At 68.7% G+C, this 42,241-nt stretch carries 69 protein-coding genes (1 of these 69 only partly in view); 22 read left to right on the plus strand and 47 right to left on the minus strand.

The window, feature by feature from the left end:
* The 7 genes from AQJ27_RS44930 to AQJ27_RS60340 form a co-directional block, all read right to left on the minus strand.
* Positions 1-365, minus strand: the 5' portion of a protein-coding gene (locus tag AQJ27_RS44930; RefSeq protein WP_067382926.1) for a phage terminase small subunit. It extends 91 nt beyond the left edge of the window; the window shows 365 of its 456 coding nt (coding positions 1-365); its start codon is at positions 363-365; its stop codon lies beyond the left edge, outside the window.
* A 200-nt stretch (positions 366-565) separates the two neighbouring features.
* Entirely contained in the window at positions 566-1,090 is a 525-nt protein-coding gene (locus AQJ27_RS53645; RefSeq protein ID WP_079065759.1) for an HNH endonuclease, read from the minus strand.
* Positions 1,091-1,589: 499 nt separating this feature from the next.
* Positions 1,590-1,775, minus strand: a complete 186-nt coding sequence (locus AQJ27_RS44940; protein WP_067382932.1) for a hypothetical protein — start codon at positions 1,773-1,775, stop codon at positions 1,590-1,592.
* A gap of 14 nt (positions 1,776-1,789) precedes the next feature.
* Positions 1,790-2,089, minus strand: coding sequence for a hypothetical protein (locus AQJ27_RS44945; RefSeq protein ID WP_067382935.1), 300 nt, complete (start codon positions 2,087-2,089; stop codon positions 1,790-1,792).
* On the minus strand, positions 2,083-3,345 hold the full coding sequence (locus AQJ27_RS59540; RefSeq protein WP_079065761.1) for a hypothetical protein: 1,263 nt from the start codon (positions 3,343-3,345) through the stop codon (positions 2,083-2,085). Before AQJ27_RS59540 ends, AQJ27_RS44945 begins: the two co-directional genes overlap by 7 nt.
* Before the next feature lie 38 nt (positions 3,346-3,383).
* Positions 3,384-3,782 (minus strand): phage tail fiber protein, encoded by a 399-nt coding sequence (locus AQJ27_RS56915; RefSeq protein ID WP_067382938.1) that lies wholly within the window; start codon positions 3,780-3,782, stop codon positions 3,384-3,386.
* Entirely contained in the window at positions 3,775-3,906 is a 132-nt protein-coding gene (locus AQJ27_RS60340; protein WP_268814635.1) for a hypothetical protein, read from the minus strand. Before AQJ27_RS60340 ends, AQJ27_RS56915 begins: the two co-directional genes overlap by 8 nt.
* A gap of 79 nt (positions 3,907-3,985) precedes the next feature.
* Between AQJ27_RS60340 and AQJ27_RS44965 the strand changes: the two genes are divergently transcribed.
* Entirely contained in the window at positions 3,986-4,522 is a 537-nt protein-coding gene (locus tag AQJ27_RS44965; protein WP_159064574.1) for a hypothetical protein, read from the plus strand.
* Between the two features lie 15 nt (positions 4,523-4,537).
* On the opposite strand, the gene AQJ27_RS44970 is transcribed toward AQJ27_RS44965, so the two are convergent.
* The 23 genes from AQJ27_RS44970 to AQJ27_RS45080 all read right to left on the minus strand — a co-directional run bounded on the left by AQJ27_RS44970 (position 4,538) and on the right by AQJ27_RS45080 (position 20,245).
* The gene (locus AQJ27_RS44970; RefSeq protein WP_067382944.1) at positions 4,538-4,804 is read right to left on the minus strand and encodes a hypothetical protein; all 267 of its coding nucleotides are present in this window, start codon (positions 4,802-4,804) and stop codon (positions 4,538-4,540) included.
* A 46-nt stretch (positions 4,805-4,850) separates the two neighbouring features.
* Complete coding sequence (locus AQJ27_RS44975; protein ID WP_067382948.1) at positions 4,851-5,207, minus strand: hypothetical protein; 357 nt, start codon at positions 5,205-5,207, stop codon at positions 4,851-4,853.
* Positions 5,208-5,209: 2 nt separating this feature from the next.
* Positions 5,210-6,034, minus strand: coding sequence for a glycoside hydrolase family 16 protein (locus tag AQJ27_RS44980; protein WP_067382950.1), 825 nt, complete (start codon positions 6,032-6,034; stop codon positions 5,210-5,212).
* 427 nt (positions 6,035-6,461) lie between these two features.
* Positions 6,462-6,701, minus strand: coding sequence for a MerR family transcriptional regulator (locus AQJ27_RS44990; protein WP_067382957.1), 240 nt, complete (start codon positions 6,699-6,701; stop codon positions 6,462-6,464).
* A 126-nt stretch (positions 6,702-6,827) separates the two neighbouring features.
* Entirely contained in the window at positions 6,828-7,511 is a 684-nt protein-coding gene (locus tag AQJ27_RS44995) for a GIY-YIG nuclease family protein (protein WP_159064575.1), read from the minus strand.
* A gap of 202 nt (positions 7,512-7,713) precedes the next feature.
* Entirely contained in the window at positions 7,714-8,154 is a 441-nt protein-coding gene (locus AQJ27_RS45000; protein WP_067382963.1) for a hypothetical protein, read from the minus strand.
* Positions 8,151-8,498: a DUF6221 family protein gene (locus tag AQJ27_RS45005; protein WP_067382966.1), complete on the minus strand. Its 348-nt coding sequence runs from the start codon at positions 8,496-8,498 to the stop codon at positions 8,151-8,153. The genes AQJ27_RS45000 and AQJ27_RS45005 overlap by 4 nt, the downstream gene beginning before the upstream one ends.
* A complete protein-coding gene (locus AQJ27_RS45010) occupies positions 8,495-8,698 on the minus strand; it encodes a hypothetical protein (protein ID WP_067382969.1) in 204 nt (67 codons plus the stop codon). Before AQJ27_RS45010 ends, AQJ27_RS45005 begins: the two co-directional genes overlap by 4 nt.
* A complete protein-coding gene (locus AQJ27_RS45015) occupies positions 8,695-9,402 on the minus strand; it encodes a hypothetical protein (protein WP_067382972.1) in 708 nt (235 codons plus the stop codon). The genes AQJ27_RS45010 and AQJ27_RS45015 overlap by 4 nt, the downstream gene beginning before the upstream one ends.
* A 336-nt stretch (positions 9,403-9,738) precedes the next feature.
* Positions 9,739-10,407 (minus strand): restriction endonuclease, encoded by a 669-nt coding sequence (locus tag AQJ27_RS45020; RefSeq protein WP_067382975.1) that lies wholly within the window; start codon positions 10,405-10,407, stop codon positions 9,739-9,741.
* Between the two features lie 32 nt (positions 10,408-10,439).
* Positions 10,440-12,719: a type IV secretory system conjugative DNA transfer family protein gene (locus tag AQJ27_RS45025; RefSeq protein WP_067382979.1), complete on the minus strand. Its 2,280-nt coding sequence runs from the start codon at positions 12,717-12,719 to the stop codon at positions 10,440-10,442.
* 50 nt (positions 12,720-12,769) lie between these two features.
* A complete protein-coding gene (locus AQJ27_RS45030; protein ID WP_067382982.1) occupies positions 12,770-13,153 on the minus strand; it encodes a hypothetical protein in 384 nt (127 codons plus the stop codon).
* Positions 13,146-15,161 carry a hypothetical protein gene (locus AQJ27_RS53660; protein ID WP_079065763.1) on the minus strand — a complete coding sequence of 672 codons (2,016 nt, stop codon included), beginning with the start codon at positions 15,159-15,161 and terminating at the stop codon, positions 13,146-13,148. The genes AQJ27_RS45030 and AQJ27_RS53660 overlap by 8 nt, the downstream gene beginning before the upstream one ends.
* Positions 15,162-15,300: 139 nt before the next feature.
* Positions 15,301-15,897, minus strand: coding sequence for a hypothetical protein (locus AQJ27_RS45040; RefSeq protein WP_067382984.1), 597 nt, complete (start codon positions 15,895-15,897; stop codon positions 15,301-15,303).
* A 1-nt stretch (position 15,898) separates the two neighbouring features.
* On the minus strand, positions 15,899-16,417 hold the full coding sequence (locus AQJ27_RS45045) for a DUF6197 family protein (protein WP_201264483.1): 519 nt from the start codon (positions 16,415-16,417) through the stop codon (positions 15,899-15,901).
* Positions 16,418-16,449: 32 nt separating this feature from the next.
* Positions 16,450-17,463, minus strand: coding sequence for a hypothetical protein (locus tag AQJ27_RS45050; protein WP_067382987.1), 1,014 nt, complete (start codon positions 17,461-17,463; stop codon positions 16,450-16,452).
* A gap of 22 nt (positions 17,464-17,485) precedes the next feature.
* On the minus strand, positions 17,486-18,100 hold the full coding sequence (locus AQJ27_RS45055; RefSeq protein ID WP_067382990.1) for a protein kinase family protein: 615 nt from the start codon (positions 18,098-18,100) through the stop codon (positions 17,486-17,488).
* A gap of 45 nt (positions 18,101-18,145) precedes the next feature.
* Positions 18,146-18,367 (minus strand): hypothetical protein, encoded by a 222-nt coding sequence (locus AQJ27_RS45060; RefSeq protein WP_067382993.1) that lies wholly within the window; start codon positions 18,365-18,367, stop codon positions 18,146-18,148.
* A gap of 23 nt (positions 18,368-18,390) precedes the next feature.
* The gene (locus tag AQJ27_RS45065) at positions 18,391-18,705 is read right to left on the minus strand and encodes a hypothetical protein (RefSeq protein ID WP_067382996.1); all 315 of its coding nucleotides are present in this window, start codon (positions 18,703-18,705) and stop codon (positions 18,391-18,393) included.
* A 47-nt stretch (positions 18,706-18,752) separates the two neighbouring features.
* Positions 18,753-18,947, minus strand: a complete 195-nt coding sequence (locus AQJ27_RS56920; RefSeq protein WP_159064576.1) for a hypothetical protein — start codon at positions 18,945-18,947, stop codon at positions 18,753-18,755.
* A 37-nt stretch (positions 18,948-18,984) separates the two neighbouring features.
* Positions 18,985-19,401, minus strand: coding sequence for a hypothetical protein (locus AQJ27_RS45070; protein WP_067382999.1), 417 nt, complete (start codon positions 19,399-19,401; stop codon positions 18,985-18,987).
* The gene (locus tag AQJ27_RS45075) at positions 19,401-20,036 is read right to left on the minus strand and encodes a hypothetical protein (RefSeq protein WP_067383002.1); all 636 of its coding nucleotides are present in this window, start codon (positions 20,034-20,036) and stop codon (positions 19,401-19,403) included. Before AQJ27_RS45075 ends, AQJ27_RS45070 begins: the two co-directional genes overlap by 1 nt.
* Entirely contained in the window at positions 20,036-20,245 is a 210-nt protein-coding gene (locus AQJ27_RS45080; protein WP_067383005.1) for a hypothetical protein, read from the minus strand. The genes AQJ27_RS45075 and AQJ27_RS45080 overlap by 1 nt, the downstream gene beginning before the upstream one ends.
* Positions 20,246-20,409: 164 nt before the next feature.
* On the opposite strand from AQJ27_RS45080, the gene AQJ27_RS45085 reads away from it, so the two are divergent.
* The 8 genes from AQJ27_RS45085 (at position 20,410) to AQJ27_RS45115 (ending at position 26,468) form a co-directional block, all read left to right on the plus strand.
* The gene (locus tag AQJ27_RS45085) at positions 20,410-20,703 is read left to right on the plus strand and encodes a hypothetical protein (RefSeq protein WP_067383008.1); all 294 of its coding nucleotides are present in this window, start codon (positions 20,410-20,412) and stop codon (positions 20,701-20,703) included.
* A gap of 186 nt (positions 20,704-20,889) precedes the next feature.
* Entirely contained in the window at positions 20,890-22,095 is a 1,206-nt protein-coding gene (locus AQJ27_RS45090; RefSeq protein ID WP_067383011.1) for a helix-turn-helix domain-containing protein, read from the plus strand.
* Between the two features lie 203 nt (positions 22,096-22,298).
* Positions 22,299-22,556 (plus strand): hypothetical protein, encoded by a 258-nt coding sequence (locus AQJ27_RS45095; RefSeq protein ID WP_067383014.1) that lies wholly within the window; start codon positions 22,299-22,301, stop codon positions 22,554-22,556.
* Positions 22,557-22,800: 244 nt separating this feature from the next.
* Complete coding sequence (locus tag AQJ27_RS45100) at positions 22,801-24,069, plus strand: hypothetical protein (RefSeq protein WP_067383017.1); 1,269 nt, start codon at positions 22,801-22,803, stop codon at positions 24,067-24,069.
* 188 nt (positions 24,070-24,257) lie between these two features.
* Positions 24,258-24,419 carry a hypothetical protein gene (locus tag AQJ27_RS56925; RefSeq protein WP_159064577.1) on the plus strand — a complete coding sequence of 54 codons (162 nt, stop codon included), beginning with the start codon at positions 24,258-24,260 and terminating at the stop codon, positions 24,417-24,419.
* A gap of 115 nt (positions 24,420-24,534) precedes the next feature.
* Complete coding sequence (locus tag AQJ27_RS45105; RefSeq protein ID WP_067383020.1) at positions 24,535-25,542, plus strand: DNA-methyltransferase; 1,008 nt, start codon at positions 24,535-24,537, stop codon at positions 25,540-25,542.
* 128 nt (positions 25,543-25,670) lie between these two features.
* Positions 25,671-26,069: a hypothetical protein gene (locus AQJ27_RS45110; protein ID WP_067383023.1), complete on the plus strand. Its 399-nt coding sequence runs from the start codon at positions 25,671-25,673 to the stop codon at positions 26,067-26,069.
* 150 nt (positions 26,070-26,219) lie between these two features.
* A complete protein-coding gene (locus AQJ27_RS45115; protein WP_096240474.1) occupies positions 26,220-26,468 on the plus strand; it encodes a hypothetical protein in 249 nt (82 codons plus the stop codon).
* A 14-nt stretch (positions 26,469-26,482) separates the two neighbouring features.
* Here AQJ27_RS45115 and AQJ27_RS45120 read toward each other — a convergent pair whose 3' ends face one another.
* Positions 26,483-26,680: a hypothetical protein gene (locus AQJ27_RS45120; RefSeq protein ID WP_067383029.1), complete on the minus strand. Its 198-nt coding sequence runs from the start codon at positions 26,678-26,680 to the stop codon at positions 26,483-26,485.
* Positions 26,681-26,904: 224 nt separating this feature from the next.
* Positions 26,905-27,462 carry a hypothetical protein gene (locus AQJ27_RS45125; protein WP_067383032.1) on the minus strand — a complete coding sequence of 186 codons (558 nt, stop codon included), beginning with the start codon at positions 27,460-27,462 and terminating at the stop codon, positions 26,905-26,907.
* Positions 27,463-27,585: 123 nt separating this feature from the next.
* On the opposite strand from AQJ27_RS45125, the gene AQJ27_RS45130 reads away from it, so the two are divergent.
* From AQJ27_RS45130 to AQJ27_RS45175, 10 genes are all read left to right on the plus strand, one after another.
* Positions 27,586-27,846 (plus strand): hypothetical protein, encoded by a 261-nt coding sequence (locus AQJ27_RS45130; protein WP_067383035.1) that lies wholly within the window; start codon positions 27,586-27,588, stop codon positions 27,844-27,846.
* A 96-nt stretch (positions 27,847-27,942) separates the two neighbouring features.
* Positions 27,943-28,686, plus strand: a complete 744-nt coding sequence (locus AQJ27_RS45135) for a hypothetical protein (protein ID WP_067383038.1) — start codon at positions 27,943-27,945, stop codon at positions 28,684-28,686.
* A 2-nt stretch (positions 28,687-28,688) separates the two neighbouring features.
* Positions 28,689-29,009, plus strand: a complete 321-nt coding sequence (locus tag AQJ27_RS45140) for a hypothetical protein (RefSeq protein ID WP_067383041.1) — start codon at positions 28,689-28,691, stop codon at positions 29,007-29,009.
* Positions 29,009-29,341: a hypothetical protein gene (locus AQJ27_RS45145; RefSeq protein ID WP_067383044.1), complete on the plus strand. Its 333-nt coding sequence runs from the start codon at positions 29,009-29,011 to the stop codon at positions 29,339-29,341. The genes AQJ27_RS45140 and AQJ27_RS45145 overlap by 1 nt, the downstream gene beginning before the upstream one ends.
* 112 nt (positions 29,342-29,453) lie before the next feature.
* Positions 29,454-29,672, plus strand: coding sequence for a hypothetical protein (locus tag AQJ27_RS45150; RefSeq protein WP_067383047.1), 219 nt, complete (start codon positions 29,454-29,456; stop codon positions 29,670-29,672).
* Positions 29,669-30,073 (plus strand): hypothetical protein, encoded by a 405-nt coding sequence (locus AQJ27_RS45155; RefSeq protein WP_067383049.1) that lies wholly within the window; start codon positions 29,669-29,671, stop codon positions 30,071-30,073. Before AQJ27_RS45150 ends, AQJ27_RS45155 begins: the two co-directional genes overlap by 4 nt.
* Positions 30,070-30,666, plus strand: coding sequence for a hypothetical protein (locus AQJ27_RS45160; protein ID WP_067383052.1), 597 nt, complete (start codon positions 30,070-30,072; stop codon positions 30,664-30,666). Before AQJ27_RS45155 ends, AQJ27_RS45160 begins: the two co-directional genes overlap by 4 nt.
* Positions 30,663-31,061, plus strand: a complete 399-nt coding sequence (locus AQJ27_RS45165; RefSeq protein WP_067383055.1) for a hypothetical protein — start codon at positions 30,663-30,665, stop codon at positions 31,059-31,061. The genes AQJ27_RS45160 and AQJ27_RS45165 overlap by 4 nt, the downstream gene beginning before the upstream one ends.
* 1 nt (position 31,062) lies before the next feature.
* On the plus strand, positions 31,063-31,881 hold the full coding sequence (locus AQJ27_RS45170) for a hypothetical protein (RefSeq protein WP_067383058.1): 819 nt from the start codon (positions 31,063-31,065) through the stop codon (positions 31,879-31,881).
* Positions 31,874-32,362, plus strand: coding sequence for a hypothetical protein (locus AQJ27_RS45175; protein ID WP_067383060.1), 489 nt, complete (start codon positions 31,874-31,876; stop codon positions 32,360-32,362). The genes AQJ27_RS45170 and AQJ27_RS45175 overlap by 8 nt, the downstream gene beginning before the upstream one ends.
* Positions 32,363-32,366: 4 nt before the next feature.
* Here the strand turns inward: AQJ27_RS45175 and AQJ27_RS45180 are convergent, their stop codons facing one another.
* A complete protein-coding gene (locus tag AQJ27_RS45180) occupies positions 32,367-33,245 on the minus strand; it encodes a helix-turn-helix domain-containing protein (RefSeq protein ID WP_067383063.1) in 879 nt (292 codons plus the stop codon).
* Positions 33,246-33,736: 491 nt separating this feature from the next.
* Between AQJ27_RS45180 and AQJ27_RS45185 the strand changes: the two genes are divergently transcribed.
* From AQJ27_RS45185 to AQJ27_RS45195, 3 genes are all read left to right on the plus strand, one after another.
* Positions 33,737-33,952, plus strand: coding sequence for a hypothetical protein (locus AQJ27_RS45185; RefSeq protein ID WP_067383066.1), 216 nt, complete (start codon positions 33,737-33,739; stop codon positions 33,950-33,952).
* 100 nt (positions 33,953-34,052) lie between these two features.
* On the plus strand, positions 34,053-34,313 hold the full coding sequence (locus AQJ27_RS45190; protein WP_067383069.1) for a hypothetical protein: 261 nt from the start codon (positions 34,053-34,055) through the stop codon (positions 34,311-34,313).
* A 67-nt stretch (positions 34,314-34,380) separates the two neighbouring features.
* On the plus strand, positions 34,381-34,572 hold the full coding sequence (locus tag AQJ27_RS45195; protein ID WP_067383074.1) for a hypothetical protein: 192 nt from the start codon (positions 34,381-34,383) through the stop codon (positions 34,570-34,572).
* 250 nt (positions 34,573-34,822) lie between these two features.
* Here the strand turns inward: AQJ27_RS45195 and AQJ27_RS56930 are convergent, their stop codons facing one another.
* From AQJ27_RS56930 to AQJ27_RS45260, 14 genes are all read right to left on the minus strand, one after another.
* Positions 34,823-35,248, minus strand: a complete 426-nt coding sequence (locus AQJ27_RS56930) for a hypothetical protein (protein ID WP_159064578.1) — start codon at positions 35,246-35,248, stop codon at positions 34,823-34,825.
* Complete coding sequence (locus tag AQJ27_RS45200; RefSeq protein ID WP_067383077.1) at positions 35,229-35,693, minus strand: helix-turn-helix domain-containing protein; 465 nt, start codon at positions 35,691-35,693, stop codon at positions 35,229-35,231. Before AQJ27_RS45200 ends, AQJ27_RS56930 begins: the two co-directional genes overlap by 20 nt.
* Positions 35,694-35,752: 59 nt before the next feature.
* On the minus strand, positions 35,753-36,064 hold the full coding sequence (locus AQJ27_RS45205) for a hypothetical protein (protein ID WP_067383080.1): 312 nt from the start codon (positions 36,062-36,064) through the stop codon (positions 35,753-35,755).
* Between the two features lie 98 nt (positions 36,065-36,162).
* A complete protein-coding gene (locus tag AQJ27_RS45210) occupies positions 36,163-36,510 on the minus strand; it encodes a DUF6233 domain-containing protein (RefSeq protein ID WP_067383083.1) in 348 nt (115 codons plus the stop codon).
* A 93-nt stretch (positions 36,511-36,603) separates the two neighbouring features.
* Positions 36,604-37,254, minus strand: a complete 651-nt coding sequence (locus AQJ27_RS45215; protein ID WP_067383086.1) for a nuclease-related domain-containing protein — start codon at positions 37,252-37,254, stop codon at positions 36,604-36,606.
* Positions 37,251-37,616, minus strand: a complete 366-nt coding sequence (locus AQJ27_RS56935; RefSeq protein WP_159064579.1) for a hypothetical protein — start codon at positions 37,614-37,616, stop codon at positions 37,251-37,253. The genes AQJ27_RS45215 and AQJ27_RS56935 overlap by 4 nt, the downstream gene beginning before the upstream one ends.
* Before the next feature lie 467 nt (positions 37,617-38,083).
* A complete protein-coding gene (locus tag AQJ27_RS45225) occupies positions 38,084-38,311 on the minus strand; it encodes a hypothetical protein (RefSeq protein ID WP_067383092.1) in 228 nt (75 codons plus the stop codon).
* Between the two features lie 63 nt (positions 38,312-38,374).
* The gene (locus tag AQJ27_RS45230) at positions 38,375-38,881 is read right to left on the minus strand and encodes a helix-turn-helix domain-containing protein (protein ID WP_159064580.1); all 507 of its coding nucleotides are present in this window, start codon (positions 38,879-38,881) and stop codon (positions 38,375-38,377) included.
* Positions 38,878-39,444 (minus strand): DUF1643 domain-containing protein, encoded by a 567-nt coding sequence (locus tag AQJ27_RS45235; RefSeq protein ID WP_208948615.1) that lies wholly within the window; start codon positions 39,442-39,444, stop codon positions 38,878-38,880. The genes AQJ27_RS45230 and AQJ27_RS45235 overlap by 4 nt, the downstream gene beginning before the upstream one ends.
* Positions 39,441-40,151, minus strand: coding sequence for an Rcat domain-containing protein (locus tag AQJ27_RS45240; protein WP_067383097.1), 711 nt, complete (start codon positions 40,149-40,151; stop codon positions 39,441-39,443). The genes AQJ27_RS45235 and AQJ27_RS45240 overlap by 4 nt, the downstream gene beginning before the upstream one ends.
* A 2-nt stretch (positions 40,152-40,153) precedes the next feature.
* The gene (locus AQJ27_RS45245) at positions 40,154-40,564 is read right to left on the minus strand and encodes a hypothetical protein (RefSeq protein ID WP_067383100.1); all 411 of its coding nucleotides are present in this window, start codon (positions 40,562-40,564) and stop codon (positions 40,154-40,156) included.
* 14 nt (positions 40,565-40,578) lie between these two features.
* On the minus strand, positions 40,579-41,136 hold the full coding sequence (locus AQJ27_RS45250; RefSeq protein ID WP_067383103.1) for a hypothetical protein: 558 nt from the start codon (positions 41,134-41,136) through the stop codon (positions 40,579-40,581).
* A complete protein-coding gene (locus AQJ27_RS45255) occupies positions 41,133-41,579 on the minus strand; it encodes a hypothetical protein (RefSeq protein WP_067383105.1) in 447 nt (148 codons plus the stop codon). Before AQJ27_RS45255 ends, AQJ27_RS45250 begins: the two co-directional genes overlap by 4 nt.
* Positions 41,580-41,670: 91 nt before the next feature.
* A complete protein-coding gene (locus tag AQJ27_RS45260) occupies positions 41,671-42,063 on the minus strand; it encodes a hypothetical protein (RefSeq protein ID WP_067383108.1) in 393 nt (130 codons plus the stop codon).
* Positions 42,064-42,241 lie beyond the last annotated feature (178 nt).

Raw genomic sequence — 42,241 nt, forward strand, 5'->3', positions numbered from 1 at the left:
TCGATGTCCGGCTCGGCTACGGTCCAGCGCAGCCGCACCCGGTCCGCTGCCGTGCCGCCGAGGGACGCCTCGTTCAGCCGGATCTCCGCCAGCAGATCTTTCCTCGGCTCGCCCCAGTACTCCTGCACGAGTTCGGCGAGCATGTGCAGCCGCTGCCAGTCCGTCGGCAGGAACGTCGCAGCTTGCGGGCTGCTGCGCCACGTCTCGTACCAGGCCAGCGTGCGGCTGTCGTAGTCGTGTCCGCCGGGCAGTTCCGGCGTGGGTCCATCCGGTCCGTTCGCCGGGAGGACTGTCGTCGTGACCGCGTCGGCGTTGCGCCGGCGCCGCTGAGACGCATCCTTCGGCAGGGGTCCGTTTCCAGGCATTGTGATCACCTCTGTTGGTGCCGTTGCGGCATCAGACCGACGGCCATTGCGGCGCGCCGGTAGCTACACAGGGTTACGCGATGAAGATCGATTTCCGGGGCCCAAAATCCTGTGACCCGTATGGGACCCGATAGCCCTCCCCGTAGGTCCAGATTCCATGATCCAATGACCCTTTGGCCCCTGGGTCTTGCCCGCCGAGGTTACGCAGCGTGATCCTGCTTGGCGCTGTTGCAACCCAGGCAGCAGGTGCGGACGTTGGCCAGGGTGTGGTCGCCGCCCTTCGATAGCGGCGCCACGTGGTCGACGGTCGGGCTCATCACGTCGAACGGTGAGGCGTCCGGGTCGGTCGGCCGCTCGCACCGGTAGCAGACCCAGCCGTCACGCTCGAAGACCTGGAGCCGGTCGAACCGATGGATGACCGTCGCGCCGGCAAGCTGTGCTCGCTTCACCGCGTCGGTGCTCCAGTCGTAGCTGCCTGTGTGTGCGGCTGCTGGTCCGAACTGCACGATGCGGCGGCAGGCTATGGAGCAGGTGGGCCTGCGGTCTGCCTTGTGTGGGCGTCGTATCGGGGTACCGCAGGCGGTGCACGAGGTGGGGATAGCGGCGTGCCTGTTGGGCTGGTGCTTGCGGTTGTAGTGGGTGGAGCACAGGCCGAGAGCGCGGTACTTGTTCGGGCATCCAGGTTCGGTACAGGTCTTGGTGCGTGAGGGGGTGAGCGTTGGCATGTCGGTCTCCGGGTATGGCGAAGCCCCCGACACCCGGATGGGTCGGGGGCTTCTGCTCGCCGGGATCAGTGGCGAGTGCTGGTGGGTTGGTCAGTGCAGGCCGAAGGTTCCGGGCTGCTCTCGTGCGGTGCTGCTGGCGTGGCAGAGGCCGCAGAGTCCGCGCCCGCGCTTGGGATCGTTGTGGTCGAGCCCTCGTTCGATGAGGTCGCGCTTACTCAGTGGCCAGTGGTCTGCGTGTTCACTGGGTCTGGCGCATGCGGAGTCTGGGTCGCTGCACTGGGGGCAGCCGGGGCAGACGCAGATGGGATCGCGGGCCAGGACTGCCGGCCGGAAGCGGGTCTCGTGTTCTCGTCCGTATCCGCGCTGTCTCGCTGTGCCGCGCCGTTGTTCCGCCTCACGGCGGTGGTCGTCGCACTTCCCACCGCGATCGCTGAACTCGGGGCAGCCGGGTACGGAGCAGACGCGCCAGCCGGTTCGTCGTGGCATGGCGGCCTCCCGTTCAGCTTCGGGGGGCCAGACGGCGGACAGCGGCCTTGGCGAGTTCCCACGTGAAGGGGATGTCGAGTGTTCGCGCCTTGCTGAGCTTCAAGACCGGATGCAGCGAGAGCTTGCCGTCCGTGCTCTGCACCCAGCAGTAGGACTTGCCGAAGAGGACGGTCTCACCCGTGCGCCAAGGGGATTCCATGCGGCGCCTCCGCTTCAGGTGATGCCGAGGTAGCCGGACAGCCGGACGATGTTCTCGGATCCGGGCGGGTCGAAGGACACGTAGACGCGGTAGTCGCCTGCGGCCAGCGTGAGCGCCCCGCCGTCGGGTCCGATGAGGAGTCGGGCCTCGGTGCCGTTGGCCCACGTCCCGGTCTGCCAGTCGCTGGTCACCGGGTTGTCCCGGTTGGAGACGGGGAGGAAGGCGAGCTTGGGTGGGGTGCCGGTGATGTCGACTCCGGCTGGTGCGGTGACGGGGACGTGGACGTACTCGGTCGAGGTGGCGGGGATCAGCACGGTGCGCCTACCTCCAAGTCGTCGGCTTGGGGTGCCTGCACGGTCCAGGTGGGCACGTATGGCTGGCCTGCTGCCCACGGGCTGTAGGGGGCGCCGACAGTGACGTTGATGTCGTCGTGGGTGCCGAGTGTTGTCCCGCTGGCTGTGAGCGTCGCCGTGGCGGCGAGCGCGGCTTGGCCGGCTGCCGCCGTGCTTCCTGCTGCGGTGAGAGTTGCCGCGGCGTTCAGGGCGGCGCCTGCGATCGTTGCTCGGGTGCCCGCCGCTGTGAGGGTGCCTGTGGCGCTCAGTGTGGCGTCTCCGAGTGTGGGCGCCGTGCCGGTGATTCCGCTGGCCGTCAGTGTGGCCGTGGCCGTGAGGGCGGCGGCGGCGTTGTATGCGGCCTGTCCTTGGGCGGTCAGTGCGGCGGTTGCAGCGAGTGCGGTGAGTCCTGGGTGGTCCACTAGTCCGGCGGCTGTCAGGTTCGTGGTCGCCGTGAGGGCTGCGTTGCTGCTGGTGGCTAGCGTTCCGCTGGCGGTCAGGGTCGCCGTTGTGGCGAAGGTCGCCGTTCCGGCTGTGGCGCGGATGCCGTCTGCTGTCAGGCCGGCTGTGGTTGTCAGCGCCGTATCGCCCGTAGTGGCGCGGAGGCCGGATGTGGACAGGGTTGCTGTTGCGGCGAGGGCGGAGGATCCTGCTGTTGCCCGTAGGCCGGTGGCGGACAGTGTGGCTGTACCCGGGAAGGCCGCGTCGCCTGTGGTGCCGGTGGTGACGTCTGCCGCGGTGAAGTCGTCGAAGCGGAGCAGGTTGGTGGATTCGGCTCGGAGGCCGACGCTGGTGCCGGTGGTGACGGCGGTGTCGGTGACGGAGACGCGCTGGACGCCGTTGACGAATCCTTTGATCGTCGAGCCGACGGCCTGCACTTTCGCGATGTCGCCTGCGACGGCTGCCCCGGCAAAGGAGCCGATCGACGTGAACGAGCCGCCTACGACGGAGAAAAGGTTCCAGCTCGTGCCGTCGTTGCGCCACAGGTAGCCCTGGCTGATGTTGCTGTTGCCGCGGCACCACACGCCGTGGCTGACGGCTGCGGTGGCGGCGATGGTGACCTGGGCTGAGTGGTCGTTGGTGGCCATCGTTCCGGCAGCACGGAGGATGATCGTGCCGCCCGCTGAGCCGGAGCTGAGCTGGTTGGAGATGATCGACCAGTCGCCGCTTACCTCGACCCAGTTGGCGCCGAGGTTCGTGCTGTCAGCGCGGTTGAAGTCGTCGGTGATGGTCGTCATGGCGACGTCTCCGATCAGCCGCTACGCCGCCTCAAGGGTCAGGAGGCTTGCGCCCCGAGGCTTACACCCAAAGATTGCAATGTGAATGTGTCGCCCGACGCCCACGCCTTGCTGGCCGTCAGTGCCACCGAGAACAGGAACGTGCCGCCGCTGCTCGCGGTCCATACGGAGATGTCGGTGATGGTCTCCGAGGTGCCGCCGTTGGTCCAGGCCGGGTTCGTGCCGGTGAGGGCGAGTGCGGAGCCGGCGGACGATGCGGCATGCGTGAAGATCACGCGCGTGTTCGATCCGGCGCTGATCGCGGTGGTTCCGGCGGCGCCGGGGTTGGCGGTGTGGAGCTGCGCGTACTGGGCGGCGACGGGCCCGAAGGCGGCGCCCGCCGCCCTGAGCGTGTTGAGCCAGTTGGAGACCAGCGTGGTGGACAGTCCTTCAGCCATCGGTGGGCTCCTCTTCGTCGTTGAGAGGCGCGGCCTCGTCGGTGTCTGCTGGTGTCGGGTGGGGGGCGGGGGTGACTTCGCCGGAGGCTTCGATGGTCAGGGCGAACGTGTGCTCGTCGGCCACGGCGTCTCCTTCGATGGGGCGGGTCACGATCTGGTTCTTGCCGTGTACGCCGTGTGTGCGGGCTGTCATCATTCGCGGCATGTCTGAGCTGACTGATGCGTCTGCCGTGCCGCCGATGCCCGAGAATCCGCCTGCTGCAGGGAGGCGTTGGCCGCGTCCACTGGTGACCGGGCTTGCCGGTCTCGCCGTCGGGGTGGTTGCGGTGGGCCTGGCGTGGGGCCTATCCAGCGGCGGCGGCGCAGGGACATCGCCGGGCGCGAAACCGGTGAAGACCTTCACCATGAAGGGCGACATGAAGCTGGTGCTCAGCCTGCACGAGGCGCTGCAGCAGCTGTCTCAGGGCGGCCAGTGCATGCCACGCCATAGCGGCCCGTACATGGACATCCAGGAAGGCGCCACTGTGACGGTGTACAGCGCCAGCGGAAAGGTCGTTGCGACGGGCGCGCTTCAGCAGGGCGTGCCGAGCGCCACGGATTGCACGTTCCCTTTCACGGCCAGCGGCGTGCCCGAGGGTGAAAAGTTCTACCAGGTAGAGGTCGAGCACTCGGGAAGGAAGCCGGTGTCGGCGCAGAAGGCCCGCCAGGGCGAGGTCCTCATCGAGCTCAAGTCGGGCTGAGGCTGGGCGGTCTGTTCAGTCGTCGGCGCGCCAGTGCCAGGTGCCGCCATCTTCGGCGGACCCCTCGTAGGCGACCTGCTCGTTGAAGAACATCCCTGTGGGGTTGAGCACAGCCAGGCTCACCACGGCTGGCGCTGTAGTGACGCCATGCTCGTCTTTGCCCCGGTCGGTGCCCGCCACAACCGCGGTGATGACCGCTGCGCGGCACTCCTTGCCGTACTCGCCGCCAGGGGTGCCGTAGCTGACGTAGTGGACGATGTCGCCGACGCTGGGCTCAGGCATCGAGTGTCCTTCGGGAGCGGAGGCGGATGAAGGCCGATCAGCGAGGCTAGCTGAATTCGCGGTCGTTGAAGTCGTGGCCGCAGGACTTGAAGTCGTTGGCGCTGGTCCTGCCGTACTGCCGTTCGGGGGGCCGGTTGAGGTGGTCGATGCCGTCGGCCTTGGCGTGGGCCAGGTCGAGCAGCTCGGCGAGGCTGCATTCTCGGCCGTACTCATCGACGATGGGCCCGGACAGTGCGCGTCGCACCCAGTGGGCGAAGACTTCGTCGCGCGGCCATTCGGGGTCGGCGCGGAACAGGAATCGCCAGCCTGCGGACGACTTGCCGAGGTGGATGCGCTCGGATTCCGCGCAGTGCTCGCAGGCGTTGGGGCAGGACGGGGTGTTGACGTAGTAGTTGGTGCCCATGGTCAGCTCCAGGTCCAGCCGCGCACGTACTCGATGTCCATCTGGGCGCTGGTGTTCGGCTTCGGCGCGGCGCCTTCGAGGGCGGTCTCGTTCTGGATGTCCCAGCTCATCGGCGTGTTGGGGACCGCGGTGGTGCTGTGGCCGGCCGTGCGCCCGTCGATGGTCAGGGTGACGCTGCCGGGCTGCCAGGTGATCACGGTGGTGTGCCAGTCGGTCCACTTCGCGCGGGCGTCGTAGGCGTCCTGGTCGCCGCCGATGCTGTTGAGGTGGTGGGCGTAGCCGTTGACGCTGCCCGTCCAATTCCCCTCGGGGAAGTCGATCTCACAGTTCGGGCAGGCGCTGTCCGTCACGGGCCAGAGCAGGTGCGCGCTCTTGTAGCCGGTCGCGGCCTTGGAGACTCGCCACCGTTCTTCGTACCGCCCGTACCGCTGGCCCATCAGGGCCTTGGGTACGACGGTCGCGGAGTGGACGGGGCCGCTGGCGCCGCGCCACATGCGGATGTGGAGCTGGCCGCCGGAGATCCACAGGGTGGTGGCGGGGTCGTAGTAGCCGCCGACCGGGTAGTTGCGCTGGGTGGCGGTGTCGGGCCAGCCCGCGGGGTACGTCCACCAGGCGGCGCGGACGCTGCCGGTGAGGCCGCCGCAGTACGCCTTCGGGGTGTCCGCGGCGTGGTTGCAGTCCGTGAAGTGGCCCTTGGCGACGGGGGTGTTGAATCCGTCGGCGTAGCGGAGGTGCCAGGTTGGGGTGCTGCCGGCCGCGGTGGGTGCGGTGAGGCTGGCGAGCAGGAGGCCGGCGGCGAGTGCGGCGGTGGTGAGGATGCGGCGCATGGCACCCCCAGGTCTATGGCGTGGTGTTGCTGGGTGTGGGGTCCGACGCTCTCGGTGTAGTGGTCGGCGTGGGTGTGGGCGAGGGCGACACGGGCGGGGTCGGCTGGAGTGTCGTGGATGGCGCCGTGCTCGGCGACTTGCTCGGTGTTGCCGTTGTGGTGCTGGGTGCCGGGCTGGGGTTGTCGTGGGTGCAGGCGACGGGTCCGACGAGGAATCCGGCGACGAACAGGGCGGTGATGAGGGGGCGGCGCACGGTTCTCCTCGTATGGGGTGTTGGCGAGTCCCGCCGCCCTCGGCGGGGGTCCGATCGGGCGGCGGGACGCTCAGGGTTTGTGTCCGCCCGGTCCCCTTCCCAAGGGCCGGGCGGACGTGGGCCGAGCGCGTGGCGCTTCGAGGCCCGTCCCTGCGGCGCCCACCGCAGGGAGATCTAGGCGGCGTCGACGATCCGGGTCCGTCCCTTGATTTCGGGCGGCGGCGTCGGGGTGATGACCTCTCGGGTTTCCTTGTCACGCTCGGCTGGGTCGATCTCCATGAGGTCGTAGCGGGCGTTCTTGCCCTTGCCGTAAACCTTGATGCGGCCTTCGGATGCCCAGCGCCAAATGGTGCCGACGGGTCGTCCTGTCCAGAAGGCGACGTCGGCGGCTGTGGCGAGCGCTACGGAGGGCATGGTCACCTCCAGATACGACGAAGGCCACCCGTGTGGAGGGTGGCCTTAGCGCGAAAGTCGTGCGATCTAAGCAGAGCCTGACTTCGCGATCACTGATTGTCAAGCCCATACGGCTTTTTGCGCCCCTCACGCCACTTTACGGCGCCCTTCAGCGAGCGACCTGAGATCGGATAGCAAGTAGAGGCTCACGCCGTCGTCGTCTACCACGAAGGGTTTCAGCTTGCCTCGGTGTTGCCATACGGCCGCCGTGTTGTGGCGGATGCCCAGGAGACTGGTTGCTTCCCTGAGGGTGGACAGGTCCGGCTGGAGGGGAGGCCCGGGTGTTACGGCAGCAGTGGCGGGTCTGCGTTCCAGCCCCGCCAGCGTGGGCCATTCCGGGTCCGGGGGACCGAACTGATCCGCCACAGCTGCAATGTGCGCATCTAGCGCTTCATCGCGACGGAAGTACTCTCCCCTGCTGGTCACCCGGATGTTGCGGAATTGCTGGTGACGCAGCGACTCCCCTTCGCGGCCGCCGGGTTCCCAGGCAAGCACCTCGTCGGGGAGCAGTGCTTCGAACCTCTTGTACGGGCTGGTTGTCGTCCCGATTTTCACGAGGCGCCCGCGGAGGGCGTAGTACACGATCGATGCGGGGATGCGCCCCGGCTGGCGTGCGGCTGCCAGCCGCTGTTGCTCCGCAAACTTCTCCCGACCCGCCTCTACGGCTGCGCCAACCTCTTGCATCGTCAGCGTTCCCCGCTCTGTGCGCTTTTGCTGGAGCTGGACTGCGATGAAGGTGAATGCCGGGTCGTCTGTGTCGATCAAGTCCATGAGGGTCTGGATACTGCGCCGAACACCATCTCCGACACGGATCCTCTCCTGCCAGTCTCGGGACAGGCGAGGTCGCCTAAGCTGTGGCATGTCGATCTCCTCTGAAGGTCGGCCACGCCCCGGGATCGGTCGCACGGTCGCCGGGGTCTCAACTGTCCCAATTCTACCGGCTTTTGGATCTATTCGCCGGGATTCTTGCAGGTCATTCGGGGTGGCAGCAGTTCATGGCGTCGCATTCGTCCGGCAGATGCCAGTCGCCTCGACACCCGCACGGGCAGCCGCCCATCTTCCCGGAGGCGATGAGCTTGCGGGCTTTGGCGAGGAGCAGGTTCTCGGGGATCGGGCCGAGCTGGGCTTCGAGGACGGCGTGGACGTTCCACCGCATGCGCCAGTTCATGGACGAGGTGCCGGGGGTGCGCCGGACGGCGTCGAGGAACGCCTCGTCGGGGATGTCCTTGCACTGCATCGGGCGGCCGTGGACGAGACGGATTCCGTCGGGACGTACGGTGCCCTCGCGCAGGTCGGGGTGGAAGGCGAACATGAAGGACGCTTGTGCCTTCTGTAGGGCGTCGACTGCGCGGCTTGCGTCGATGGTGATCTCGATCGTTACAGGCTCGGGCTCGTCTTCAGGCTGCTCGTTCACGGCGTCCACTCCTCGCCTTTGTGGTCGGGGTGCCCGGCAAACGGCTGGGCCAGGAGGCACAGTGTCTTCTCGGCCGCGTCCAGTGCCCCGTAGTGGTCGACTTCCGTGTCGCCCTCCGCGGCCGTGAGCATCCCGACCATGTGGTCGATGAGGGCGAGCTTGGCTTCGACGTCGGCAAGGACGCGGGCAGGTAGACCACAGTTGCAGGCGCCTGTCTCGTTGTTTGGGTGCAGGACGTCAGGCAAGGACTCGCAGTCTCTGTGATGCGACTCTTCCCATACGTCCTGCTGACGGGCAGCATCCTCGGCGAGCCGTGCCCGCAGGAAGTCGGCGATCTCGTTCACGGCTGTCTCCTGACTGTGGGCCGTCCGCCGATCCCGGTTTTGATGCTGCCGCCGGGGTGGAGGTGGCCGTCGGCTTGGGCGAGCATGTCGAGGCCGCGTCCGAGGACGGCGACGGGGTCTTCGCCGCGGTAGCAGCGGCGGAGGATCTGCCACATGCGGATTGTGGGCTGTACGAGGGGCAGGGAGCGCAACCCGGTCACGCTGCGACTCCTGCCGTCTCGGCAAGCACTTGTTCTTGTGCGGCGCGGAGTTGGCGCCACTCTCCCAGGGTTTCCCAGCGGGTTCCGCAGGTGGCGCATCGGACGCGGTGGGAGGTGGCTGTGGCGGTCAGTGGCTGTCCGCAGAGGGTGTTGTCGGTGCGGGTGGGGCATAGGCCGATGGCGACGCGGCCGGGCCGGCGTTCGTTGTTGACGATGGCGGTGCATTCGCCGTGGAGTTTGCGGAGGTCGTCGATGTCCTGGCCGACGGATTCGTAGCTGGAGCAGGCCCAGAGCAGGTTGTTGGCGAGGAACGTGGCGTGGGCGGGTACGGCCTGGGCGGGGCTGCCGCGCCAGGGGGCGACTGTCCAGCCGAGCGCGTTGCGCCACGCGTCCTCGATGTCACGGAGCCGGGCTGCGACGCCGCCGGGGCCGACGAGGGCGAGAACTTCGAGCCGGGGCGGGATGGGCGGGGTCTTCGAGCCGGAGCTGCCGCCGCCTATCCGGCGGGCGCCGCGCATGAGGGCGGCTGCGGTGTTGAGCTGCCGGAACAGGGTGGGGAGTTCGGTGATGCGGCGGCTGGTGGCGTCTTCGCAGGGCCGGCAGGCCTGGCGTCCGGTTTCGGTGATCCAGAGTTGCCGGTTGCAGCGGGGGGTGCTGCAGGTCGGCCACAAATAGTCGTCGAGCGCGGTGGGCTGGTCGTGCACGGTCGGCTCCCTCGTCTGCGGGCCGGCCCCGCTGCCCGGGGGAAGTTGGGCGAGCCGGAGCACTTCGGCTTGGTGTTGATGCTGTCGCAGGTTGGGGGGTTTGTCTGAGACGCCTTCCCCCGGGCGGGACCGTGAGCGCGCATGAGGCGGCCCCGCCGGTCTGGGGATGACTGGCGGGGCCGGTGTGCTCGGGGCCTGGGGAGGGCTGGTCCGAGCTGGGTGTTGCGCGGCTTGCGGTGCTTGGGGCGGGGGGACGCTTCCGGAGCTCCGGGCCGTGCACGTCTGATGGTGGCGTACGGGCGGGGCTTTGTCTGAGCCGCTTCCCCCGGGGCTGGCTCACCGCCAGGGCGGGAGCCCGCCGTTGGCCCACTGCACGAGCGCGTCGCCGTTGATGAGGCGGATCGGCTGGGGCAGCATCGCGTTGGTGTCGACGGCGGCGCGGGTGAAACCGGCGGTGGTGACGATGGCGGCAGCGTGGCAGTGGTGGATGTCGCGGTAGACGCCGTTGGTGGTCTGGACGACCGGGGAGCCGACGTTGTTGCCGTCCTGGTGGTGCTTGCACTGGATGAGGATGCGGCGTCCGTCGTTGAGGTGGACGAGGACGTCGGCGCCGCGGTCGTTGGCCTGGCCTACGGCGGTGGCTCGGGTGACGGAGGGGTCCTTCTGGGCGAGTTCGGCGATGGCGCGTTCGAAGCGGGCCGGGGTCATGCGGTGGAAGGCGTCCAGGGTGCGGCGGCCGCGGGCGGGCAGCGCGGGTCGGTAGAAGCTGAGGCCGTTGATCCTCTCGATGAGCGGGGCGAGGCGGCGGGGCCGGACGGCGCGCAGGACGAGCAGGGCACCTATCAGGGCAAGTGTGGTGGCGGTGAGGACGGGCCAGGTCTTGGCGATGCCCATGAGGGTGATGGCGATGCCCGCCCACCACCAGCCGAGGCGGGGTAAGCGGCGCCGGTAGCGGGTTCGGGTGGGGCGCTTGGTGCGGCGGGTCGTGTTGTGGGTGGCGGTCATGAGGGTCTCCAGGTGAGGGGCGGGGGCGATGGCTACGCGTCGGTGTCGTCCGGGGCCGGGCCGAGGCCGTAGTAGCCGCGGACTTCCTTGCCGTTCTCGGTCTGGCGGTGGATCTTGTCGGCCTTGACGAGGCGGGAAAGCGCGTTGTCGAAGGTGGATCCCTGGACTCCTGCGAGCTTGGCGATCTCGTTCTTGTCCTTGTAGATGACGTCGATGCCGAGTGGGTCGGAGACGTCCTCGAGTGCCCGCAGGATCTTGTCGTCGGCGCTGGCGGGCTTCTTCGGGGTGAGGTCGATGCCGCTGAACAGGACGGAGCTGCCGCCGTCTTGGTCGTCGCTGTCCTCGTCGCTGGGCAGGACGGAGCGGGCGGCGAGTTCATGCCGGTCGTCCCAGAACGGCCAGTCGGCGGGGTGGGTGATGTTGTTGGTGTCGATGTAGGGGGCGGCGTCCTCGAGGATCCACATCCGCATCATCTCGGCGTGTCCGCCGGGGCTGGCGGCGAAGGCGAGGCCGAAGGTCCGCTCGGGGTCGTCCGGCGGGGTGTTGGGGTCGTACACCATTTCGCGGTCGCCGGACCAGGCCGGGGGGATGTCGGCGGGGTTGCAGCCGGCGAAGTTCTCCGGCAGGTCGATGAGGGTCTTCTGCTGGGAGTCAGAGCGCAGCAGGATGAGGGATCCGCCGTAGAAGATGTTGTCGCGGATGGCTGCTTCGCCTCCGAGCTGGTCGAGTTGCATGATCTGGTTGGCGAGGATGATCGGCATGCCCATGGAGCGGCCCAGGCTGGCGCCGGCCTTGATGATGAACTTGGCTTCCTTGCGGTGTTCGGCGCTCTCTCCGAGGAGCTGGCTGGCCTCGTCGAAGATGAGGGGCGCCCAGGGGCGTTCGGGGCTGGGCTGGAAGTTCTTCATCTGGTCGCGTGCGGACTGTTCCACGCGGTGCATGAGGCCGTGGTACCAGATGCGCAGGGAGCCCATGGCGTCGTCGATTCCGAGGCCGGGGTGGGCGGCCATTTTGGTGATGGCTGGGTTGGAGGATCCCTTTGGGTCGGCGTAGATGATCGCGGATCCGTTGACGTGGTGGGCGAGGGCGATGAGCTGGAGGGTGCCGCCCTTTCCGGATCCGGTGACGCCGGCGACAAGGACGTGCTGGGAGCCCAGGGCGGGGTCGTGGAGCTGGATGCGGGCGGGGAAGCCGGAGACGCCGGGGCCGATCTGGATGTAGCCGTTCTTGTTGGGCTTCAGGACGTGCAGGCCGGGGAACGCGGCGCCTTTCTGGAGGGGGTTGTGGGTCATCTTGCGGATGACGGCTTCGCGGGGGTTTTGGCGGGGCTCGTAGGAGATGAGGATCGGGGTGGTGCGGAGGGCTCCGGCGAGGGCGTTGCGGTCGGGGTGCGGAAGTCGGTCGAGGTCTTCACCTGCGACGACGAGGGCGACCTGGCCGCCGGTGTTCGGGTCGTCCTGGACGTTCTCCAGCTTGGTGCCGGCCATGAGGCCGCCGGGCTTTGACACCCACTTGCGCCATGCGCCAGTGAGGGTGGTGGGGTCGAGTTCGGCGGGTGCGACGAGGTTGACGGTGATGTGGCGTTCGCCGGCGTGGGCGCCGTGCTTGAGCTTGATCCAGCTGGGGTCCCGCTTGAAGAGGCTGGAGATGGTTTCGGCTGTGACGGTGACGGAGGATCCGGCGGGGGCGGTGATGGTGCCGGTCCAGCGGGCGGGGCTGGTGGTGCGGACGGTGAGGTCCTGGCGTTTGTGGCTGCCGGTTTCGGTGTTGGAGATGTGGTCGTACCAGCGGCGTGCGATGCGGTCGGCGTCGGTGAGGGGCAGCGTGGCCGCGGCTGCGGCGGTCTGACCGACGGCGGCGGTGGTGGCGGTCTTGGGCGGGCGGCCGAAGAAGTTGCGGAGCTTCCACGGGACGATGCCGACCGCGGCCCACCAGCCGAGGGAGACGATCCCGGGGATGGAGGGCAGGCCGAGGATGCCGGCCATGAGGGCGTCGGCGCCATCGGATCCGAGGAGGGTGCCCATTCCGAGGGCCATGCCAGTGGTGAGGGTGCTGATGAACATGGGGCTCTTGTGGGCCTGGACGATGTCCCCGGCGGGGAGGTTGCCGATCAGGCCTGCCGGTAGCCGGTTCATGTAGTTGGCGGTCATGAATCCGGCGGCGCCGCCGTAGGCGATGGCCGCGGTGAAGGCCGCGCCGCCGTCGAGGAACGGCGCGATGATGCCGGTGGCAAGGGGTGCGGCGCTGGTGATGACGGCGATGGTGCGCTCTGCGGAGGCGGCGCGGGGCTGGGCGGCGGCGGGCGTGGTCACGGCGTTCTCTCCTGGACTAGGGGTCGGTGCGGGCAGGGGGCGGGTGGGGGCTATTCCTGGGCGAACCAGGCGCGGTTGACGTCGTAGATGTGGCTGCCGACGGATGAGCGGCTGACGGCCTCTCCGATGCCGTGGTGGCTGTCCTTGTTCTGGTCGCGGGCTGCCTGTGCGGACCGGGCGGTGGTGTTGCTGGCGGCCGCGTAGCTGGTGGCTGCGGCCTCCAGACCGGCCATGATCTTGGCGAGGTCGCGGGTTTCGCCGACCGTGGCGGAGTCGACGCCCAGGGAGCCGATGCCGTCAGCGACCTGTCCGGTGTCCCGGGCCTCTTCGATCATGTTCGTGGCGTAGCCGCGGATTTCTTCACTGCTGCGGGCAACGTCCTTGGCGAGCGCTGCGGTGGCCTTGTCCAGCTGGGCGTAGGTCAGTTCAGGCATGGGTCATCTCCCGGTAGTAGGCGAGCTCGGCGGGGGTGGTGAGGGGAGAGTTCACGACGGCCTGGTAGATCGGCTCGTAGCGTTCGCTGGCGTTGGCGTGCAGCGCCCGGCAAGCCTCGACGGCGCGCAGCGCACGCTTGTGGAGCTCGGCGGCCTTGCTGGCCTGGACCATGGCGTCGTCCGAGAGTTTGGCGAGCTTCCCGGCGAGCTTGTCTCCGCCCTTGACGGCCTTGGCCTGCTCGAGGAGCTTGATGACGGCCTTCGCCTGCTCCTGGGCGTGCTGCTCGAGGACGCGGGTGGCGTCGACGACGCGGGTCATGACGTCGGTCTTCTGCTCGAGTCGCTGCTGGAACCGGCGCAGGGTGCGGACTTCGCCGCGTGACATGGAGTCGCGGTAGTAGTCGTTGGTGCTGTACAGGTTGACCGTGTCTTCGGTGATGTGGTTGGCCCAGACGGGCTTCACTTCGTTGTCGGGGTCGGCGGCGGGCGCGGGCGTGGTCGGCGGGGGTTCGGTGGGCTTCGGCGGGTGGTAGTCGGCGCTGCTGGCCTGTCCGGTCACGGGGACGTCCTTCTCTCGCTGCTGCTGGAGCTCCTGCTTGCGCTGCTGGTGGGCCTTGTCGAGGCGGGCCTTCTCGCGTTCGGCAGCTTCAGTGGTGTCGCGGTGGCCGTCTTTGAAGCCGTCGCGGTAGGCCTGAACGTGAGCGACGGCTTTGGCGGTGCGGGAGCCGTCGCGGTAGCCGGTCTCACGGGAGTCCTGGGTGTTGACCTGTGTGCCCTGCCCGGTACCGGGAGTGGCGCCGGGCTTCTGGGGGGTTTTGCCGTCCGGTGCGGCCGCGCCCTTGCTGTCCTTGCTGCCCTTGGCGTCCTTCGGGTCCGTCTTGGGGTCCTTCTGGTCTGCGGCCTTGGGGTTGAGGTCCTTCGGGGTGTCGGTCTTCTTGGTCTGGCTGGTCTTGTCGGCCGCCAGGGACTTCTTCGGGTCGGGGCTGGCGTCGGGCTTCGGGCCCGTCTTGGGGTCGCTGTTCTTGGGGGTGTTGTTCTTGCCGCCGTCCGGGGCGGGCGCGGGGGCCGGCGCCGGAGGGTTCTTGCTGGCAGGTCCGGCGGGTCCCTGGGGGCCGGCCTTCCCCGTACCAGCGGGACCGTTGCCCGCGGGCCCGTGCTTGCCGTCCTTGCCGGTGCTGCTCTTGCTGTCGGGGCTGTTCTTCGGGGTGGGGGTCTTCGGGTCCTTGGCCTTGGACGGCTTGTCGGTGCCGCCGGTGTTCCCGCCGCCGCCCTTGGCGGAGCCGTTGCTGTTGCCCTTCGCGCCGTCGTTCTTGGGGCCGCGCGGGCTGGCGCCGGACTGGCCGCCGGATCCTCCGGACGGTCCGCGGCCTCCTCCCCCACCGGTCCCCGAGCCGCCGCCACTGCCACCGGACTTGCCGGTGGATCCGTTCCCGGACGATCCCGGCTTGTTCTTCGGCCCCTTCGGGCTGTGTCCGCCGCCGCCTTTGCTGCCCAGGCCCTTGCCGTTCCCGGGCTTTCCGCCGCCGGACGCGCCAGAGCCTCCGCCGGAACGGCTGGAAGTGCCGCCGAACAGTCCCCCGCCTGCCCTGTTAACCGAAACGGTGCGGGTTTCCTTTACCTGGAATGCATTCGCTTTCGCCTTGGAAATGTCGAGGCGCTTGTTGCGTGCGTCGGCGCCTTTCTTCCAGCGTTCCGCTCCGGCGAGGAGCCAGGCGCGGATGACACCGCGTTCCTGCCGCGTATTGGCGGCCGTTTTCGAGTCGTTCCGGGGGGTGTTTTCGTCGTTGTGGTAGGCGGCGCTGGAGGCTCCCGAGGAGGTCTCCTCGTTGGCGCCGTGGCCGGCCGTTTCGGTGGTGGGGTTGAGGTCGAAGGCGGGGGTCGCCGGCCGGGCGGGGTCGACCGCGGCGAACAGGGAGGTGAGCGCACCCGGCTGGGGGCTGCGGTTGGTGCTGGCCGCGGTCGGGTCGTTGGGGTCTGGTACGGCTGCAGAGACCGTGTCGGCCGCCATCAACGTCCTCACTTTCTGTGACGGTTGGAGTTACTTCCTACTGGCCTCCCACCCCGGAAAGACCTGCCCGGGGCGGATCATGGGGCGGGAAGATCGGCGTTCTTGGGCTGGGAGGGAGGTAGGAAGTAACTCAAGTTGGTTACGCAGGGTTGTTGCGGGTGCCCTTGCGGACGGCGATCGCGACGCCGGCGACGAGGACGCCTCCGGCGATCAGGAAGCCGGTGCTCGTGCCCGTCTTGCTGGTGTCGGTGGCGGACGCCGCGGTCTGCATGTCGTCGCCGCTGGTGCTGGTGTTGTACTGGGCCTGGCAGGCGTCGACGATGTCCCGGTAGGAGGAACTGAGGGACTTCCCGACGAGGTCCTTGCTGTTCGCGACGCAGGCGTCGACCTGCTTCTGCCGGACACTGTCCGTGCTCGTCTGGGACTTGTTGACCTGGCTCTGGACCTTCAGCTTTTCCAGCTCGAGGAGGTCTTTCTTGTAGGCGATTTCCTGCGCCTTGGCCTCGCTCTGCGCCTGGTCGGCCGAGTACATCTGGTAGCCGACGAGACCTCCCGTCGCGATGGCGGCCGCGCTGATGGCGAGGGCGACCTTTCCGCGCGGTGTGAGACCGGTCTTCACGGGATGGGCGGAAATTCCGTAGGGGGTGGGGTCGGCGTATTCGGGCTGAGGATTGGGGGAATTCACGGTGTATCCCTCGCTGATGACGCGGTCGAATTCGGGGTCGTGGGCAGGCATTTCACTCTCCGTTCTGTCGTGCGAGGCGGGCGGCGTGGGTGAGGAGGGTCTCTACGGCGGGAAACTGCTGGTCAGGGAGGTCGTTCCAGGTGAAGAACTGCATGCCGATCCCGGCCTGGGCGAGGGCGGCCTGCATGTACTCGACGGCCCTTTCGCGGGCGGCGGGGGTGACGTGTCCGGTCTTCTGGAGGAGGTTCTGGGCGCCGCGGACGCACATGCGGCCGGTGGGGGTGACGTCGACGGACTGGCACCAGCCGTACCGGCGGAGGAGGGCGAGGGTCTGTTCGAGGTGGGTGGAGGGGCGTTGGGGGGTCGGGTTCTGCCACCAGCCGAGGTCGGCGAGGAGTCCGCGGACGGTGGCGGGGAGGAAGCGGTGGGACCAGGACGGCGTCTCCGGCACGGGCGCCGGCACCGGCCGGGGGGCTGCTACCGGGGTCCGGGTGGGGGCCGGGCGCGCGGGCGCCGCGGACGGGGTGGCCGTCCGCGACGCCTGCGGGGGGATCGTGGGGGCGGTGCGCATCGGGGGTCCGGTCTCCTTCTTCGTGGTGCGGGTTAGAGGTATCCGCCGTCGGTGGTGGTGCGCTGCTGCTTGGTGCGGGACAGGACGGTGCGGACGTACGCATCACTCGCATCGATTCCGTGATGCGCGAGGCGCGCCACGATCTGAGGCGCTGATGCGGTGGGGAGCGCATCGCGTACCACTCGGACTGCGGCAGCCTTGGAGAGGCCGTCGAGGTGCAGCGCCGCATCACCGTTGTGGGGCGCCACGGTTCGGGGCGCGCCACTGGGCATCTGGGGCGCATCATGGCCGCGAGCTGCGACTTCACTGACCGCATTAGTACGCGGGACGATGCTGCGAACCGGACTGTGGGGCGCCGGTGATACGCCGAGGACGACGGCCGCATCAGCAGAGTGGTGCGCATCGTCGGCCTGGTGCGCATCGTCGTGATGCTGCGTGATGCGCTCCGTATCACCGGTGGTGAGTTCGAGGGGGCGGCGGCGCATCAGGTCGCGCTGCCGGTCCTGCCGCGTCAGCTCGATGTCGAAGTCGGTGGAGACCTCCGTCATGAGGAGTTCCGCGCCCATCTGGCGGCGGCGCATCTCGATGCGGTGCTGCTGTTCTTCGAAGACCATGCCGCGTTCCATCTCGGCGAGGGTGTGGAGTTCGTCGTGGGTGAGGGCGGCCGGGTCGCGGAGGTCTGCGAGGGCGAAGACCCATACGACCTTCGCGCCGAGGGGGAGGAAGGGGCCGACGACGGCCAGGGCGAGGCTGTTCTTCTCGATGCCGTGGAGGGAGAGGAAGGAGGCGACGAGGAGGAGGGTGATCCAGCCGACGGTGGGGACGGGCCATGCCCGGCGGGCGATGCGGAGTCCGCGGGCTTCGGCGATGATGACGGAGCCCCAGACGATGTCGGCGCCGGAGGCGGCGGTGAGGGCGATGGGGCCGGTTCCGATGAGGTCGACGAGGCTCCATGTCGTCCAGGCCAGGGAGGCCAGCGACAGGAAGACCGCCGGGTACAGAAGCGGGCTGCTGCGCCGCTTCGTGGGGGCCTGGACGGTAGTCACGGGGATCGGTGTCCTTTCGAGTTCAGGCGGTGCAGTAGGGGGTGTTGGGGAGTCCGGTGAGGGCGGCGATGGCGTCGCCGGTCAGGTGGTGGTGCTGGTGGAGCGCACTGGCGACGGCGGTGACGGCTGCCCAGTGGGTGTTCAGGGCTTGGTCGGCGAGGTCGTGAATGTGCTGGTAGTGAACGTCTTTGTCGCCGAACCCGACGTGGGGGTTGATGGCGAGGAAGGACGCCCGGTCGCTGTGGGCGGCTACCTCATTCGCGACGGCCCGTGTGGGGCTCCACAGTCCGGCTTCGTGCAGCCACCGGTCTGCGGCGCGTTCGCCGGCTGCGGAGTAGATGGCGTAGGCGTGGCCGTCGGCGAGGTGGCAGGCGTAGGTGATACCGCCTACTTCGGTGGTGGCCTCGCCGTGGACGATTTCGGCGGAGTGGAGGTGGGCTCGCGCGGTGAGGACGGTGATCGCGTGTCCGGATTCGTGGATGGCCCGGAGGTAGTCGAGCTGCGTTTCGGTTAGGCCCAGGGCGGTGTCGCTGTCGTCGCCAATGTCGGCTGCGTAGTTCCGGGTGGGGTAGGGCTGGCCGATAACACAGATGCCGTCGTGCCACGTGCTGGCGGGCGCTGCCGGGGTGCTGGTCATCGGGATCGGTGTCCTTCCGGGAAGTTCGGGCGGGCGGTCTGGGGGTCAGTGGCTGTGGTGGATGGGGGCCTGGAGGACCGTGTCGGGGGCGGTGTTGGCGGCGAGGGCCTCGAGCGCGTCGGCGATCCGGTCCAGGGCGACGGCCTTGGCGAGGCTGGCGTGGACGTCGGCCTCGTGGAGCTGGCCGGCGCTGAGCCGGTTGAAGCCGTCACGGGGGATGAGGGCCTGGCGGGCGAGCTTGCGGTATTCGGCGGCGGTGTCGGCCATGGGGTTCGGTGTCCTTCCGGTGGTCAGGCGGCGGGCGCCCAGCGGGCGGCGGTCTTGCGGAGGGCTTCGTGCCAGTCGCCGGTGAACGCGGCGGGGGCTTCGGGGTAGATGTCGGATCCGATGATCTGGAAGACCCGCATGCGGGCCTGCGCGTCCAAGATCTGAGGCACGCGGGCCTCGACGTACGCCTCGTACGCCTTGTGGCTCTCACTGGCCTCCGCGGTCCCTTCGCCGCGCCAGGGGCTCCAGTCGGGGTTCTGGGCTACGTACTCGGCGCTGGCCTGCACGTGCGCGGCGTGGCGTGCGTTGTCGTCGGCGTCGGTCATGGTGTCGATCACGGCGTTGGTCCTTTCTCGTGTGGTGCGGACGGGTGGTCGGGGGCGGGTCAGCCGCGGCCGATGGCCTTGCAGGCGTCGCAGACTCCGCCGTTCCAGTTGTCGAAGACGCCACCGCAGCCGTTGCACTGGCCGGAGTTCGCGACCACGTGCCACAGGCGGATGGCCTTCTTCTTCAGGTCCTTCATGGGGTGGTGCTCCTTCCGGTGGTGCGCGGTGGGGTGGTTGCTGGTCGTGCTCGGCACCGGGCCACCGTGGTGGCTGACCCGGCACCGGGCGCGGTCAGAGCGGGTTGAGGTCGTAGACGGTCTTGGCGATGTCGGTGCGGGGGGTGATGTAGGCGTCGTGGTCGGCGAAGTCGGCGCCCGCGGTGCGGGCCTGGTCCTGGGTGTCGGTGGGGAGGGTGCGGAGTGCCGGGTTCTCGTCGGCGTTCAGCAGCCGGGCGACGAGGGCGGCGATGAGGGCGGCCACGTCGATCTGCTGGCCGGCCGGGTCGGTGGATCCGGCGAGCATGGTGACGACGGTCTGCGTCTGCTGGATCGTCAGCCGGTCCACGGCCAGGGCGCGGACGCCGTCGGCGATGAGGTCCAGGCCGTGGTGGAAGCCGGCCAGGTCGTCGAGGAGGCCGGCGAGGTCGTCGTTCAGGGGCGGGACCGCGTTGTCCGCGGTGTGCACGTGCGTGCCCGGGTGCGCGGCCATCAGTCGTCGTCCTCATCCGCGTACGGGTCGACGATCTCGCCGAACCAGTCGTCCAGAGCCGCGATCGCGCGGGGCATGTCGACCTGCCGGTGGTCCAGCACGGTCTTCGTGATCTCACGCGGATCCAGCTCGAGGAACGTGTCGACGATCTCGGCTGCCAGCTCCGGGTCAGTGGAGATGAAGGCGTCCGCGGTCCACTCCCCCGAGTCGATGACCTCGCCGGTCTGGCCTTCCATCCGCGCCATCAGCTCGGCACAACGGCGGGCAACGCTGGCGTCGTCGACCTCGATGAGCGCTTCAATGGCGGGCTGGGCCTGCTGGAACGCGGCACGCAGCTTGTCGTCGTGGGCGCTCATCGAGTCGATGACGTCGGCGAGGGTTTCGGCCTGCTTTGCGGACAGGTCGATGCTGTGGCAGCGGTCGACGTCGTCACCGGTAACCCCGATCGGGGCGAGGTTCAAGCGGATCGTCGGCTTGTCACCGGGCTTCCGCAGTCCCTCCAGCAGATGCAGGGCCTCGGACAGGTGCTCGATGGCCCGGTTCCGAACCGCCTTCTCGGCCTCGCAGAGGGGGCAGCCGGTGACGAAGCGGAGGGTCTTGAGGTGGTTGTGGCCGGCGTCCGGGTTGCGTTCCATCAGACCGTCACCTTCTTCACGATGACGAGGAAGGAGTCGGCGGCGAGGTCCATGACGACCTCGGCGGGCTGGCCCTCAAGGCGGAGGGCCTCGGCGAACTCCTCAGCCGGCCAACTGCCGCGCGGGGCGCCGGCGGGGAACGACTCGAGGACGGTGGTCTTGGGAGTGGTGCTAGCACTGCTTGTCGATGCGCAAGTAACATCACGCATTAGGTCGACCTCCTGGTGAAGCAGGGGTTCGGCTGTCCGTTCCGGTGTTGAAGCACCGTTCGGGACTGGGAGCCCCGGTCGGCCACAACCCGACCGGGGTTTCTTGCTGTACCGACACTACGACAGTACTTGCGCATTGACAAGTACTATGGAGAGGTGAGTTCATGGCAGCAGCAGACGAAAGGAGGGAGATCCCCGAGATGGTGACGTTCACGGAGATCGCAAAGCGTGTGACGGACCGGCAGCTGGTCCCCAGACCGATCACACGCCAGGGCGTCCGGCACATCGCGGAGACCGACCCGGCATGGCCGGTACCGGCCGAGAAGTGGATGAAGATCGGAAACGCCTGGGCGATGCCGTGGGAGCCCGTCGAGGAGTTCTTCAAGAACCGTGAGGTCCGCGGGCGAGGCCCAGCCAAGGCCCAGCAACGACAGCCAGAGGTAGGCGACGAGGGCTGACAGTGCGCCCGCATGCGGTCCTCCAGAGTCGTCGATCAGTACTGACTCCATGCCAGCACCGGTCGCAGGCCTCGGAGTTGAGGCGGCTGTTGGCAATCAGGCCGACGATGATTTGCCAACAGACAAAGACCGCGAACAGGGCGCCAAGCCCTCCCGGCGAGATGAGAGAGGAGGAAGACTCGGCGCATGACGACCTTCCCGGAACTGCTCCGTGAGTGGCGCCTGGCTGCCCACATGTCCCTCGCGGACCTGGCCCAGCGCGTCCGCTACGACCGCACGTCGCTGCACAACTTCGAGACCGGCCGCCGGCCGACCCCGTTGTCTGTGGCGGAGGCCGCGGACGAAGCGACCGGCGCGAACGGCGCGCTGGTGGAGGCGTGGAACCGGGAGGACCTTCAGCGGCGGGAGGCTGCGGCAACGCACCGGGTGAGGGCTGCGGCCCTGGCCATGACGCGGGATCTGACCGCGCTGGCGGACCTGGACATCGCAGAGCTGCAGGACGGTGTCGCCATTACGGCGGTCGACTATCTGGCTTCTCCCCCGGGTCCGATGATGGACCGGGCGCACGTGCTGCGCGGTGAAGCGTTCGAGCGGATCCGGTCCGGGCATCACCGTCCGGCTGACCGGTCCGATCTGTACGTGGCCGCGGGCCGCCTGTCCGGGGTGCTGTCGTACGCGCTGCTGGATATGGGCGATGCGGACGAGGCGCTCGAGCACGCCACCGCGGCGGGCCGGTGCGCCGAGTTCGCCGGGGACGCCGAGCTGGCCGCGTGGGTGGCGGGTACGAAGTCGCTGATCGCGCGCTTCCAGGGCGACTACGGGCGCGCGCTGGAGTACATCCGGGACGGCTACCAGTGGGTTGGGGCCGGGCACGGCACCGGTGAGGCGCGTCTGCGCTGCGGTGAGGCCCAGTGCCTCGCGAACCTCGGTGACAGCCGGGCCGCGAACCAGGCCCTGGACGGCGCCGAAGCCGCACGGGAACGGATCCGCCGCCCGGACTCTCTCGAGGGTCTGTTCGGGTTCTCGAGGGCGAAGCAGTCCTACTACGCCGGGTCCAGCTTGATCTGGCTGCAGGGCGGCCACGACGCGGAGCGCGCGGCGCGGGAAGCCCTCGAGGCGATCGCGCTGTGGCAGTCCGGTCCGGTGGAAGAGCGGTCGCTGGATGACGAGCGGCTCGCCCACATCTACCTCGCCACGGCCCGGGTGCAGCTCGATGACGTGGAAGGCGCGGCCGATGCCCTGGTGCCGGTCCTGTCGTTGCCAGTGGAAGAACAGATTTCGTGGATCGTGAAGCGAATGGACCGGGTGGCGGGAATGCTCGGTGCTCCCCGGTACGCCGGTAACCAGACGGCTACCGAGACTGTCGAGCAGATCAACGCCCTTGCGGCGTGAAGGAAGGAGCGTGTCAGGTGCGTAGCCCGCCCTGAACAGCAGAGACGGCCGATCCGGGTTTCCCCGGTCGACCGCCTCCACGCCGGCGTACTGCGAATACGACCCGGCAGCACAGAGACCCACTCCTGAAAGAAGGACCTGTACGTGTCGAGCCTAGCGACAACTTCGAGAACATCGAAGTTCAAGGGTGCCGGTGATCCCCAGTGACCCGCAAAACACCCACCTTCGTCACCTTCACCACCGGCGCCCAGCTCCTCATCAACGAGGGCCTGGTGGAGAGCATCACGCCCGACGGCCTCCGGTACATCGCCCGAAAAGCCAAGGACTGGCCATTCGGGGACAAGCCCGGAAGGCACCCCTACGTCATGGTCGGCAACGCGCGAACCATGGAAACCGGTGTCTTCCTGGCGTACTTCAAGGCAGGACCGCCTCGAGGCGGCCGCGGGCCGAACAAGTCTTAGGTCGCGTCTCCGACCAGCTCAGATCGCAGCCTGAGCCCGGAAACGCCGAACGGCCGGCTAGAGGTCGCAGCGCCCCATACCGGCCGTCCAAAGCACAACCAGCGGATTGGCGTCCGCTGGCTCGAGAAGTCCCACATGCGATTGAGCGAGGCTTCATGCTCAGAGTAGCGGGTGTTGGCGTATCGCCAAGTAGTCACCCTCATCAGACGCGCCACATGATCCACGTCGTGACGGAGGTGTCACGGTGAGGAAGCGCAGCGGTCGGCCGCCGCGGTTCGCGGCAATCCCCAACGAGACGATCGATGACTCGGCGAGCCTGGACTTCATGGCTCTTGCCCTGCTCAGCGTGCTTCTCCGGCATCGAGACGGGTGGAACATTACGCTTGCGGTGATCGGCGCGAAGTACGGATATGGCCGTGATGCACTGGCGAAGGCGATGGGGTTTCTCCAGGTCGCCCGGTACGTGGTGAAGATCCGAATCATGTCGGCCGAAACCAACCAGTGGTCGACGGAGATGTGCGTCTACGACACGCCCGCCACGGACGCGGAGGTTGCCGCCCTGCTGGAGGCGGTTCGTCGGGAACCGGATGTGCGCGCAGTGCAGGTCATCGAGCCGACGGAGGCCGCTGTCGAACACGCGGCGAAGAGGCGGGCCAAGTTGCAGCCCGCGGACCGCCGGACCTCCCCCAGCGTCGCAATCCCCCGAGTGCCGGAAAACCCGCACTCGGGCGCGGCCAGCGAGAACGGCGAGTTTCCCCAGGTGAGCCCCGAGTGCCGGGATTCCCGACAGTCGGGGAACCCTGCAGTCTTTAAGAAGACGGTGAGTAAGAAGACTGGAGAAGATGAAGAGCCCTGGGGTGACGGCCGGAGGCCTTCTACAGGTAGGGGGTCATCGAGCGCTGGCGGCTCCGCCGCGTCCGGCAAGACGAAGCCCCCATTCTCCCGAGACGAACGCGCCCAGTACGACGCGTTCGTGAAAGCCCTCCCCTCCCCCCTCGCTGCTCTGGTGCCCCGAGGGCTGCCGGATGCTTTGGTGCGGGCCGTACTGGCCGCGGTGGACATCAGCAGCCCAGAAGGCCGCACCGTGGAGCAGCTGGTGCGGTACCGGCTGATGCCGAAGTGGGATCGGTACTACAGCTCCCGAGACCAGGCCGGCCCGATCGAGAAGCCGGTGGGTGTGCTGGTGGCGATGCTGCGCCGGGATGCCGAGTGCGGGGACGCCCGGTGCGACGAGCGGACGAACGTAGACACGGGGCAGGCATGCAGCGCGTGCGAGATGCGGGCTGTGGACCGGCGTGCCGACCGCGAGAAGGACCGGCAGACCTCGGATGCTGCCGTGGTTCCGGCTGCCGTTCCCGGACCGCGCACAACGGCTCCCAGGGCGTCGGCGGCTTCGGCAGTGAAGGTTGCGCCCGTGGTGGTGGACCCTGCGTCTGTTCCTCTTGGGAACTACCGGAGTGGTGCGCAGATGGCCCGGGCGGGGATGGTCGACAAGGCGTACCGGCCGAGGTGACCCCCAACACACTCCATCTTGTATTGCGTACGTAATAGAAGATGAGTTAGTGTCTTACACGTACCCGGGACCGGCTGAACACAGCTACCAGGCCAGGATCAGCCGGCCCCGGACCCTCCCAAAACTCCAGGACGGGCGTGCCACAGCATCCCCGACAAGCCCCCACCACGCCCTCCTGGAGACCCGAAGTGACCGACGACAGCCCCCACAACGACCAGAACCCGACCCCCTACCTCAGCATCATCGCCCTCGCCGCCCTCTACTTGCTGATCCGCACGATCGGAGGCCAACCCGAAGACGCCACCGCCGCAATCACGGTGGCCAGCCCCCTACTCGACGTCCGCCTCTAGCCAGGGCCCGCCCGAATCCCCCCGGGTGGGCCCTCCCTCATAAGCGGGGGGAACACGCGACAGATTCCACGGCACCGTGAAGGTGCGCCCACCCACCAACCTGCGGGAGCCCCGGATGCCCGACCCGTACTACAACGATGACCAGGTGACACTCCTCCTCGGCGACGCATTGGAGCAGTTGCGCACCCTGCCCGATGGCTCGGTCGACTGCGTCGTCACCTCGCCCCCGTACTACGGGCTCCGTGACTACGGCACCGAAGGGCAGTACGGGCTGGAGTCGACGCCCGCGGCCTACGTCGAAACGATGCGTGCCCTATTCGCCGAAGGGCGACGCGTCCTTGCCAACGACGGAACGCTGTGGCTCAACCTCGGCGACAGCTACGCCGGCTCCTGGGGTAACCAGGGTCGTGGCGAGCCGCGGCCGATGAAGCAGGAAGTTCACGACGGCAGATACCCCGACAAGGGGGCCCGGACTGGTGCTGTATCGCCGGGAGCGCCGCCCGCGAAGAACCTTTTGGGCATTCCGTGGCGGGTGGCATTCGCGCTCCAGGACGACGGCTGGATCCTCCGCAACGAGATCATCTGGTCGAAGCCCAACGCGATGCCGGAATCCGTGCGCGACAGGCTCAGTAGCAGGCACGAGCATCTGTTCCTCTTCGCCAAGTCGCCACGGTACGCCTTTGACCTCGACGCGATCCGAGTGCCGCACACTTCGCCGCGCGCGAGGCTTCTCGCTGGCACCTCAACCGGCGGGCAGTCCCGCACAGGTAAAGCGACCGGCATCGGCGTGGGTGACCGCGACGGAGGCACCGCGGGCGGCGACCTGTCAGCCACCTCCCACGCGCTTGGACGGAATCCGGGCGACGTCTGGTCGATCAGCACGGCCAAGTACCCTGCCGCGCACTTCGCGGTGTTCCCGATCGACCTGCCGCTGCGCTGCATCAAGGCCGGATGCCGTCCGGGCGGGACTGTCCTCGACCCGTTCTCCGGGAGCGGCACGACTGGCGCAGCCGCCAGACAGCTCGGCCGTAAGTACATCGGCATAGACCTGAACCCGGCCTACCACGAGTTGGCCCGCGAGCGCTTCGCGCAGGGCGTCCTCGACCTCGACCTGCCTGCGTGATCGCTAGGCCCACCCGTCACCCCCCGGGTGGGCCCTCTTCATGCGCCTAGGCGTTCGACTCACTCGAGGACTTCGAGGTCCCGCGGGCCCCACAATCTGAGCAGCACCCGCCCACGAAACGGAGACCGATGATCCCCGCCAACGGATCGCACTACGTCCACTTCGAGAAGAACGGCAGCGGCTACGTTCCCAGGCTGCCCGTTGTCGCCTGGGACGACGACGGCTTCCCCCTCGTCGTAAAGAGGGGCATGCTGCGCCGCGCCTCCGACCTCGGCAGCGTCACCGGCATCCATCAGAATCATGCTGAGGTTGTCGGCGCTGTACCGGGTGGTGGCTGGCTGATCGACTGCACCGACAGCGAAGGCAACTCCTGGACGACGCCGATCCTCGCTTGGACGATCCACGCGGACACCACGGCGATCCCTCTCACGTCGGACAGCGACGGGGTGACCAGCGATGCGACGGAAGGCCTCGAGTCGTACCGCATCTACCACCCGGACATGACGGACGTTCAGAGCGGCGAGTAGCCAGTCCCGGCCCGGCCACCGTCCTGTGCGGTGTCCGGGCCGCTGTACGCCCCGTGGGGCGTCTCGAGTCGGCTCCCGCCCCGTACTCCCCCACCGTCCCGGCCGGATCGCGCTCTACCCCCGTCCAGCCTGCTCGTTGACCCTCGAACCATGGGCGCTGGGGAGCAGCTCGGAGCATGCGACGAATGCGGCAGCAGTCGGGGGCGGGTACGGGACTTGGGGCTGCGGGATCCGCTCGCCCTGTGCGGGGACTGCCTGAACGGCGCAGTCACGGCGTGGCGGGGGATCGACCCGACGCCATTGACGACGTCCGAGGTGGAGCGGGCGGCCGCGGCAGGGATGGACCCGAGGATGCTGCGCCGGCGCCTCGACACCGCACGCGAGGGTGATACCGCCTGAAACCGGGCCACGCCTTACGCGGCGTGGTCGTCGTCCGCGGTCGGGAGCTCGGTGTGGCCCTCGTGCCAGGGGTTCGTCCACCCACAGGCGCCGCAGGCGTACCGGCCGTTCACCCCGGCGATCTGCGTTCCGCAGCGGCGGCAGTCCGTGGTGGTGATCTCCTGCGACTCAAGGAACGCCACGGCCGGCGTCGGGGCGTGTTCAGCGGTCATGGGCGGCACCCTACCTGCGGGGCGGGTGCGGTACCGGAGATGGGCCCACACAAAGGGCACAGCCACGATCCGTCAGGGCCTTGCTGTCCGGAGCCTCCGCACTTCGTGCACTGCACGGCGTCCACCGTCCCTCGGTTCGGATTGTCGGGTCTCTTGAGGATCCCGCGGGAGGCGTGCGGGCGGTAGATGACGGGGCGGCCGGGGTCTTCCCTGCGGGTCCCGGGTCAGCCGCCCGGTGTGGGCGAGGGCCGCAGTGCTCCCTTCGCTGCCGCCACCAGTTTCATTCGGCACCGCTGTCCCGCCGTCTCCAGGACCGGCCAGCGCGCCCACTGCCGGTCGAACGGGTAGGACGCGTCGGCCTGCTGGTCCAGGTACTCGCGGAGTTCCTCGACATGGTTCGCCATGTCCTCCACGGCGTTCTCCACGGCCTCCGGGCCCAGCAGGTGCGCGCGTTCCAGGGGCTTGCGGAGGGGCGTCTCTATGGCGTCCACGGCCATTGCGATGGCTTGGTGGAAGTTCTCCGTCTCCCCGTGGTCGTCCATCCACCGCTCGCGCTCGTCCCAGGTCTCCACGATGCCTTTCGCGTCGCGCACGGCGGCGTCCCAGGCGTCCAGGAGCAGCAGGTAGGCCTCCTGGCGTTGTCCTCGGAGCCACTGCCCGTGTTCCACGACGGCCTGGTCGGTGACCCCGCGGCGGCCGACGTAGATGCCGGCGAAGGTGCCGCCGATACCGAACACGCCTGCTGCGATGGCGGCGACGATGGCCGCCCATGCGTCTGTCATGCCGTCATCCTGCCGCTCGGGGGCGGGGTTGGGGAGGGCTCTCACACACCACACCTCTTGTATTGCGTACGTAATAGAAGATAGGTAGGGTGGACCCCACACCAACACCCCAGGGGGAACCCAATGGCCACCGTCACCCTCACCAAAGACGCCGTCACCCTCTACGACATCGAGCAGAACCGCGTCTGGGACACCATGAGCGCCCGCGACGGCGAGCGCGACGTGCGACTCTGCCGCGAACTGGGCGACACCGTCCAGGAGTACGAGACCACCGACCGCGACGGCAACCCGTACCGCATCGTCTTCCAGATCAACGCCCCCATGGCACACCGCGGCCAGGACCAGGGCGGCGTGTACGTCTTCCCGCTTCCCGCTGCGAACTGACCGACCACCTGCCCCGGCCACTCAGGCCGGGGCAATGCCGTGCCCGATCCGCGAAACCATGACCGTGGACACGCCTCCCCGCCCCTGGAGCAGCCCATGCCCAACACCAGCCCACAGCCCGAGCGCACCCCGTACTGCCACAAGATCCGCTACGGCATCACCGGCGCCCCGATCCTCGACGAGAGCGAGATGGACGGCAGCCACGCCCCCGGTGTCGGTGTTAAGCCAGCGCTGATCGAACTCATCTACAGCGCGGCCCAGGACAGCCAGCCCGCGGTGCCTGCCCGCGTCAGCGCCTCCGTGACCGGCTGGTGGATGCGGTTCGGCGAGCGCGTGCAGCCCGAGAGGCAGGTGACGACGCACTTCACGAACGGCCCGAACGGCTGGCCCGCGTGGCTGGCCAAGGAGGCGCGGCTCCACGACCCGGCCGCCGCTGTGTCGTCTGCGTCCGACGGGCTGCCCCGCATGGCTGAGGAGGCGCAGCGTGGCTGGCAGCAGTGCCCGGCCTCCGAGTTCGACGGCTACGGCCTCCAGTGCCAAAAGGAAGCTGGGCACAACCTGTGCACCTTCGAGGAGCCAGGGCAAGCCGACGAGGCGCAGCAGCCCGAGACGCAGGCCGCTGTGGCGTACCGCTCGCCCGGCACGCGAACGCTGTACTGCCTCACCTGCGCACGGCAGGAGACCGCCTGGCGCCCCGTCACCAAGGCCGACGTGCGCGACGACACCGAGTGCGACTTCTGCGGAGGCCGGGTCCTCGCTGTCGCCTCCCGGACGCTCGGCGAGGTCGTTGCCCGCTACCTGCCCGCCGCCGTATCCCAGCCCGGCAAGGAGGAGGTCTGACCATGGCCGGCGCCGATCGGAAAAAGCTGCTCCGCCAACTCGAAGGCCGCATCAGGCGGGGCATCGCCCTCACCGACACACGCTGGCAACTCAGGGACACCGGCATGACAGCAGACGAACTGTGGGCGTTCGAACTGCCGATCCGACGCCGCATCCGCGAAGAACGAGCCGGAAGGCACCGCAAGGGTGAGCGACGTCGCCTGACCGGGCCCACGTCTCGCCGATCCCGCCGGCCCGCTCCCGTACCCCACGCCCCCGGCGCGCTGCCCGGCCAAACCCAACTGGACCTGTTCTTCCATCAGCCCACCTTGGACAGCATCTGATGACCATCACCGTGACGCACGAGGGCAACGACCCCATGGGAGCCCCCAGCACCCACCGCGGGCTCCTCGAGAACTGCAGCGCCCCCGACTGCCAAGACCGCGTCCTCGAGCAGCAGAACGCCTGGGGCGTGTACTGCCCGCACGGCAAGCAGATCGTGGAGAAGGACCCCGACCGCACCGACCCCGAGGGCTACCCCGTCGGCCGGCTCGTCGACCCGTGGCCCTGCACCGTCGACGGCTGCACCCTCGAGGCGTTCGAGCAGCGCGAGCAGGAACGCGAAGACGAGTACTGGGACGCGATGAACGAGATCGCATCGGACGTGTACCGGTGATAGCCGACCTGCTGTCCGCCGTGGCCATCGTCGCCCTGGTCTGCGCGTGGACGTTCCTTGCCACCGTCCGCTGGGCGCGATTCGACCGCACCCCACCCGAGAGGACCCGCCCGTGACCGACAGCATGGCCGCCCGGGTACGCATAGCACTCGCCGCCGCAGGCCCCACCGTGGTGCCCGCCCGGTTCAGGGACGCCTACCAGCGCGGCGGAACCCCCACCCACACGCACCTGGTCGCCATCGCGGCCGCCGCCGGCACCACCCCGATCTGGCTGATGACCGGCTGGCCCGCAGCCCACGCCATCAACGCCCTCGAGAGGACCCGGCCGTGACCGACTACAGGGAATCCCAGGTCGACGCGCAGCTCGACGAGTACTTCGCGAAGCGGCAAGCCGCCCGTGCCGCCAGAGTCCGCGCCTTCCTCGACAGCCTCACCGCCCGCGAACGCGCACTCTTCCGAGACGCCGCCGTCATGGGCTACGTCCGCGGCACCATGCATCCCCGAGACGCGGAAGTCCCCCTCAACCAGGCCATCGTCGACGACGTCGTCCACGCCTGCTTCGTCTACCCCGACCTGTACCCGGCCGTCGCCACCATCGAGCGATGCCCCGGCTTCCCAGAGAAGTGCCCGAACCTGCGCGTCGTGCCCGCAGACCCGCCCACGCACGACGGCGGAGTCCGCTGCGGATGCGCCGACGACCCCGAGGACGAATCTGAAGGAGGACGCGCGTGACCAAGCACATCGAGCAGGTTGAGGCCATCAACGCCGAACGCGCCGCCATGCCCAAAGAGCAGCGGGTAGCGCTCGAAGCTGCCGATGCCCCGCTGCTGCGCATCCAACTCGCGTACGCCATGCAGCGCGCCGAGGACGCCGAAGCGAAGACGGGGCCCACCGACGCGCTCGAGCAGCGCCTGGCAGCGATGGAGAAGCTGGCCGCGGCCTGGCAGAAGGAAGCCGAGCGTGCCCGCAAGGATCTCGCGGACCAGGCATACCCGGACGACGCCATCGAGTTCGTCGCCTGGTCCGCGCTGGCCGGACCGCTCCCCGAGGTGGACATCATTTCCATCCTCCGAACGATCCGTCAGTGCCGGTACGTGGCCGCGAACTCCATCCACGTGTTCCTCGACGACTGGAAGGCCGCCAAGAAGCGCGTCACGGACCTCCATAGCCCCGTTCAGCACATGGGGCAGACCTGGTGCGGCGAGTGCTCCGTACGGCGCTCCACGGGCCCGAAGGCGGAGGAATGGGTGGCGTACATCCCCCACCCGTGCCCGACCCTCGACGCGCTCGAGGGCAAGGGCTGGCCCAAAGAGGAGGACAGGTGACTGAGCAGCCCCCGGCCGCACCACAGCCCTGCGCCGGCTTCCCCGACCAGTGTCCCTACCTGCTCACCGTCGACCCGAATCCACCGCACCACGGTGGCGGTGTCTGCTGCGGATGCAACGCCCGCCGAGACCTCGAGGACATGGCCTTCGAACTCGCCACCGGCGCTGGCGTCGTCGACCCTCGCGCGTACAAGGCCACCCTGGACCGGTACGCCGCGCAGGTCCTCACCCGGCACGCTGAGTTCCTTGAGAACCTCCCACCCGGTGGTGAAGCCCTCAAGGGACCGTACTGGTACCGCAACGGCATCACCGACGCGGCCTACTTGGCCCGCGACAAGGCCGACTGGTACGACCACGAAGCCGAGAAGAAGACCGATCAGCCCAAGGAGGACTGACGTGGGAGCCCTGAACCTCGTACCCGACCAGTCCCTCACGCCGGATCCGAGCACGAAGACCGGCGGCCGCGGCGGAGGAGGAGGATTTGCCGACCTGGCCCAGCAGATCTACCAAGACGACCGCGCCGACGCGAAGTCCCGCCAGCTCCTCCTGGCGTTCGCCTACGTCGTCACCATGCAGCGCACCGACGACCCGAAGGAACAGTGGCGCAACCTCCGTAAGGCTCTGGGCCGCAGCGAAAGGCACCGCTATACCGACTTCCTGCGCGAACTCATCGAGCACGACCGGCCCCGCTACGTCCCCCCGGACGAGCGGCCCGGCGGCTACGACCCGTCCAAGCGGCTGTGCGTCGGCCCGCGCCTCCGACCGTTCAAGGAGCGCCCCTACAAGGCGGAGCAGATGTCCCTGCCCGCCCGCGTAGCGCAGACCAAACGGGACGCCGAGGACTTCCGCAACACCGACAACGTCTGCGGCGCCCCCGGCAAGGACCGCGTCCTCGAGAAGCTGCCCGCCACCGGCTGGTACCGGTGGCACTGGTTCTGCCAACGGCACCGCGACCACGCCCTGCGCGTGAAGGAGCAGGTGAAGGCTCAGAACGCGGCCGCACCCGAACCCATCCCGAACGCCGGCGGCCTGATGCCGTGCTACTTCGAAGCCGACTGGGTCCGCCTGTACCGGCACTACACGTGGGACACCTGGGAGCCGCCCGTGTACGGCGTGCGCGCCGACGACTGGCCCATCCCCGGCAAGCAGCCCGTCCCGCAGCGCGCCCGGCTCAGCCTGGTCATCGGCGGAGGGCTGGAGGATCCGGATGAGTGATGAGCAGCGCCTGGCCAGGTTGGCGGAGGAGCTGTGCCACGTCTACCACTACGGGGTCGGCCTGGATGAGCTCGAGGAGGAGGACCCCGACCGGGCCCGCGCGCATCGGCGGGCCGCGCGCCGTTTCCTCCGCTGGCTCGAGAACGCTCCCAAGGAGGAGTTGAGGGAGGAGAGGCGGGCTGCGTTCCGGCGGGGCTACGACCGCGGCGCCGAGAACGCGAAGAAGTCGACCGCCGAACAGATCGAGCGCCTCGAGGCGGATGTCGCCGAACTCCGCAAGGACCGGGACCCGGAGGGCCTGCGGGCCCGTATCGCCGATCTGCAGTACGTGAACCGCGGGTACTCCCGCATCGTCATGGGCGGTTCAGACCTGCGCGCCGAGCTGGCCGATGCGCTGAGCCGGCTCGAGGCCGTACAGCGGGAGCTGGCCGTGCTGAAGGGTGTGCAGCCGTCCAACGCGACCGGTGAGCGGCCGTCCTGAGTCGTCAGGCCGCCGACTGATCGGTCTTGGATATGTCGCCTAACGGGGCACTGTCGTCGAAGTGGTAGTCGGGCGACAGGGCGAACTTGCAGCCCAGCTGTGCGGGCGACACGGCACTGAACTTGTCCTTCAGCACCTCAATGTGCTTCGTCAAAGTGCGCGGGCTGATGCCCAGCCGGGCCGCCGTCGTGCGCTGCTGAATCCCGTCGACCATGTCCCGCAGGATCGCCCGCTCGAGCGGTGTCGTCCGTACGCCCGCGGACGGGCCCGACACCGTGTCCACAGACCAGGGCCGGGCGCCCGCCATCGCCTCCCGGACGTCCGATCCGGTCCGCGGCTCCCCCTTCCACGGCTGGGCGAGCTGCCAGGCGTTCATGAACGCTCCCACGATGAACCCGATCGCCGCACGGTCCGTCACATGCCATGCCGCGTGCGCGGGTGAGCCCTCCACCACATAGTCCGATACGAAGGCGTGCTGGCGGTCGATGACGATGGCCCGCTCGTACGGGGCGACCAGCGTGCGGTACTCGGCTCCGTGACCGCTCATCATCCCGATGTGGGAGGCCATGGCGGAGGACTGGCGGACGCTGTCCCGGTACAGGGTGTACATGGTCACCCCGCGGTCGAGGGCGGCCCGGTCACGCTCTACTGACCGCTCGAGCTGTTCCTTGGTGCGGGCGCCGCCGGGCTGGGCGGCGAGGATCTCCGTGCTGGCCGAGTTGAGCAGGTCGTCGAGGCGGGTGTTGACCACTGTCGCGTCGTCGATGTACTCGCTGCCGCCGCCGGCCAGTGACTGGGCGCGTTCGAACTGCGCCGACAGCTGTTCCGACATCTTGCGCAGACCTCGCATTTTCGCGACGCGGTCTGCTGCTTCGGTCAGCATTGCCTCGAGGCTTCTCTGTGCAATGTCCTCGGGATTCAGGGCGACTGGTCTGCCCCCACCACCTGAATCGATCTTCACAAATCCCCAGGTGGCCAACTCGGCGACGGAATCCGCACACCCCTCCGGGACCGGTTCACCCGCCGCGATCAGCCCAAACGCGTGCACAGCGTCCGCGGACAGCAACTCCCGATCACCCATTCCTGAATTCATGGCCAAAGCTTCTGTTCCCCCGTCAAAACAAGGCCAGGCGCTGCGTATACGCGCAATGCGTAGATACGCAGCACACAAAGGTTGAGGATGAAAAGACTGTACGGCAGTTTAGTTGCGGGGCGTCCCCCGGCGCTCGTACTCCACGTCCTCCCCACGCACCGCACGCGTCTACTGCCAGCACGCGCGCCACAAGCCACGGGATTCGCAGCGGACCAGAGCACGAGAAAACCGGGACGGCGCCCCACTATCGTTCCCCGGACAACCGAAGAAGGGACACCGCCGTGAACAAGCGCATCCGCTGCATCGTCGCCGGCCTCACCCTCGCCACCGCCGCAGCGACCGGCGCCGTCATCACCCACACCGTCACCGCCCCCCGCACAGACACCACCTGGGGCGCCCCGGCCGACACCACGTGGGGCAGCGAGCCGGTCGACCTTCCCGTCACCCTTCCCGTCGACCTGCCGACCATCACCCCCCTCGACACCACCTGGGGCTGACCCGGCCCGGCCTGGCACGGCATGCCCGACGGGGACACCCCGTGCCAGGCCCGCCCCGACCCGGGGCAACAACCGCCGCGATCCGCGGGACCGTGGATGCATGGCCCTTCCCCGACCCGCCGAAGAGGAACGCGTCGCCCTCTGCGAATGGCTGACCGCGAACGGCATCGACCCCAACACTGTTCCCCTGCACTCCGAACTGTCCATCGTCGACGGGGTCATCCGCTTCGAGCAGTACATCCTCACCGACGACGGCCACAAGCAGGTCGACCCCGAGCACCGTGATACCGCGTGGACCCGAAACGCCACCGCACCGTGCACGGTTGCCCCGCCGGCCGAGCTGAACATCGCAACAACCTGAACGCCCCCGTGCAGGCCTTGGACGGTAGGCTGGCATCAGCCCTCCCACCGAAACCGGACCCCTCCTGATGTCGTCTGCCGCGTACGCCACGTTCGCCACCGTCTTTGCTCTGATCGCGTTCGGGCACGCACTGCTGGCCTGGACGAGGCGCAGCAGGACAGGATCCACTCCGCGAGGCGGCCGTTCCGCCTTCAACTACCTCGTCTCGGGCGCCGTGTTTTTCGCCGGAACTGCCGTCTACTGCGCTGTTCTCGCCTGAACCACCCCTTCCGCACCCAGGTGGATGCGAGACTTCCCGTGGCGCTGGTGGCGTGTACGTCCCCCGTGGCGGCACCAGCCGACACCTCCCGGCCGCAATCCGCATTGCCGCCCGGGGAACCCTGTGGCCCGCGTCTCTGGGGAGACCGGGCCACAGGCATGCCCGGGCCCGTTGTCAGTGGGCCGTGCCAGTGTGGAGACCGCACCAAGCCCGTCCCTCGTCGGCGGGGGACGGGCTTACGCGCATTCGCTCACGCCTGTGCAGTTTGGGGCGGCCGAGCCCAATACCCGGCCTTGGCCTTGGCCTGACGACACTCCGGGCAGCGGCACCCCTGGTTCCGGTACGTAGCGGCAGATCCGTGCTTCAGCTTCGGGTCGCGTCCCTTCAGTAGGGCATCGTCCAGTTCACGCCTGAACAGCGGATTCTTACGGGCGAAGCTGTGGATCTGCGGTCCGGGAACTCCGAGGATCCCCTCTATCTCCCGGAAGGTTCGCCCCTTGCTGACCATGGCGAGCACCCGCTTGCGCAGGTCGATAGGGAACACGGCGCGGGCAATCTGTCGCGTGCGCTTGCGGTCCTGCGGCTTGCGTTTCTTCCGGCACGCGTCACAGCGGCTGTAGCTGGTGTGCGTGAAGTCGCAGCAGTCATGGCACTTCTTAAGGGGCGGTTCGCTCACGCCTCGTTCCTCCGGGCAGTTCGCTTGGATCGGTAAGCGCCACGTTGTCGGCATACGCGATGCTCAGGGCTGGCACCTCCTGCGCGATGCGCGCAACGACGGCCCGGTGCCAGGAGGCTGGGAAGTCGGCTTCGGGATGCGCGGCGTGGTACTCCGCGTCGCTCCGGTAGGTGATGAGGCCAGGGTCGGGAATGTCCATCAGCTTGTCCACGGCGCCCCCGATGAACTCTCCAGTGCGACGCTCCAGGTCCTCGATGGCGAGCCGGACGCCGTCGGGGATCGGGTACTTGCCCTGCTCCCAATGTCGAACGGTGCGTGAGGAGACGCCGAGGTGGGCGGCAAGCCAGTCGCCGGTGAGGCCGAGGAACTCGCGAACGACCTTGAACTCTGCGTCCGTCATGCGCTCGTCCTCGGGCATGCCGGCCGGGTCGGTGTACTCGGGCATCGGAGACTCCAATGAGGGAGGCCCCGGCTGGGGGGTGCCGGGGCCAGAGTGGGGCGCTGCTAGGCCTTCTCGACGGTGACGATGTAGGCGTTGTCCGTGACGTCCCAGTCGCCGACGGTCTTCCAGCCACTCGCGGCCAGGAGGGCTTCCGTCTCGGTCTGAGCGTCGTCGATGTCGCCGTCGCGGGCGTCGACCGTGGTCACGGCGTAGAACTTCTGGTCGCCCTGGGAGGCCCAGACGGGGGTCTCGTTGCCCTCTTCATCCTGCTTGTAGCTGATGGCCTGGTCTTCGATGACGGTGACGTCCATGCAGGGCTGGTCAAGAGCGGAGGTGTCGTTGACGAGCCAGGCGGTGAAGTGGGTGAGGGCCATGTCCGGGTCCTTCCGGCGGGGTCTGGGGCTGATCCCCTGACCTCATGACCAGAACTCTAGCTTCCTACTTTAGGAAGCGCAAGGGTTATGGCGTCACATCACCCCTCGAGGTAGCCGAGCTCCGCATCTGGCCGGCAGTGGATGCAAGCCTCCACCCCACCCGCAATCGCCCGCCGAACCGTGTCGCTGTCCACGCCCTTCACCCGGCTCGACTTCGCCGCGATATGGCAGTCCCCGAGGTGCACAGCCACCGGCATCGCGTCCCGGTTCAGGCCGTACTCGATCAGCCAGTCCGGCGCCGGCGGCCGCGCCCGCTCACCCCGCTGCCTCTCCTCCTCCCGGAGCAGCACCGCTTTCTTCTTCGCCCGCACCCGTTCCAGGGACAGCACCAGATACGTCTCGATCGCTTCGAGTCGCGGCAGGTCAGGCGGCAGATCATCGTGCATACGTTCGAGTGTAGGCACAAAAAAAGAAGGGCCCGCCGCTCCGCAGAGCAGCAGGCCCCTCTCCACCTCCCAAGTGTCCCCACACCGTACGCCTCACTCCTGGTACGGGTGAAGTACCGCGTCCACCCTCGCGGCGACCGCGGCCGCACGCTGGGGATCCCGGGCCTTCGGAGCGGCCGCCAGCGTCGGCACCAGCCACGTCGGGTCAAGGACGTACACCGGGTCCGCCATCCCGGGCACCCGGACGTCCAGGTGCCCGCCGGACACCGGGGAACCGTGCACCACCAGCAGCGGCAACACCTTCACCCCCGGCAGTCCGAGTGCCCGGGATATCCGTACCGCGTACCCGGCGACCTTCTCCACCTGGCCGTGACGGTCCTCGTCCCCGCAGTACACGCGACCGCGGACAAGCCTGGTGGTCCAGTTCCGGCGCCACGCCTTCGTATCCAGCACCACCACCGCCGTCCCGCACGGGGAGACGAGGACCGTGTCCACGTTCCACCGGGCCCCGGATAATCGGAGGTCGTGCCGGATCGTCCAGCCCGCCCGTACGAGGGGCGCAAGGAGGGCTTCGGTGACAGCCTCCCCGGCCGCTCCGTGCGCCCACAGGGCCGCCTGGGAGTCCGCGCGGGCGGCCGCCGGATTCAGCCCCGCCCACGCCGTGACACGCCGCCACACACCCCGCCGGGCGTGCGCACGCAGCGCTGCAGCCTTCGCCGCCGCCGAGTTCCGCGGGGCGCTCACCGGTCCCCCTCCAGCAGCCTCTTCAGGAACGCTTCCCGCGCCGCGGACCCCTCGAAGCACTGAATGGCCCACGCCAGGGAGGTCCGGATGCCCGCAGCGATGCCACCCTGCGTGGCCCGGCCCTCTTCCGCGCCCGGCTTCGGGGGCTGCGCGGCACAGGCGGTCATCCTCTGGAGATCGGCCTCGAGTTGGGCCTTCAGCCGTACGTACTCGGTCGGGACAGGCCCGCGGAGCGTTCCCGGCTGCTCCGGAGCAGCGCGGTCTTTCCAGTCATAGCGGACCAGGAGCAGCATCCACCCGCGGCTCGACAGCACCCGCCGTACCGGCTCATACGGCGTCGACCTCGCCAATGTGACCCGCACAGCCTCAGGGTTCTGCTTCTCCCACACAGACAGCCGGCAATCCCGACCCAGACGGATCCTCATCGTCCTTCCACCTCCCCAAGCAGGCCTTCAACGTGAGCGGAGGCCCGGCGAACGAGGACCCCGAACCGAACCGCCACTACGGCTGCCGCCAGGGCGAGGAGCGTCCACCACCACATCAGCTCTGCCCCCTTCCACCGGCCGTGCGGCGGCAGACGTCCTGTTCTTCGCGGTCGGACTGGATGTTCGGCTTCTCGGTCATGCTGCTCCTTCGAGGGATGAGGGGTTCCAGGTGTCGGGACCGGGGATCGTGCGGACGGGCCGGCCGTTGTGGCGGGTGGACCAGACCCGTGTCAGTCGGCGCCGGGACTGCGGGCATTCGGGTCGGCCGTGCGTCCACAGGCGACGTTTAGAGGTCAGGGCCACACGGCGTCCACAGGACGGGCAGGTGACGCGCTGCTCGGCCATCACAGGACCGTCTTCCGATGCTGGGCAGGCACCGGCCGAGGACGCCGGGAGCGGGCTATGGCCTCCAGCACGGTGGCCAGGCCCATCACCCCGGCCGCGGCGACCGGGTTCACCCACATCGGCGGCCGGTACGTACCGGTGACGGCTATCCACACGCCGGCGAACGCGCTGGCGAGGGCGGCGATGAGACCGATCTGATCGAAGAGGGTGCGGAGGCGTGGAGGCATGAGCCCTCCCAAGGGTGATGTGACGGTGGGTAGTTGTCCGCCCGTGAGCGGAGAAGAGTTTGGCTACGCCGCGTCAACCAGGCCGTGTTGTACGGCGATCCGCAACGCGGCAGCGCGACGCTCATCCTTGGGGACATCCGACAGCCCCAACTGCGTGTAGATCTTCGACAGCCTGGCCGCCAAACCCTCACGAGGAATGCCCAACTCAGATGCTGCTTCCGACAGCGTCCTTCCGCCCGTGACGGCGCCCAGCAACTCCGCCTGGCGCGCCGTCAACGGAACCCGGCGTGCGGGCATCCGCCACTCCCGCGACAGCATGTAGGCCATATCGACCTCCAGCGCGAAGCACGCCTGGGCGAAAACTCTCAGGGTTCCCCCGCCGGCCTCCAGCCGCTGAATGGCGGTTCTGCCCAGACCAGCCCGGGTGGCAAGGCGAGGCTCCGACCAGCTACGAGCCTGCCGTTCGGCACGTATCCGGTCGCCGAGGTCGGCGAGGACGTCCTCCCAGTCCGGGGACGGGACGGGCCCGTCACCCGAAGGCGACGGGCCCACCTGCACCGGGGCGGTCATGCTGCGGCCCCATACGGCTCGAGGACCGCCACGCCCGGCAGGTACAGCGGATGCCGCGGCTGCCCCGTCGACGTCTGTCCCAGGCACTGCAGCTGCACACCGCGAGCCCGCAGGGTCTCCGCAATCCGGGCGCCACGCCCGTTGTGCTCGACACCAGCAGCACCCCACGCCACGACCACCGTGCTGGCGCTCGCGGTGGCCCGCCGTATGAACGCGTCGTTCACCGGACCGACCGGGTCCGGATGGTGGCGCAGAGCCCGCGGGTCGGTGGAGCACAAGGCGAACAGGTTCACCACCACCAGCCCACCGGCGCCCTCACGACGCGCGAAGGACGTGCACCGGCGGATGGTCGGATCGTCGTCCATCGCGTCCGCCGTGCTGGGGTTGAGCATGACGAACACGGCCGGCGCGATGGTTGAGTCCCAGATCCGGGTCAGCAGGTACCGGTAGGTGCGGGCCCGGCTGTCGAACACCGCGGCCGCGATACCGCCCGCGAGGTCCTGCTTCTGCTCCACGTGCACAGACAGCTCAGTCTCGGCCGGCATGAGGGTCAGAACGCTCACGCGCCACCGCCACGGGCCGGCCTACGCTCGCACAGCGAGGCACGGGACTCGGATCCGCACACCGGGCACCAGAACTCGTCGACCTCGTCACCATGCTGGGTGCCGCGCCCGTTCTCCCAGAACGCCCACCGCATGCACTGCGGGCACTGGTACTCGTAGGCGTCCTTCGTCGCCTTCACCCACGCCTCGAACGTGGCTCCCTCGTACTCAGCGACCTGATGCGCTGTCTTCAACGCCTCGTCCAGCGTGTACGGGTGCGCCTTCTCCAGGCCGACGGAGCCGATCGACAGCCACTGGCCGTCGATCCACACCTTCGGGTCCGTCATCGACCCGTCGGTGACCTGCCAGCGGTCCTCCGCGAGGGTCCAGCGTCGGACCACGACCTCTCCGTACCCGCCCATCGTGTTCGTGAGGGGGACGCGGAACTCCTGGGCGAGGGAACGGAGGAGGAGGGACTCCTGCCGGAGGTGGTGGAGCTCGCTTCCTTGCTCGTCCTTGGACCAGCCGATGGGCTGCTCATCGGCCGGCTTCCGGTCCACAGCCTCCGCCAGCGCCCGCGCGGCGAGGGCGAGCTGCTCGATGGAGTACTCGTAGGCAGCGTCCTCGTGCGGGTCGTCGGCCCGGCTGTAGTGCGTGGCAGCCACGACATGCAGGGCGGTGGAGACGACGGTCTCGTGCTCGTCGACAGGCGGGTGGTACATGCCCATGGTCAGGACTCCTTCAGTTCAGGGAAGAGGGACTGCGCGCGGCCGTGAGGGCAGGCCGGGCTGGTGGCCGTCCATCCGTGGGCCTGGCAGTAGCCGTGGTGGTCGAACCAGCACGGGTCGGGGTCGGCCATGCCCTGCACCAGCGCCTCCAGTTCGGCGACGCGGTCCAGGAGGAACGGGACGTCCTCTCGTGCGCGGGCGGCGAAGCTGGCGTTGCGGTACGTCTGGCCGTCGCCGTGCTCGCCCTGGAGCGTGGCCACGACGCCGTCGGAGACCATCCCGGCCCCCCGCTCCGTGCGCAGGCGGGCGTGGACGTAGTAGGTGCCCTTGCCGTCGTAGTCGGTGCCCCAGTGGCCGGGCGTGGCCGCGTCGGCGCGGGCGCGGATCTCTTCGATGCGGGGTGTGGCGGTCATGCGGTGATACCTCCTCATAGGGCGGGCAGGTAGTGGACTTGCAGAGCCTGGCCGTCGCCTTCGTCGGCCCAGTTCATGAGCCACGCGCACTCGGCGCCTTCCGGCTCCCACTCGAAGACCACCGCCTTCGGCTTCAGCTCGGCCAGTTCGTCGCGGATGGTGCTCTCGTCGTCGATGCCGCACTGCTCACGCAGGTAGGTGGCGACAGCGGCCTCGGCCTTGTCCCGGTCGGCGGTGATCGCCACCATGTCGTCCTCTTCGAACTGGACGACCAGGACGCCGTCGTACGCGAAGTCCATGCCGGGGTGCTGAGTGCCGGGCTGGAAGCGGCCCATGGGCAGAGCTGGTACGGGTACGACCTGCTCGAGGTAGCGCAGGCCTTCGTAGTCGGGGCACAGGGCAAGGTTGGAGCGCTGCCCGTCCAGGCGGACCCGCAGGCTGGCCACGTCGTCAGTGACGGCGGTGATGATGCCCGGCAGGTACAGGGTTTCGGAGTCGTTGTGCAGGCTGCGGTAGTAGGCGAACTCGACACGGCGGCCGACGACGGCCAGGTCCTCGAGGGTGCTCGTCATGCTGCGGGGGTCTCCTTCGGGGTCTTGGAGCGGCGGGTGAACGGGAGCCGGCCGGAGGGCCGTGCGAACGTCTTGCGGAGGGACGGCTTGGACGGGGCCAGGGCAGGCTCAGGAGCAGGCGTCACAGCCTCGGGGTGCCACAGCTCCACCCACACGCCGTTCGACCGCCACACGCACGTCACACGGCCCGGGACGCTGTAGTCGAACCCCGGCCGCTGATCGCCCACGCCACCCAGAACGAGCGGGTACTGGGACGCGAACAGGCGCAGAGCGTGCGCGGCACCCGGGCCGACCACTTCCGCAACCAGCCGCGGCGAGCCATCCGGAGCCTTCGTCTCACGCCAGTCGGGCACGCGGGCCCTGAAGTTGCGGTGGTTGGTGAACAGGTACCAGGCCTTCACGGCGTGGTCCTTCTCGGTGGCGACGGTCTCGGGATCGGTCATGGGGCCTTCCGTTGGGTGAGAGCGTTGTAGAGGTGGTGGATGGTGCGGGGTGTGAGCTGCCAGACCGCCAGCGGCCACAGAAGGAACGCGGTCACGGCGGGTCCAACGGCAACTTCTTCCAACCCATGAGCGTCCACTGGAGGCCCTTGACACGGCGCTGGTCGCAGATCGGGTGGTTGCATTCCTCGACGCTTCCGTCGCCGAGCCTCTGGTAGCCCTTGCACTGGATCAGCCACTGGTAGACGCGGCCATGTAGGGCGCTCTCTTCTTCGTTGAGCTGCTCGTCCCGGGCGATGGCGGAAGCAAGATCTGCTGCACCCCACTGGTTGCGGCAGGGGCCTTCCCCGCGCGGCTTGTCGTGCGGGTAGAGGAGTCCGTCGCGGGTGACGGCGGCGAAGGTCCGGCAGGCGTGGCAGGTGGCTTGGCTGCCCCAGTTGGTTTCAACGATGACGCCCGGTCCTGGCCGCTCCATCAGCGTGTGCATGCGGTTCTCCGAGGTCTCGCAGGAGGTGGGCCGCCCACCGCGGGCTGCGATGTCTGGGTGGGCGGCCCGTTCGTGGTGGGGGGTGGGGTCCTGCCCCGAGGTTGGGGGGCGGGGCAGGACCCCGGGGGTGGCCTCCGGGGGGGGCGGAGGCCGGGGAGGGCCTCCGGAGGGGGGAGGG

The sequence above is a fragment of the Streptomyces olivochromogenes genome (genome assembly GCF_001514115.1).
In the GTDB taxonomy this organism is placed as follows: domain Bacteria; phylum Actinomycetota; class Actinomycetes; order Streptomycetales; family Streptomycetaceae; genus Streptomyces; species Streptomyces olivochromogenes.

Bases quoted from the DNA above. Each gene is read 5' to 3' on its own strand.
- AQJ27_RS53645 (WP_079065759.1), bottom strand. From the start codon at position 1,090: ATGCCAACGCTCACCCCCTCACGCACCAAGACCTGTACCGAACCTGGA.
- AQJ27_RS44940 (WP_067382932.1), bottom strand. From the start codon at position 1,775: ATGGAATCCCCTTGGCGCACGGGTGAGACCGTCCTCTTCGGCAAGTCC.
- AQJ27_RS59540 (WP_079065761.1), bottom strand. From the start codon at position 3,345: ATGACGACCATCACCGACGACTTCAACCGCGCTGACAGCACGAACCTC.
- AQJ27_RS56915 (WP_067382938.1), bottom strand. From the start codon at position 3,782: ATGGCTGAAGGACTGTCCACCACGCTGGTCTCCAACTGGCTCAACACG.
- AQJ27_RS44965 (WP_159064574.1), top strand. From the start codon at position 3,986: ATGTCTGAGCTGACTGATGCGTCTGCCGTGCCGCCGATGCCCGAGAAT.
- AQJ27_RS44970 (WP_067382944.1), bottom strand. From the start codon at position 4,804: ATGCCTGAGCCCAGCGTCGGCGACATCGTCCACTACGTCAGCTACGGC.
- AQJ27_RS44975 (WP_067382948.1), bottom strand. From the start codon at position 5,207: ATGGGCACCAACTACTACGTCAACACCCCGTCCTGCCCCAACGCCTGC.
- AQJ27_RS44980 (WP_067382950.1), bottom strand. From the start codon at position 6,034: ATGCGCCGCATCCTCACCACCGCCGCACTCGCCGCCGGCCTCCTGCTC.
- AQJ27_RS44990 (WP_067382957.1), bottom strand. From the start codon at position 6,701: ATGCCCTCCGTAGCGCTCGCCACAGCCGCCGACGTCGCCTTCTGGACA.
- AQJ27_RS44995 (WP_159064575.1), bottom strand. From the start codon at position 7,511: ATGGACTTGATCGACACAGACGACCCGGCATTCACCTTCATCGCAGTC.
- AQJ27_RS45020 (WP_067382975.1), bottom strand. From the start codon at position 10,407: ATGACCGCCACCCACAACACGACCCGCCGCACCAAGCGCCCCACCCGA.
- AQJ27_RS45030 (WP_067382982.1), bottom strand. From the start codon at position 13,153: ATGCCTGAACTGACCTACGCCCAGCTGGACAAGGCCACCGCAGCGCTC.
- AQJ27_RS53660 (WP_079065763.1), bottom strand. From the start codon at position 15,161: ATGGCGGCCGACACGGTCTCTGCAGCCGTACCAGACCCCAACGACCCG.
- AQJ27_RS45040 (WP_067382984.1), bottom strand. From the start codon at position 15,897: ATGCCTGCCCACGACCCCGAATTCGACCGCGTCATCAGCGAGGGATAC.
- AQJ27_RS45045 (WP_201264483.1), bottom strand. From the start codon at position 16,417: ATGCGCACCGCCCCCACGATCCCCCCGCAGGCGTCGCGGACGGCCACC.
- AQJ27_RS45055 (WP_067382990.1), bottom strand. From the start codon at position 18,100: ATGACCAGCACCCCGGCAGCGCCCGCCAGCACGTGGCACGACGGCATC.
- AQJ27_RS45060 (WP_067382993.1), bottom strand. From the start codon at position 18,367: ATGGCCGACACCGCCGCCGAATACCGCAAGCTCGCCCGCCAGGCCCTC.
- AQJ27_RS45070 (WP_067382999.1), bottom strand. From the start codon at position 19,401: ATGGCCGCGCACCCGGGCACGCACGTGCACACCGCGGACAACGCGGTC.
- AQJ27_RS45075 (WP_067383002.1), bottom strand. From the start codon at position 20,036: ATGGAACGCAACCCGGACGCCGGCCACAACCACCTCAAGACCCTCCGC.
- AQJ27_RS45080 (WP_067383005.1), bottom strand. From the start codon at position 20,245: ATGCGTGATGTTACTTGCGCATCGACAAGCAGTGCTAGCACCACTCCC.
- AQJ27_RS45085 (WP_067383008.1), top strand. From the start codon at position 20,410: ATGGCAGCAGCAGACGAAAGGAGGGAGATCCCCGAGATGGTGACGTTC.
- AQJ27_RS45090 (WP_067383011.1), top strand. From the start codon at position 20,890: ATGACGACCTTCCCGGAACTGCTCCGTGAGTGGCGCCTGGCTGCCCAC.
- AQJ27_RS45105 (WP_067383020.1), top strand. From the start codon at position 24,535: ATGCCCGACCCGTACTACAACGATGACCAGGTGACACTCCTCCTCGGC.
- AQJ27_RS45110 (WP_067383023.1), top strand. From the start codon at position 25,671: ATGATCCCCGCCAACGGATCGCACTACGTCCACTTCGAGAAGAACGGC.
- AQJ27_RS45115 (WP_096240474.1), top strand. From the start codon at position 26,220: ATGGGCGCTGGGGAGCAGCTCGGAGCATGCGACGAATGCGGCAGCAGT.
- AQJ27_RS45120 (WP_067383029.1), bottom strand. From the start codon at position 26,680: ATGACCGCTGAACACGCCCCGACGCCGGCCGTGGCGTTCCTTGAGTCG.
- AQJ27_RS45125 (WP_067383032.1), bottom strand. From the start codon at position 27,462: ATGACAGACGCATGGGCGGCCATCGTCGCCGCCATCGCAGCAGGCGTG.
- AQJ27_RS45130 (WP_067383035.1), top strand. From the start codon at position 27,586: ATGGCCACCGTCACCCTCACCAAAGACGCCGTCACCCTCTACGACATC.
- AQJ27_RS45135 (WP_067383038.1), top strand. From the start codon at position 27,943: ATGCCCAACACCAGCCCACAGCCCGAGCGCACCCCGTACTGCCACAAG.
- AQJ27_RS45140 (WP_067383041.1), top strand. From the start codon at position 28,689: ATGGCCGGCGCCGATCGGAAAAAGCTGCTCCGCCAACTCGAAGGCCGC.
- AQJ27_RS45145 (WP_067383044.1), top strand. From the start codon at position 29,009: ATGACCATCACCGTGACGCACGAGGGCAACGACCCCATGGGAGCCCCC.
- AQJ27_RS45175 (WP_067383060.1), top strand. From the start codon at position 31,874: ATGAGTGATGAGCAGCGCCTGGCCAGGTTGGCGGAGGAGCTGTGCCAC.
- AQJ27_RS45180 (WP_067383063.1), bottom strand. From the start codon at position 33,245: ATGCTGACCGAAGCAGCAGACCGCGTCGCGAAAATGCGAGGTCTGCGC.
- AQJ27_RS45190 (WP_067383069.1), top strand. From the start codon at position 34,053: ATGGCCCTTCCCCGACCCGCCGAAGAGGAACGCGTCGCCCTCTGCGAA.
- AQJ27_RS45195 (WP_067383074.1), top strand. From the start codon at position 34,381: ATGTCGTCTGCCGCGTACGCCACGTTCGCCACCGTCTTTGCTCTGATC.
- AQJ27_RS45200 (WP_067383077.1), bottom strand. From the start codon at position 35,693: ATGCCCGAGTACACCGACCCGGCCGGCATGCCCGAGGACGAGCGCATG.
- AQJ27_RS45205 (WP_067383080.1), bottom strand. From the start codon at position 36,064: ATGGCCCTCACCCACTTCACCGCCTGGCTCGTCAACGACACCTCCGCT.
- AQJ27_RS45210 (WP_067383083.1), bottom strand. From the start codon at position 36,510: ATGCACGATGATCTGCCGCCTGACCTGCCGCGACTCGAAGCGATCGAG.
- AQJ27_RS45225 (WP_067383092.1), bottom strand. From the start codon at position 38,311: ATGCCTCCACGCCTCCGCACCCTCTTCGATCAGATCGGTCTCATCGCC.
- AQJ27_RS45230 (WP_159064580.1), bottom strand. From the start codon at position 38,881: ATGACCGCCCCGGTGCAGGTGGGCCCGTCGCCTTCGGGTGACGGGCCC.
- AQJ27_RS45240 (WP_067383097.1), bottom strand. From the start codon at position 40,151: ATGGGCATGTACCACCCGCCTGTCGACGAGCACGAGACCGTCGTCTCC.
- AQJ27_RS45245 (WP_067383100.1), bottom strand. From the start codon at position 40,564: ATGACCGCCACACCCCGCATCGAAGAGATCCGCGCCCGCGCCGACGCG.
- AQJ27_RS45250 (WP_067383103.1), bottom strand. From the start codon at position 41,136: ATGACGAGCACCCTCGAGGACCTGGCCGTCGTCGGCCGCCGTGTCGAG.
- AQJ27_RS45255 (WP_067383105.1), bottom strand. From the start codon at position 41,579: ATGACCGATCCCGAGACCGTCGCCACCGAGAAGGACCACGCCGTGAAG.
- AQJ27_RS45260 (WP_067383108.1), bottom strand. From the start codon at position 42,063: ATGCACACGCTGATGGAGCGGCCAGGACCGGGCGTCATCGTTGAAACC.